Origin of the sequence: Yersinia nurmii (genome assembly GCF_001112925.1) — a bacterium.
Lineage (GTDB): Bacteria > Pseudomonadota > Gammaproteobacteria > Enterobacterales > Enterobacteriaceae > Yersinia > Yersinia nurmii.
The window spans coordinates 1-57,671 of the sequence record NZ_CPYD01000006.1 but is presented as its reverse complement, the minus strand read 5'-3'; the positions used below and the strand labels follow the sequence as shown (position 1 = coordinate 57,671).

The following is a 57,671-nucleotide window of genomic DNA, read 5'->3' as shown; positions in this document are numbered from 1 at the left end:
GAATATGCCTAAATCCCTGTGCGCCTTCGGTGGGCTGGACGCGGTCACTCATGCCTTGGAAGCCTATGTCTCTGTACTGGCTAACGAATACTCCGACGGTCAGGCGCTGCAAGCGTTGAAATTGTTGAAAGAATTCCTACCAACCAGCTACAAAGAAGGGGCGAAAAACCCGGTTGCACGTGAGCGTGTACACAACGCAGCGACTATCGCCGGTATCGCGTTTGCTAACGCCTTCCTGGGTGTCTGTCACTCAATGGCCCACAAACTGGGTTCTGAGTTCCACATCCCACACGGTCTGGCTAACGCCATGTTGATCTCTAACGTTATTCGTTATAACGCGAACGACAACCCGACTAAGCAAACGGCCTTCAGCCAATACGACCGCCCACAGGCACGTCGTCGTTACGCTGAAATCGCTGACCACTTGGGTCTGACTGCCGTTGGCGACCGTACCGCACAGAAAATCGCGAAACTGTTGGCTTGGTTGGATGAAATCAAAGCCGAACTGGGTATTCCGACTTCTATCCGCGAAGCGGGCGTTCAGGAAGCTGACTTCCTGGCGAAGGTCGACAAACTGTCTGAAGATGCTTTCGATGACCAGTGCACCGGTGCTAACCCACGTTACCCACTGATCTCTGAGCTGAAACAGATTCTGATGGACACTTATTACGGTCGCGAATACGTCGAAGAATTCGAACGTGAAGAAGCTGCGGCAAAAGAAGTGGCTAAAGCAGAAAAAAAGACCAAGAAGTAATAATTTGACTGCACTGCTCACCTAACGGTGGGTAATCAGCAAACTGTCTAACCCCTCAATCGGCAAATCTGGTTGGGGGGTTTTCTTTTGCAGCAACATTGTCAGGTTCTACCCGTTGCGCCCCCGTCATCGAAACGCATAATGAATATCGGCCCGACCATAATTATCTGCCGCGATGCCTATTATTTATCGACTGAGGTACATAGATTAACGAACGTATCTGTCTGCGCCATTGAGTTTAGGTTTGAACGACATCAACAGACTGCTAGTACGAGGAAAGACAAAAAGGTAAGTTACCCCACGGCGAAAAAAAACAGCGGCCATGGGGGTTCTAGAGGATTAAATATCGCCCTGCCCAGCTAACGGCGAGCAGGCCGCACTGATTGCTTCTTTATAATGCCGGCGACAAACGGAAACATAGCTTTCGTTACCACCAATCACGACTTGCTCACCGTCATGCACCGCTCTGCCCTGCGCATCTAATCGCAGCACCATATTGGCTTTACGGCCACAGTGACAAATGGTTTTTAATTCCACCAATTTATCAGCCCAGGCCAGCAAATATTTGCTGCCGGTAAATAACTCGCCGAGGAAATCAGTGCGCAGGCCGTAGCAAAGTACCGGAATATGATATTCATCGACAACGTGACAAAGCTGCTTAACCTGCTCTTTGGTCAAGAACTGGCACTCATCCAGCAACACGCAGTGCACCGGCTTATCATGGTGCTCTGCTTCTATAATGACCGCCAATTGGGTTTCATTGTTATAAAGCTGAGCCTGAGAGGTCAGGCCAATACGTGAACTGACTTTGCCAACGCCGAAACGGTTATCAATCTCTGCCGTGAAAACCAGTGTGCGCATACCACGCTCTTGATAGTTATAGGAGGATTGAAGTAATGCGGTGGACTTCCCTGCATTCATTGCAGAATAATAAAAATAAAGCTGAGCCATGGGCCCGTAACTCCACTGGTATAATAAACGCACAAATTAATGATATCCCATAGTGTAACACAAACTTTATGCGCAAGCTGACAAGGGATGCAGCGGGTTATTAAGTTTAATAAATTGAGTAATGGTATGAACGCATTCCGACTTCTTTTACCTAAACTGATTTAAGAACCCATACGATGCTATTTTTTGATTGAGTTCACAGTAATCATCTCGGTTAAAGATTTCGCCCGAACATTGAGCAGCACTAAAGGGAGTAAAAACCCAAAAAACATCGAATTCAACAACAGCCCAATTTACTCATTAATCCGATGCATCATGGCAGCGATAGAAATTAACATTAAATATCTAACAGACATATTTATTAGTGTCGCTGCAGCTTTATCCGGTTAAAGGTATCCTTGGCCAAGTCAATTTTCTCATCTATATCCACATTTTTTCCAATGGTTGTAAACGAGCATACACAATCAACAACGCTCTATTTTTTGCTTTATTGATATAAAGCATACTTATAACTTAGTGAGAAAATCATGTTCCAAAATTGCAACTTTTACCCACATATCGAGAATTTGTCTTAGAACTGTGCAAAGTAATTGCCCGAACTCATCACTTATTACTAACGGCAGACAACTTTCAGCTTTTAAAAAGAGTAAATTCCAGTAAGCTAATCAAATTGGCTATTGCAGAAATTAAAATAGCACTCTATTATTATCCAGACGCCCCCCTAACATTATAATTGAGACCAGGACAATGAGCGAAGCGTTAAAAATTCTAAACAACATCCGTACTCTACGTGCTCAAGCGCGCGAATGTAGCCTTGAAACATTGGAAGAAATGCTTGAGAAGTTGACCGTAGTTGTTAATGAGCGTTCTGAAGAAGAAAGTCAGGCTAAAGCTGAGATCGAAGAACGTACGCGTAAACTGCTGCAATATCGTGAAATGCTTATTGCAGACGGTATTGACCCGCAAGACCTGCTGTCCGCTGCTCCTGCTACTAAATCAGCAGGCAAAGCTAAACGTGCAGCTCGCCCGGCTAAATACCAATATACTGATGAAAATGGCGAACTGAAAACGTGGACAGGCCAAGGCCGTACTCCAGCTGTGATTAAGAAAGCTATCGAAGAACAAGGTAAATCGCTGGACGATTTCCTACTGTAATAGTATTTACTATTACCTGAGAAATACCCTCTTCTTATGTTGAGGGTATTTTTTATTGGGCTTTAAAAACGATCCTTAACCCAGAAGAATTTCCAATTTCTCACCATTCATTACACTTCTCTATAAATTACTCTCCGTTATCATTTTCATAGCAAATCCATAAGAATACTCTGCTAATCTATAACAATATTAATAGTTAGTTTTAAATTCCAGGTAAACTGCCGCCATAGTTTTACCAACGTTAGATTTATTCAAAAAAGGATTAACGGTTTTAACGCGGATGGAAAAATCAGAAGATGCAGCAGTATGCTGTTGTAAAACATACTACTGCTTAGAATGTTCTTAGTTAGCGCGAGTTAGCATGATTAACCGATGTTCCACGACCGATGGCATAATAAATAAAGCCCCGGCTATTTAAGCGCTCCGGGTCGTACAAATTACGCCCATCAAAAATAACCGCCTCTTTCAATCTGGATTTGATAACGTCAAAATCTGGCGCTCGGAAGTTTTGCCACTCAGTACAAATAACCAACGCATCTGCCCCCTGAAGCGCGGCTTCTTTAGTTCCCATTAATCTCAAGTCGTCACGTGAACCATAAATTCGCTGAGTTTCGTCCATAGCTTCAGGATCATAAGCCTGAATAATAGCACCTGCCTCCCACAGCGACTCCAGCAAAACCCGACTTGGCGCTTCACGCATATCATCGGTATTAGGTTTAAATGCCAGTCCCCATAGCGCAAAAGTTTTTCCCGCCAGGTTATCGCCATAGTGTTTTTTAATAAACTGAGTCAGTTTGGATTTTTGCTGGATGTTGACTTGCTCTACTGCTTGTAACAGTTTTGGTTGATAACCAATATTCTCAGCTGTACTAATTAATGCTTGAACGTCTTTTGGGAAACAGGAGCCACCGTAGCCGCAGCCTGAATATATAAAGTGATAGCCAATACGCGAATCTGACCCAATACCCTGCCGTACTTTTTCTACATCTGCGCCTAATAGTTCAGCCAGATTTGCAATCTCATTCATAAAACTGATTTTTGTCGCCAACATACAGTTAGCCGCATACTTCGTCAGTTCCGCACTACGCACATCCATTACCAGCATACGGTCGTGATTGCGATTAAATGGCTCATACAACTCACTTATAAGTGGAATCACGTCATTATTATCAGTACCTATGACAATACGCTCAGGGCGCTTACAGTCGGATACCGCCGCCCCTTCTTTCAAAAATTCCGGGTTGGATATCACGTCAAAGTCGATCTCAATATCTCTCTGACGTAGAACTGCAGCCATGGCACTTCGGACTTTATCGGCAGTACCTACCGGAACCGTGGATTTATCAATTATAACTTTGGGTTCCTGCATATATTTAGCGATAGTTTCTGAAACCTGAATCACATATTGCAAATCTGCCGCACCATTTTCATCTGGCGGAGTACCAACAGCAATAAATTGGATCGCACTGTGATGCACACCAGCTTTCGCATCCGTAGAGAAATGCAGACGACCAGCCTCAACGTTTTCTTTTACCAAAGTAGACAGCCCAGGCTCAAAAATTGACAGATGCCCTTTTTGCAAGTCTTCTACCTTGCGTGCATCGACATCAATACAAAGTACATCATGCCCAACCTCGGCAAATACTGCAGCTTGAACCAATCCGACGTAGCCAATACCAAAAATGGTTACTTTCATTATATTTACCCTAACCGTTTAAATCGAAAACCAATTGTTAGCCACGAAACATTCGATCATCTTTAGCCATCGAATGTTTAATAAATAAGCCAGAGCATACCGCTACATGTATTGCGCTAATGACGCATTGCCGAAACGATACAAACCGTTTGCAGCGGCGATTCACCGAACTCTCGGACCACTAGTGTAAAAGGTAGATGAATAAAAACCTTGGTACGTTAGTGGCTACTGCTGGCAGCAGCACACAATTGCACAGTCTGTATGAATGCTTTATCAACCATCGTTAACATTTTCAGATTCAATATCGGCGATTAATCCGGTGTTGCCTGATTAGTTTTCGATTTTCAATAACCTAAGCCACCGCGAAGCGCATGACTATTTCCGCATGCTGGCAGCCATTAAGCGTAGTTTAAGAGAGAAGCATTAACGTAACCTTAAGACCCAGTAATGGAAGTGTAGTAAACAACGGATAAAACGATGGATATAAGCTGACTTATATTTACAGCTCAGACATTTTTTCATTGGTTCAAAAAATAGGCGAAGCACTCGACTTAAATAAAGGGCGGGAAATAAACCGGTGGGAATAAGGGATAACGAAGGGTAAATAACCTTAATGAATATTATTCGGCAGAAAGCATAAGCCTTAATTGACTGCCCCCTCCCCATACTTGACACTGCCAAGCCTCGCAGCGCTGACTGATTTGATTTAAATGAGCGGTTCTCAACGTTCCCAACGGCACGCCATTACTCAGCTGTATATGGTTTTTACCCGCGCTGACGTTAGCATGCAACCCGGCGGAAACCAGAATCAAGTTTTTGTATTCGGTATTGTAATATCCTACCAACAGGGGGAATTGCCCTTCGAGATGGGTTCGTCTTAAGAGTTGATTAACCTGGTTAAGCAATGCAGACATTTGCGGTAAACGCTGATGGCGACCAGCTAAATGTTCTTGCAAGATACCGTTGAATAAAACCCGCAGTAATAATGCCGCCAGAACACCATTATCACCGGCTCGAGTGACATCAAGACAATAAAAAGCCAAATCGCTATCAGAAAGTGCTGCAATATCCAAAACCAATCCCGGTTGATCAACACCGGTTAGCTGACGGTAATTCACGCGGCAATGAGCAATAATTTGTTGCGCAGGCGGTTGTAACTGATGCAGTAACTGCGCGGCTTCAAATGGATTTTTCTTCAGCGCATCCCAGTCTTGAATAAGTTCAGTTTCCTCAATCGCCGGAGAGCTAAACAATGTCGGATACAGGCAAGTCAATACCGTTTCTCGCAGGCGGTGTAAATCGTCAATAGGTTTGAGTAAAACATCTTTTACACCCAAACGTAGAACCTGAGCGACATCCGTCATTTTGTCTGTGGCTGAGATAACCAGAACCGGAGTTTTAATCCCCCGAACCAGCAGTTGCTCAACCAGTTCAATCCCCCCCATTTCTGGCATAGCCAAATCGCAGAGAATCAAGTCTGGCATACTGCTTTCCAACAAGCTCAATGCTTCAAGACCGTTCGATGCCTGTAATATCGAAGCCCCTAGGTTGCTCAGATAATTATTCAGTACCGTGCGAAAGACCATTTCATCTTCAACAATCAAAATGTTCTTACCTGTAAACGGTTTGTCCATGCAATGTTATCTCTTAGCTATCGTTGTGCTAATAGTGGCTCAAAAAGGTGACTTGTGCTTGCCAGAAGTGGCCATGACGTCAATTTTTATTTCCATTCTGTGTTTTTCCTCTTTTTTTAGCTAAAAGTACTAATTGCTCAAGTTTGCGCTCAACCGCCAATTCACCGGCTGCAATTGCTTCATCTGCCCGATGAAAATCTAAAGTAGATATCTGTGGGCAATAAGGCTGAATCAGCACATCAGGTGGGTCTCCGGCCATACGGTTACGTTTCAGCCGGTTTTCTAACACCTGGATAGAGGTAGACATAATTTCCATCGCGCTCGGAGGCGTATCTGACCGTTTGGGTGCAAGATAGGCAATGCGTTCACGTAGGCGGCTTCGCCAGTTTTGTGGTATATCGGAGGGGGTTTCCTCTGTTGGCATACTGATAGACAGCTGATCTTGCTGCATAAGATGTGCGTCGTGCTGTAAGTCAACGGCAATGACCACATCAGCTCCCATTGCCCTAGTCAATGAAACTGGAACCGGATTCACCACCGCACCATCCACCAGCCAGTAGCCGTCAAGCAAAACGGGGGAGAACAATCCCGGCATGCTACAGGATGCACGAATGGCCTGATGGACATTGCCTTCAGTAAGCCATAACTCCCTGCCAGTACTCAGGTTGGTTGCTACCGCCCCAAAAGGAATGGTGCATTGGCTTATGTCATCGATAGAAAGAAGTTCGCCCACCGCATTGAATACACGTTCACCACGCAGTAACCCCCCCCTTCGCCATGAAAAATCCATCAGTTTGATCACATCCCAATAGCTGAAGGATCTGACCCAACGCTCCAGCTCTGGCATGTGCTGGGTCGCCTGTGCCGCGCCGACTAGTGCGCCAACCGAACAACCGGCGATAATATCAATTTCCACATCCAGTTTTTTCAGCGCATTGATCACACCAATGTGCGCCCATCCTTTTGCTGCACCTGCGCCAAGAGCTAAACCTACCTTTATTTGTCGCATTATCCACTCGCATGTGTTTCGGTTTATCTCACTCGAATCCGGTTCCCATTACGCAACCATCGTCAGCTATGCTCAAAACGATTAACAGCGTCTATTTGGTTATACTGCCCGCATGACTTAGCATCATGCACGCTTTCATTAGTTCTAATTTCATTAATTATCATTAGTGAGATACCGCTAACCTCCTTGTTAATCATCACTCTGCCATCTGACTCATCAAATTAACCAAATGAATTATCGAGCAATTTATAACCCTGATTATCATCGAATCATCAAATTCTAATCGCTGAATTACAGCATCATAAGTGAACTACCCAATCCTTGGCTGTAAGCAATCGTGACTAATCTTCCATTTTGCACGGAGTCTCACAGAGAAAGTTAAGCGTATTGCAACAGAGAACAATTGCTACGAGGCACCCCGATAACCTGCCAGTTTAATGAGACGGCCATGTTTATATGGAGCACTATCTGAGGAAGGAATCATACTTGGGGGAATTTGGGGATGAGGCACAAAGTAAAGATGAAGAATACTATCGGAATAGATAGGATAATACTCACTTTCAGCGAGTAAAGTTAAATGATACCCAGACCTCATTAGACTTGGGCGAATACGCCAGAAAATGGTTAGGCGTTTAATGTGCCGAAAGAGATGTTCATACTTTTCAATATATTAATGATTTTATTGATTAATTTCATGTTTTTTATCTTCAAGTTTCGCTATTACAATGTGATTAAAATCGCAGAACGCAAGGTACATTAAAATGAAACGTTGGTCATTTTTTGTGATTGACATCACAATAAAAACCGATGACTACGCGATTCCCATTTTAAGTCCAGCCTTTGAACCTCTGGGGGTGATTAGGTAAGATATACAGCTGAAACCTTTCAAATTAGACCGATCTGCACAATTTAAGAATTCCTGTGCACATCTTGAAATATTGCGTCAGGCAGCCGTTATTACACAACGTTGCCACAACGAGATTGCACTACGCGAATTTAATTATGTTATCAGGAGATATTTTGACAGAGTCTTGCCCCTGCGGAAGCCGTATAAATTACGAGCTATGCTGCGAACCCTATATTCTCGGCGCTAAAGTAGTAGCTACGCCTGGTATTCTGATGCGTTCGCGTTACAGCGCTTATGTCAAAGAAGACGTCAATTATTTGGTCGGTACTTGGCATCCCGATTGCCATGCAGAAGAATGGCGTGACAATATCGTAAAGGGTTTTGTAGGCACGCAATGGTTGGGTTTAACCGTTACAGAAGAAACGGCTGGCTCCCATCCAGATGAGGGATTTGTCGAGTTTGTTGCCCGATTTAAAGAAGACAATAGCGATGCCATTTTGATGTTGCATGAACGTTCGCGCTTCCTTCGTTTAAATGAACGCTGGTACTATATTGACGGAATACGCCCTCAGGTCGGCAGGAACGACAGTTGTCCTTGCGGTTCAGGCAAAAAATATAAGAAATGCTGCGGGTGATTTACGTCTAAACGTGCCTAATCTGGCTGCATCGAATTAAAACACAACATCAAAGATATCTCAGACAGGATTTACCAACTTATGCCACATCAGAATGTACAAAGAAAAGTATTACGCACTATTTGTCCTGACGCCAAAGGATTAATCGCCAAGATCACCAATATTTGTTACAAGCATCAGCTTAATATTGTTCAAAATAATGAGTTTGTAGATCATCTGACCGGGCGCTTCTTTATGCGCACCGAGCTTGAAGGGATCTTTAACGATACAACGTTGCTCGCCGATTTGGATGATGCTCTACCCGAAGGCACCAGCCGCGAGCTGCATACCGCAGGACGCAGACGCATTGTTATCATGGTCACCAAAGAAGCTCATTGCCTTGGCGACCTGTTGATGAAAAGCGCTTATGGTGGACTGGATGTAGAAATCGCCGCCGTCATTGGCAACCATGACTCATTGCGACACTTGGTCGAGCGGTTTGATATCCCCTTCCATCTGGTTAGCCATGAAGGGTTAACTCGGGATCAGCACGATCAGCAGCTGATTGCTCAGATCGACCAATACCAACCAGATTATGTGGTTCTGGCCAAATATATGCGAGTGTTAACTCCTGCCTTTGTTCAGCGCTACCCGTACCAAATTATCAATATCCATCATTCATTCCTGCCAGCCTTTATTGGGGCCCGTCCTTATCATCAGGCTTATGAACGCGGCGTGAAAATTATTGGGGCAACGGCTCACTATGTAAATGACAGTCTGGATGAAGGCCCAATTATCATGCAGGACGTTATCCACGTCGATCATTCATATACCGCTGAAGATATGATGCGCGCTGGCCGCGATGTTGAGAAAAACGTACTGAGCCGCGCACTTTATCGTGTTTTAGCGCAGCGCGTTTTTGTTTACGGTAACCGCACGGTTATTTTGTAACTGCACAATAAATCGTTAGTTTTTGTTTGAAGAAACACCTTCAAGAGCAAAAAAACGGCAAACAAATCTTTTTTTTCAAATCAAGTCTTTACAGTGGCGCTTCATTTGATATGATGCGCCCCGCTTACCGAGACAACGTCTCTAAGCAGTTAGGCCAGTGGTGGGGTTCCCGAGCGGCCAAAGGGAGCAGACTGTAAATCTGCCGTCATCGACTTCGAAGGTTCGAATCCTTCCCCCACCACCATTTTAAACTGACTTATCAAGTTGTTCGGAATATTGAATAGCCAAGTGCAGTAATTAAGATGAAGAGTAAAATCATTTAAAAATACCGGCCAGGTATTTAACCAGAAATAAAAACCACGAATTCTGTGGTGGGGTTCCCGAGCGGCCAAAGGGAGCAGACTGTAAATCTGCCGTCATCGACTTCGAAGGTTCGAATCCTTCCCCCACCACCATCTCTCTTATCTCTCTTATCTCTCTTATCTCTCTTATCTCTCCAAGATATTATCCTTCATCACGAAACCACCCTTAGATATGATTGGGGGAAAGTAATAACTTTCGACAAGATTTAATCGATCAACGCGAAACAACATCGCACAGCGACAGCCCACAGGCTGAAGAATGAAATGACGCTCCGCTAACCACTTGTATCTTCCTTTCAAGAAATCACCATTCGTTATCTGGCAGACCTTAGCCCTCCAAGAAGAAGTTAAGATGAACAGCATTCCAATTTAAAGGCTGGACACGATGCGCTCAGTAATATACCCGTCAATTTAAACGGAGATCGCACTATAGATTTTTTATTTCGGTTCAAAATCAAAAATGTGCTTCACCCTGTTGCGTTTCGCTAAGCCACGCCCTATTTACGCCACCCTGCGACCAGTTTGTCCTCTCTATCTCCTTTGCTGGTTTCTGTAACGTGATCTATCGCTAAACCGTCGATAAGTGCCATTGTGAACAACCCAACGCGATAAATACCCGTCACTCATTCAATGGCGATGCTTTATCAACATGGAATACATGTCGCTTATCAGCACGAAAGTGGCGTCAGATGAGCTACATCCCTATTGACTCAAAAGTAATGTTTGTCAGCATGCCAACCACGATAAGAGAAATATAAATATTTCTCTCTCTCTGAGTCTGATATAGATAAATAATCAATGCCAACAAACATGACAAACTACCAGACTGTTTACCTCTGTGCGTTAATTTATACTTATCAGTTTATTGCCTTTACAAAGTCTATTAACCCATTGAGCACACTGGAATGCGATCTGGACTTGTAAAAGTAGAACTTATGATCGCCGAAGTGATCTTTAAGGTTAACGAAACCTAATTTATTACAAACAGCAAAACTATCGATAATCGAGTCAGTAATACAAACATAATTACCAGAATTGATAAAGCTAAGGCAACAATTTAAATTATCTACCTGTCTGATGCTAACTTTGTTCACAGACTTCTTCACCTCTTCTTCCAACGATTTTATAAATTCGCTCTTGTATAGTATTGGATTACATAGCCAGGTATTGCTGCGTAATAAGTTGATAATATCTGAATTTTCACCAATAATTTCCTTTCGGGCATAAACACCTAAGCCTGTATCACAAGTTTCTTTAATGAGAGAAAATCTATCGCAAAGAATTTTCTCAGAAGAGATAATTAAGCTATTTCCGTCAAAGTCACAAATATCATCAATCATTTCATAGCAAAATCTAATAATACTTGCATGTATATTGTTCTTCTCTGCCACCTCCCATATTTTTGTTAAACTATCCACCTTCCCCCAATCGTAATAAATATTCACTGCATTAGAAACATGCCCCGTAAGATGTTTACTGGTTATTTCCTTATCTTGCTGATGAAGATCCTTTAGATCATTGTAAAGTACTTCTCCATCATGCGTTAGGCTCATACCAAATTTTTCTCTTTTGAACAGTTTCTTTCCTATAATACTTTCAAAGTCTTTAATTGATTTGGCTACAGGTGGCGTAGTGCGATTCATCACTCGCGCCGCTTTACTTAAAGAGCCGTATTCCACAACCGCCATAAATGCCTCTAGTTTTCTGGATAAAAACATAGTTCACCATCCTTTATTCAACCATTGATTATTAAAAATGCTACCGGTTCCCCGGACAAATTTTCTTTCACCACAACTTAACTTTTTCAACTTCATTTTATTTAAATAAAATCACTAAAAACAACAGGTTAAATCAAAAACAAGAACAGTAAACACGTATTGTACAAGTGGCTAATAAAATGACATTTATGTATTTGAAGTACGGTTAAGATCATAATATTCATCAGTTATGCATGAATTGGTTTTAAATATATATATAGTTTATGTTCTATAATTTTTAACAAAACTCGATACTTAATTCCATGTTTATTAACTAATAATTTTTATTCGTTCATGAATGAAAATTAATCGTGCTTTAATTTTATTTATTTACATATGATCATTCATCATAAATATAGCGGGGTTAATCTTAAGAAATAAATGTTAACCACCATCAAGTATGCAAGCTATTTTCACACCTGTAGCATGGCTATTTATTTTACAATTTGGCAGACTGGCTTTCTCAGATTGTTTAATCTATCGTCTAGCGTCACTGAAAATATAGCCATATTGAATTAACCGACGTGAACAATCCCACTGAAGCCGATTTAAATGAATCGCCTTGATTATTTTTCATATTACAATGGTATTCATCCACAAAAACACTTAAAGCATTAGCCACTACAGCTAAATTTAAAATTCTTCTAAGAAGCGAAATTTAACTAAAATAAAAATTCTGGAATTAGAGATTGAAAACACTTCAAAATAACAACAAACCTATTTATTACCCATGGTGCCACTCCCTTTACTATATCAGCATAATAAATGACACATTCATATCCTTGTGATTATTAAATAATTATCATTATTAAAACATTAACATCTTGCTTTTCCATTTGTTTCACCCGATTTATTCATCGACAACGCAATAGCATTACACTCGGCAAGCGTGAGATGCTGGAATTATATTTCACCTCTGCCGTAAATTCTCTGCAAAATGAAATTCTGAGTTTATAATTTAACGACAAGATATTTAACTTACTTTAAAATATAGATATCATAATATAAGTTAATTTGTCCTTCGTTTCGCCTTCCCCCCTCATAGTAATTAATTTCTCTATATTGTTAATAAGATAACCTAACATTAGTATAAATCGCCGAATGTAAATTTATAGCGTAGGGCCAGCCTATAGACTCAGCGACATCCCCACTTCATTACATTTTTATCGGATATCTGCTACTATTCACGCACATTTTTATCAGGAAACGACGCTGGCTATGAAATTTGTCTCTTTTAATATCAATGGGCTACGTGCCCGCCCTCATCAATTAGCGGCGATCATCGAACAACATCAGCCGGACGTTATTGGGCTACAAGAAACCAAAGTTCACGATGATATGTTCCCTCTTGAAGAAGTTAGCCAACATGGTTATCACGTCTTTTATCATGGCCAAAAAGGCCATTATGGCGTTGCTCTGCTCACCAAACAGCAACCGCTGGCAGTGCGTCGTGGTTTCCCAACCGATGAAGATGATGCCCAGCGCCGGATTATCATGGCCGATTTGGAAACGCCACAGGGTGTTTTAACCGTCATTAACGGTTATTTCCCACAGGGCGAAAGCCGTGACCATCCAACTAAATTCCCAGCTAAAGCGCGTTTCTATCAGGATCTACAAAGCTATTTGGAAAAAGAATTAAGCCCGGAGGCGCAGGTTTTAATCATGGGCGATATCAATATTAGCCCAACGGATTTAGATATCGGCATCGGTGAAGACAACCGTAAGCGCTGGTTGCGCACCGGAAAATGTTCGTTCTTGCCGGAAGAGCGGGAATGGTTAGCCCGTTTGCAGAATTGGGGACTGGTCGATACTTTCCGCGCCGCCAACCCTGATTGTACTGATCGTTACTCATGGTTCGATTATCGCTCTCGCGGCTTTGATGAAAACCGCGGGCTGCGCATTGATGTTGTGCTAGCGACTAAACCACTTGCAGACCGCTGCATTTCTACCGGTATTGATTACGAGATCCGCAGTATGGAAAAACCGTCCGATCACGCCCCGATCTGGTCTGAGTTTTCTCTATAAATATTTTCCCCGTTGCGACGCGGGGGAATGTCCCAATTTTTATACGCCGAATTGCTCCTCTGAGAGATTATATTCATGAAAATTATCGATGTGGTTGCCGCTATCATTCAGCATCAGGACAAAATCCTGCTGGCTCAGCGAGATGAAAACAGCGACCAAGGCGGTTTTTGGGAGTTTCCCGGAGGAAAGATCGAGCCAGGTGAAAGCCAGCCGCAGGCGTTACGACGTGAATTAGCAGAAGAATTGGAAATTGACGCAAAAATTTCCGGTTACATTGCCAGCCACCAGCGAGATTTACCCGATCGCAGAATTTGTTTACATGCCTGGCACGTAGAGACATTTTACGGAGAACCGCAGATGCATTGTCATTCGGCGTTAATTTGGGTCACTCCGGAGCAAGCACGACATTATCCGTTGGCTCCGGCGGATATTCCTTTACTGGAAGCCTTTATCAGCCAACGGACAACCAAATAGGTTAACGAGGAAGTCGTTTCCAAATCAGTGGATTGGTTCCAGTGACGTTGGGATCCCGCACACACTGTAATACCTCGCCTTCTACCCGCAAAACTGCCCCTTCCGAGTAATTCTGATTTTGATAAACGCAACAGCGGGTACAGTTATTATTATTGGTTCCGCGCGTACCGGCGTTATTCCACATATCCGGAGGCAAAGGCACCACCACATCCACGTTATTTCCCACACTCGGGCGGTTTGCCCAGGTCGTGCTGTTGAATAAAACGCTCAACGCGAGGCACCCCATCACTATGGCTTTTTTCATGATTTACTCTCCTTTGCCTTCACGCTGGTTTTTTTACGTTTTTTAGCCGGAACGGCCGGCGCAGCCGGTAAACCACGAAACGCCTGGGGCGTCCGGTTCTGCTTTGCCTGATAAATTAGATTTTGCAGCGTTACCACTAATGGTTGCATAAAATCCTGATAGCGGCAGTTTTTCTCACTGATTTGCGTCAAAGTCGACTCCCAGTGTGCCGTCATATCGGGCCGGGCGGCAATATCCGGCAACGCATGGATCAACGCCCTCCCCGCAGGGCTGGCATGGATGTAACGCCCTTTTTTAAACAGGAAAGTGCGTTTAAATAACAGTTCAATGATGCCCGCGCGAGTCGCTTCTGTCCCTAAACCATCGGTCGCGCGCAGGACTTTTTTCAGTTCCTTATCCTGCACAAACCGCGCTATGCCCGTCATGGCAGACAATAAACTTGCATCGGTAAAAGGCCGCGGCGGTTGCGTTTGTCGCTCTACCACTTCCCCCTTTTCACACAGCAATTCGTCCCCTTGAGCGACCACCGGTAGCGGTGAACCTTCGTTTTCCTCGTCTCGTTCTTTGCTGCCCAGCAGCGTACGCCAGCCAGCCTCGGCCAGAAAACGGGCTTTGGCGATAAATTTCCCTCCGGCAATATCCAGTTCAATCACGCATTTGCGAAACATCGCGTCGGGACAAAATTGCATCAGATACTGAGTCGCGACCAAGGTATAGACCTTGGCTTCATCCTGCGTCAATGCAACCTTACTGGAACGTGCGGTAGGAATAATCGCATGGTGCGCGTCCACTTTCTTATCGTCCCAGCAGCGATTACGGCGGTCGCTATCCATCACCGCTGGCGACTGTAGATCAGGTAAATGCACGCTGATTGCATTCAACACCGAATGGCGACCGGCAAAATGCTCTTCCGGTAGATAACGGCTATCCGACCGAGGGTAAGTAATCAGTTTGTGGGTTTCGTATAAACGCTGACACACATCCAGCACCTGTTGAGCGCTAAGGCCAAAGCGCTTGGCGGCCTCAATTTGCAGCGTAGACAGGGAGAACGGTAAAGGTGCGGTTTCTGATTCCCGTTTATCATTATAGGAAGTCACCCGCGCTGGCTGGCCAGTGATCCGGTTGACGACGTGCTCCGCTAAGGGGCGGTGCAGTAAGCGACCTTCTTCATCCTGATAGGATTCGCAGGAGTCGCTTGGCTGCCACAGGGCAACAAAGCGCTCATCGGCCGGTGTGACGATATGAGCCTTAACCTCAAAGAAATCCTTGGGCACAAAGTCTTCAATTTCTTCGTCACGCCTTACTACCAGCCCCAGCACCGGGGTTTGTACCCGACCAACGGACAACACGCCATCATAACCCGCATTACGCCCAAGAATGGTATAGGCACGCGTCATATTGATGCCGTATAGCCAATCGGCCCGTGAGCGCGCCAGAGCGGAAACGCACAGCGGAATAAACTCTTTGTTATCGCGCAGACGAGAAACAGCCCGCTCTACCGCCTGCGGGTTAAGGTCATTTATCAGGCAGCGCCGCACATTCTGACGTTTTTCCGCCGCTAATCCCAGATAATCCAACACCTCATCGACCAAAAGCTGCCCTTCGCGATCCGGGTCACCGGCGTGGACGACTTCATCTGCCTGCTGTAACAACTGTTTGATAACGTTAAGCTGTTTGCTTACCGAAGGTCGCGGTTTCAATTGCCACTTTTCAGGAATAATCGGCAGATCGGCCAATGACCATCGGGCATAGCGACTATCGTAGGCATCCGGCTGCGCCTGTTCGAGCAAATGCCCGACGCACCAAGTGACAACGTGTTGATTACCGCAGGCAATAAAGCCGTCCCCCCGCTTATGGGGTTTCGGTAAGATATCAGCAATAGCGCGGGCCAGACTGGGTTTTTCGGCAATAAACAGTTGCATTATCGGCCCTAAAGAAACGTCGGTAGTATCGGTATTGAACGCGATGGAAAAATCATTCGCAAATCTCAATTAAAGCGCGATCGGGGCGTGGTGCGGTCAGTTCCCCTATCGGGCTGAGCATCATGCCATAGCGCTCAGCTACGGCCTGAACCTCATTTTCAGCCTCCGGTAATACGGCCAATAGCAGGCCGCCGGAAGTTTGAGGATCGCACAACAGTTTTCGTTGTAAATCAGACATTTCCCCGATTAGATGCCCGTAGCTGTCAAAGTTACGCTGCGTACCACCCGGCACACAACCTTCTTCAATATACTCAACCACCGCAGGCAGTTTTGGAATCGCCGAAAAATGTAGCGTTGCCTGTACACCCGACCCCTGACAGATTTCGCTTAAATGCCCCAATAGGCCGAAACCGGTCACGTCGGTCATAGCGGTAACGCCAGCAATGTGAGCAAAATCAGCGCCTGATTTATTCAGTTGGCACATGGTTTCAGTTGCAACGCCCTGATGCTCCGGCCGTAATTTACTTTTCTTTTCCGCCGTAGTCAGCACGCCAATCCCTAAAGGCTTGGTCAGAAACAGCTTGCAGCCCGCCTGTGCGGCGCTGTTTTTCTTCACCTGTTCGGTACTGACCACGCCGGTTACTGCCAGACCAAAAATCGGCTCTGGCGCATCAATGGAATGCCCACCGGCCAGCGAAATGCCCGCCTGAGCGCAAACGTGTCGCCCACCTTCAATCACCCGACGCGCCACTTCCGGTGCCAATTTATCGATCGGCCAGCCGAGAATCGCAATCGCCATGATAGGTTTACCCCCCATGGCATAGATATCGCTGATCGCATTAGTGGCAGCAATACGGCCAAAATCGAAGGGATCGTCCACGATCGGCATAAAGAAATCCGTGGTGCTGATAATACCGACGCCGCTGCCAATATCGTACACCGCCGCATCGTCCCGGGTTTCATTACCCACTAATAGCCGTGGATCGAGGAATTTCTGCTGATCGGAGTGCAAAATGGTTTCCAGCACTTTCGGCGAGATTTTGCAGCCGCATCCGGCTCCGTGGCTATATTGCGTAAGACGTATCGCTGGCGATGTCATAGATCACTTCCCTCGGTTAACCATCATCGGATTAATTAACACTGATTATGATAGGCAAAGAACGTATCGCCTATGGTAGCGCTTACCGAGGGAATTGATAAGTAGCGCTGGCTGTTCAGGCAGTTAGCTTGGTCACAAAGCAGACGGAAACGCAGCTTAAGCTGCCAATTTCTGGCCTAAGCTGCATTGGGAAAGGCTTAAAAATGGCTAACGAAGGTGCTGATATCCGGCGGTGTCACCTTACTCGAACCTTTTAACTGCGGCGTGCCAAGATAGAGAAAACCGACGATTTCATCCTGTTCACGGCAGGCAAAACCGGCCCGAACCACCGAATGATGGGTCCATGAGCCAGTCCGCCAAATACCGTTAAAACCTTGCGCCAGCGCAGCCATTTGCATTGCCTGTACCGCACAACCGGCGGAAACAACCTGCTCCCAGTTTGGTACTTTCGGGTTTTCCGTCACATGGGCAATCACGGTAATAATCAGTGGCGCGCGGAAAGGTGCCATTTTCGCCTTTTCCAATACCGCGTCGTCAGAGCCATCATGGCGCACCGCTTTTTGCAGTAATTCGCTGAAACGACCTAACCCTTCGTCTTCAATGAGCACAAAGCGCCAGGGTTGCAGTGCGCCATGATCCGGCGCGCGCATTCCGGCGTGTATGATGTTTTCCAACGCTTCACCTGTTGGTGCAGGGGTGGTTAAACGCGAGGCCGAACGGCGGTTAAGCAGCAAATCTAACGCATCCATACTCTTCTCCTGATAACGATTTTCATTTTCAGCACGGTAACATAAGTAGAGGATTTGTTACCAGCTTGACCAATACGTTTAGCTGTCTGATGATTTAATACTGACTTTTTATTTGTAGGTCATTAGGATACCCCCACTTGCTCGGATTTGTTGGAGATAACATGCGCACTTTGTGGCGAATTATTAGCGGTTTTTTCAAGTGGACCTGGCGTCTGCTTAATTTTGTCAGGGAATTCATTCTTAATCTGTTCCTGATTTTCCTCATCGTCGTGGGCGTCGGTATTTATCTGATGGTCCAAAGCAAGCCGGTTGAACCGGTAAAAGGCGCTCTGTTGGTCAATCTGACCGGTGTGGTGGTGGATACGCCGGCAGTGAACAATAAAGTGATGCAGTTCACCCGCGAAATGTTAGGGGCATCGAGCAACCGTCTGCAGGAAAATTCGCTGTTCGACGTGGTGGAAACCATTCGTCGGGCTAAAACCGATAACAATATCAATGGGCTCGTTTTGTCCCTGTCTGATTTTGCCGGTGCCGACCAGCCTTCTCTGCAATATATTGGCAAAGCGCTGCGCGAATTCCGCGACAGTGGCAAACCTATCTATGCCGTAGGCGAGAGCTATAATCAGCAACAATATTATCTGGCCAGTTTCGCCAATACAATCTACCTATCTCCTCAAGGCTCGGTGGATTTAAAAGGCTTTGCCAGCAACAACCTGTACTACAAATCCCTGCTAGAAAAACTGAAAGTCACTACCAATATTTTCCGCGTTGGGACTTATAAATCCGCCGTGGAACCTATGATTCGCGATGATATGTCTCCGGCTGCGCGTGAAGCGGATACCCGCTGGATCGGCGGCATGTGGAATAACTATCTGACGGCGGTTGCCGCTAACCGCCAGCTCACCCCAGAGCAACTGTTCCCTGGTGCGGCCGGTATTATCAGCGGATTGCAGCAGGTTGGTGGCGATCCGGCTCAGTACGCGCTGGAACATAAACTGGTTGATCAGTTGGCCTCCCGTCCGGCGGTAGAAGCTGAACTGATCAAAACTTTCGGCTGGGACAAACAAAATAACGATTACAACTCCGTCAGTATTTACGATTACCAACCGGCGCCAAAAGTGCAGCAAGGTGAAGAAATCGCCGTTATCTTTATTAACGGGGCGATTATGGACGGCCCACAAACGCCCGGCAGCGTGGGCGGTGACAATACAGCAGCACAGATCCGTGAAGCACGTTTGAATCCGAAAATCAAAGCGGTGGTCTTGCGGGTAAATAGTCCAGGTGGCAGCGTTAGCGCCTCTGAGCTGATTCGCGCCGAACTGGCCGCACTACGGGCTGCGAATAAACCGCTTGTCGTTTCTATGGGCGGGATGGCTGCATCTGGCGGTTACTGGGTCTCCACTCCCGCTAACTACATTATCGCCAGCCCGAGCACCCTAACCGGTTCCATCGGCATCTTCGGCGTGGTCAACACCTATCAGGAATCTCTGGGTGCCTTGGGTGTCCATACCGACGGCGTAGCCACTTCACCGCTGGCTGACGTGGCTGTCACCAAGAATTTGCCGCCTGAATTCGCCCAGATGATGCAAATCAGCATCGAGAATGGTTATAAGAACTTTATCGATCTGGTTGCTACCTCGCGCCATAAAACGCCTGAGCAGGTTGATGCCATTGCTCAAGGGCACGTCTGGTTAGGTTTGGATGCCAAAAACAACGGTTTGGTAGATCAACTGGGCGACTTTGATGACGCGGTGAAAAAAGCCGCCGAGCTGGCTAAGCTGAAAACCTACCAGTTGAACTGGTATGTGGATCAGCCGGGCTTCCTCGATATGCTGTTTGGGCAAATGGGAGCGTCGGTTCACGCCATGCTGCCTTCAGTGCTGCAAGCCTGGCTGCCAGCGCCAGTTTCCACGCTCGCTATGGCGGTAAAAGATCAGCCGGGTTTCTTTACTAACCTGAACGATCCACAGAATCGCTATGCGCTTTGCCTAAATTGCGGTGATGTACGCTGATAAACAACGCAAATAACAGATAAATCTCCAGCCCGGTACTTGCCGGGCTTTTTTTCTGCGCCAGCCACCCTATAATCCAGTCATCTCACTCAGCGGTATGCTTACATGCAAAAGAAATCCATTTACGTAGCCTATACCGGCGGTACTATCGGTATGCAGCGCTCTGAACAGGGTTACATCCCAGTATCCGGTCATTTACAACGTCAACTGGCGCTGATGCCTGAATTTCATCGCCCTGAAATGCCCGATTTTACCATTCACGAATACGCGCCTTTGATTGATTCTTCGGATATGACACCGGAAGACTGGCAGCACATCGCCGACGACATTAAGAAGAATTACGATCTTTATGATGGCTTTGTGATTTTGCATGGTACAGATACCATGGCGTTTACTGCTTCCGCTTTATCTTTTATGCTGGAGAATCTGGCTAAACCGGTCATCGTGACAGGGTCACAAATCCCATTGGCGGAACTGCGTTCCGATGGGCAAACTAACCTGTTGAACTCACTGTATTTGGCGGCAAACTATCCGGTTAACGAAGTTACCCTGTTCTTCAATAACAAACTGTTTCGCGGTAATCGCACCACCAAGGCTCATGCGGATGGTTTCGACGCCTTCGCCTCACCCAACCTGTCGGTATTATTGGAAGCCGGAATACACATTCGCCGCGTAACGTCGGTCACCTCTCCGGTCAGTAACGGTCCGTTGATCGTACATAACATCACACCGCAGCCCATTGGCGTCGTGACAATCTATCCGGGGATTTCCGGCGCGGTAGTGCGCAACTTCTTGCTACAGCCGGTCAAAGCGTTGATTTTGCGTTCTTACGGCGTCGGTAATGCCCCGCAGAAAGCCGAACTGTTGGATGAACTGAAACATGCCAGCGAACGTGGCATTGTCGTGGTGAATTTAACTCAGTGTATTTCTGGTCGCGTGAATATGGACGGCTATGCCACCGGTAACGCTCTGGCTCATGCTGGCGTGATCAGTGGATTTGATATGACCGTAGAAGCGGCGTTGACCAAATTGCATTATCTGCTCAGCCAGCCGCTGGACGCCGACCAAATTCGCCAGTTGATGCAACAGAACCTACGTGGTGAATTAACCGATGTCGGTTAATCTTCGGAGCCTGAATGAAAACTGCCCTGCTTTTAATTGATTTACAGAATGATTTTTGTCCCGCTGGCGCATTGGCCGTCACCGACGGCGATAAAGTCATCGAGGTCGCTAATCAGGCTATCGAACTGTGCCAAAAATGGGATTATCCGATTATTGCCAGTCAGGATTGGCATCCGGCAAACCACCGCAGTTTCGCCGTTAACTCCAATGCGCAACCGGGTACTATTGGCGATCTGAACGGACTGGCACAAGTGTGGTGGCCAGTACACTGCGTGCAGCATCAGCCGGGAGCTGATTTTCATCCCCACCTGAACAATTCAGCGATTCAACAAGTATTCCGGAAAGGTCAGGACCCCGAAATCGACAGTTACAGCGCATTCTTTGATAACGGTCGACGGGCAAAAACGGAACTGGATGACTGGTTAAAAGCGCAGAGTATTAACCGTCTATTTATCATGGGGTTAGCCACAGATTATTGCGTTAAATACAGCGTGTTAGACGCTCTGGCGCTGGGTTATGAAACCTGGGTGATTACCGAAGGCTGTCGCGGTGTTAACCTACAACCTCAGGACAGTGAGCTGGCGTTGATTGAAATGCAGAGCGCCGGTGCTCAATTAGTCTTATTGCCGCAGATAGCTGAACGGCTTGCTTGACGGAATGAGATAAGGTCAAAACATGATGGGGTGGACTGCTGACTGACAATCTAGCGCGCTACCAGATAACCAAAATGGCGTGCCACCCTAAGGGCGATTAGTTGCCGTATCCGCTGAGTTGCAGCATGCAGCAGTGCGATAACGATGATAATGCAGCTAATGATAACGCTGCCGTAGCCTCGCAGGAACACAGTGCTGGGAGAGTTAGAATCGACAAACAGGCCAGTTATGGCGTGTTGCCGTTAAGGCGAGAACGAAGTTACCCGCGGTAGGTCAGGGCAAAATGTTAACAGTACCCGTAAAAAGCCTGCTGGTCACCTTAAGTGACCAACATTAGGCCGAATGGCTCCGTTATGCTTTTGTTGATCGCCTGTGTGGTTCCGGCTCTCGCCTGAATTATTGTGCTTTGATCTTAATCAGCGGTTGCTTGGCAAACTGCTGCTTAAGCTCCTGCTTACTCTTCATCACGATCTGGCCGTCGGTGCCAATACTCATATGTTGAGCGTCTGTGTTATGCCGGGCTTGCCACAGCATAACCATTTGCAGACTGTTCTCTTTTTGTTCTGGCGTCAGGGCTACACCATCTGGCCATTTTCCTAACTCCACCGCCTGCGACAAACGCTGGTAAATTTCCGGCGTCATGGAGGCAATCAGATCATCAAGCTCCATTGGGCATTCCTAAGTGAATAGTTTGCTGAATCGTTTTTTCATCAAAATTGCAAATTAAAAATGCGTAGAGATAAGGGTTCAACCCGCTATCTGTTCGCCATTCTCATCGTCAATAAAATTCAGCGAGGCCGAATTGACACAGTAACGCTCACCGGTGGGCTGTGGGCCATCGGGGAACACGTGGCCCAGATGAGCGTCACAGTGGCCACAGCGGATCTCTACCCGATGCATATTATGTGAGTAATCATCGATATAGCGAATAGAGTCGGCGGCGATAGGTTCGTAAAAACTGGGCCACCCACAGCCGGAATCAAACTTGGAATCGGAGATAAATAGCGGTTGCTGGCAGCACAGACACTGATACACGCCAGTGCGCTTATTGTGCAACAGTTTGCCGGAAAATGGCGCTTCGGTTCCATGATTCTGGGTAACATGACGCTGTATATCAGTCAGTTGCTCAAGAGGTTTTGTAGGGTTTTGTTCTTTAGCCATTTGTGCGGTTCTCTGACAGGGAATAAAGTCAACGAAAACAAGGTGTAATAATAACAAAAAATTAACAACAAAGCAGCAGATTTTAGCCTAGACTCTATGCCATTCCGGTTTGAAGCGCGTTATTGTGATAAAAATCGCAGAATTTACCGCTCCGCCCTTTAAATTTATGTGTTCGCCCCAATATAGAAATGTGGCCAATGGTTTCAGGAATGTGTGATTAATGTGCAAACTCGCCCGTCTGGTTTGATTTGCAGCAAGAATTGACACGATTCCGCTTGACGCTCGGTGTGGTTTTTGTAATTTTACAACCAACCTTTTATTCACTAACAAATAGCTGGTGGAATATATGACTATCAAAGTAGGTATCAACGGTTTTGGCCGTATCGGTCGCATTGTTTTCCGTGCTGCTCAAGAACGTTCCGACATTGAAATCGTTGCAATCAACGACCTGTTGGACGCGGATTACATGGCATACATGCTGAAGTACGACTCTACCCATGGTCGTTTCGACGGTACTGTAGAAGTGAAAGACGGCCATCTGGTTGTTAACGGTAAAACCATCCGTGTTACCGCAGAGAGAGATCCGGCTAACCTGAAGTGGAACGAAGTCAACGTTGACGTTGTTGCTGAAGCAACTGGTCTGTTCCTGACTGACGAAACTGCTCGTAAGCACATCGCTGCTGGCGCGAAAAAAGTGGTTCTGACTGGTCCTTCTAAAGACGACACCCCAATGTTCGTTATGGGCGTTAACCACAAGTCTTATGCTGGCCAAGAAATCGTTTCTAACGCATCTTGCACCACTAACTGCTTGGCACCACTGGCTAAAGTTATCAACGACAAGTTCGGTATCGTTGAAGCGCTGATGACCACTGTGCATGCAACTACCGCAACTCAAAAAACCGTTGATGGCCCGTCTCACAAAGACTGGCGCGGCGGCCGCGGCGCATCCCAGAACATCATCCCATCCTCTACCGGCGCAGCTAAAGCTGTAGGTAAAGTGATTCCAGAACTGAACGGCAAACTGACCGGTATGGCGTTCCGCGTTCCTACCCCTAACGTTTCTGTTGTTGACCTGACTGCGCGTCTGGAAAAACCAGCTTCTTACAAAGAAATCTGTGCTGCGATCAAAGCTGCTTCAGAAGGCGAACTGAAAGGCGTTCTGGGCTACACCGAAGACGACGTTGTATCTACCGATTTCAACGGCGAAAAACTGACTTCAGTATTCGATGCTAAAGCAGGTATCGCGCTGAACGACAACTTTGTGAAACTGGTTTCTTGGTACGATAACGAAACTGGCTACTCCAACAAAGTTCTGGACCTGATCTCCCACATCTCCAAATAATGGATTGATGTCGAAATCAGTAAAAACCGCCTTCGGGCGGTTTTTTTATGCCTATCGTCTCCCCCTTCTCTTTGTCTCAACGCCGATAAATTTGCGTAATATCAATGATTAGTCTGCTATACATAAGCCGTAGGTAAAAACAGAAAAGCTTGTGATACTATCGATAGTCTGAGGTTCAACGAATAACTGCCACTTTTCTATTAAGGCCAAATTAATGAACGAGAAAGTTTTTAGTCTGCCCGTTGTTGAACAAATCTCTCCTTATATCAGTCAGCGTCAACTGGACAACCTACCCGTCGTGGTCGTTTCTCACCCTAAAGTGCGAGCCGCCGTTGCTCTGCAAGGTGCGCATCTGCTGGCATGGCAGCCTAACGGTGAACAACCGGTTATTTGGCTAAGCAACAATACCGCATTGACAGACGGCGTGGCGATTCGCGGTGGCGTACCTATCTGTTGGCCTTGGTTCGGCCCAACGGCACAGCCTTCCCACGGTTTCGCACGTATTCTGCCGTGGACGCTGACCGCGCACGATGAAAATGATAACGGCGTGATGCTGACTTTCACTCTGAAAGACAGCGATGAAACCCGTAAATACTGGCCACATGCCTTCACGTTAATCGCTCGCTTCAAACTGGGCGTTGAATGTGAAATGGAGCTGGAATCCCACGGGGATTATCAGGCCGCCGCCGCCCTGCATACCTATTTCCAAATCGGGGATATTAGTCAGATTAAAATTAGTGGTTTAGGCGAGAAGTACATCGATAAGGTATTGAAAATCAACGATGCTACCCAAAGCGGCGACCTGGTCTTTAACGGCCAGACAGATCGGGTTTATACCCAACCGGAACCTTACAGCCTGATTAAAGACGCCGCGCTGAAACGAACCATCGAGATTCATCATCATCACCAAAGCGACGTCGTTGCGTGGAACCCAGGCCCTGAGCTGTCTTGTAGCATGCAGGATATGCCAAATGATGGCTACAAAACCATGGTTTGCGTTGAAACTGCGCGAGTGAGCCAACCTTTGGTCGCGGCCGATGAAGCGCCTGCTCGCCTTGCAATGACAATTCGCAGTCGCAAAAACGCTTAACATCGTCGCTGCACTCAATATCTACACGTTAAAATGGAGCTTGGTGCTCCATTTTATGTTGCTCTATATCTTGTTCCCGATAACCACATATATTCGCATGCGTATGGCGGCTTTCTTGCCCTCAGCAGGTATCAAATCGGTGTGATTGACTTCTGAAATAGATAAGTTGTTAGTTTTAATATGTGAATAGCCGATTCAATAACGCTCTTTAGCTGGTTTCGGGTAATATGAATTCATCACTGCTTAAACTATCAAAATCTATCATTTCTTTTCCATTGAACACTTCAATTTTACTCTCTGAATCTTCACTAAAGAATTTATAATGGGTGTTTAGACCGGTTTCGACAATGCCCATCCATTCGGCTAATGCGTTAATGAAATGAAAGCCAGAGCGTCTTAAATGAATATACTTCCTGTCTAACATATCACTAGAAATAATAACCAGAGGAGACTCATAATTCTCCCTGTAACGACTACCATGAATTAATGAACCGTCCTGATGGCTTAAGCCGTGATCGGTTAAATAAATCAAAGAGTAACTTTCCTTTTTATTATCCAGCATCTCAACCACCAGCCTGATTAACTCATCCGTTTTAGTGTAAGTAGATAGGTAACAGGACATATCCAGATTATTGCTAAAATATGGGATAGGTGATTCACCGTTTAATCGATCGCAGAAATGACCATGAGAACCCATTAAGTGCAAAACATATAATCGCCCCCCTGAATACTCATTGTTTAAACTATCCGCTAATATAGGAAGCAAATCCATATCGCTACGATTATTGGAATTAAACGAACCTTTCTTTAAGAAATCTATAGCGTGACTGCGAACAGCAATCCGTGCCGCCGAAGTATCAAACTCACCGAAACGGCCTTGGTTAGATATCCAGTGAGTTTGGATTCCAGCCATATTGGCCAGAGTAATAATATTATCGGCATGGCTGTATTTTGTACCTTGGTTTCGCGACAGCAGGCGCGGCACGGACAAATAGGTATTCGATGCAGTGGACACATAGCCATCCCAGAAAATCCCCGGCGTACGTTGTAGGAATGGCATGGTATTCACCGGATAACCGTAGGCTGGCATATAGTCTTTTCGCATACTTTCGCCCAGAATGAGCACATGGTTCTTATAGCGACCACTGACACTTTCTATCTGCCAGCTTGGTGTAAGCTGGCTTCCCATAATGGAATCGGCTTTATCGTCGAAATATTGGCGATAGGAACTGTACAACGAGTAATAAAAATCAATAAATTTGACCTTAGTTACTCCTCCGCCTATCAGTTTCCCCAAAGATACGCTGAATAAAACCGCAAGTAGTATTAACATCAGTTCCGGTTTAACCTGATTTTTTTGCCAGCAAAAAAACTGAAGATAAATAAAACACAACATGATCAACAGACTTCCGACGAAGCTCGAAGCCGGCAATGACTGGGTGAATTCTATCGACTCTCTATAGTTAGACTCTAAGAACGAAGCAATAATCCCAAAGTCCGGCGGACCATAAGCATAACCCACCGGGAAATAGGCGGCAAAAATAAAGTATAGCGGGAAGAGTATAATGGAACGAGATAGTACAGTTATAGACAATAGTTTTATCAATAGCGGTATAATAATTAAATCCGCTATTTTCAATGCATACCCCATACCTACTATCATCAGTATTGTTGATAGTAAAATAACTAAAACTTCTGTTTTACTGCTCATATCAAACTTCCACTTATTAAAAAATAATTCTCCATGAGTTTTTTGATAAACCCAATAGTGAATTAATATAATTTAATATTTATAATAAAAAAAAAGAAACAAATAGCGAATCAAGCAGGGAAATGATAAGAGGAGGAGTCAGTTAAGCGTTAAATTAACCCAAATCAGGGGCCTGATGGCCCCTGTCATGCTGTCTGATTAGTATAATCAGAACGTATAAGTCACACCGGTCCAGACGATACCAGTATAGGATTTATCAACCATTGGGCTGTTTTTAACTTCGCTTGACAGTTGAATATAGCGGCCAAGGAAGAACGCATTCCAGCTAGCGTTAATTTGATAATGCGCGGACAATTCGGCATAAGGCGACCAGCTATCACTCGGCTCATAAGCGCTCAAAGTGCTGCGCGCAGCTTCGTTACCACTCACGCCGTAGTAATATTTGTTCTGGTTTTTGCTGTTCCAAGTCACACCCACTCCTGGAGTCAACAACCAGTTATTCAGTTGGAATTTATATAAGTAGGCCACATCCCCGATCAAACCGTTGCTGTTATCCAGCATATCCCCCGAAATCGCGGTGCGGATAATTCCCCAGTCTTCGGTATGAGCGTAAGACACGCCAGCCATCAACGTGCTGCGACGTTTGTCTAACTGCTTCATGCGCCAGTCGTCGCTATCACCTGGTCTAAAGTTTAACGGCAGATAGTAAGCGTCCAGAGTCAGACGGTTGCTATCATCACGCCACAGGTAATAACCGGCAGCTAGAGTACGGAAGTAAAAATCATCACCTTCGTAATTGATCACAGGAACCGGATAAACGCGATCCTGTTTACCCAGATACGGATCTGGGCTAACTAAGGCGGAAGCCCCTAAAGACCAAGTACCGGCGTGTGCAGCACTGGCACAGCTAATGGCGATGGCTACAGCAGCCAAAGTTTTTAGTTTAAAGGTTTTCACAAATTTTCCATTCCATATGTAAACAAATAATTAGTTGCCTTAGTGTAAAGCAACTGTTGGTTTTCTGCTGGAACTTTACATAAGTTCAGGCAAAAACTCTGTGATTTATAAAGGAAACCTTCATTACCAAACTCGTAACATTTTTAATCACAGTGCGGTTTACCGATACAATTAGCCAAGCTAATTATAATCACTAGTGACAATTATTGTTACTTTTCTACGGCTAAACATGCTGCCATCGCATCTATCGCTAATGTCCTTTCTTTCCCCTCCTCAGATTATCTACAGCGACATCAATCCGCCGCTCATTCAAACCCTAGACAAAAGGCCGCCGCCTGACACTGCGGATTGATTACAAAGATAAATAGGTTGCGATAGATTTAACCTCTGTTAACAGAAAGTAAGTAAAATTTATGCCGTTTTGATTACACCAGCATACCGGCACTTTTCCAGAACAAAAAACTAGAAATAATCACAATTCAACTGGTTAAACCCACATCATCAGCATAACACTCTAATTCAGCGCCTTCCTTCGCCGCAGAATTGGTCAATCTATCGCCCTTGCCAACTTGACCTTTAGAACAGACGCGACCATAACAATAAGGTAGTAGTTTCAAAATTTTAACCCAATAAAGCCCTACTACTTTTTTATGTTCCCAACCATTCAAACAGGACGGGCATGCTATGAACATATTTGATCACTATCGCCAGCGCTATGAAGCGGCCAAGGACGAAGAGTTCACTCTGCAGGAGTTTCTTACTGTCTGTCAGCAGGATCGCAGTGCTTATGCCAACGCGGCCGAACGTTTGCTGATGGCTATTGGTAGCCCCGTGATGGTCGACACTGCGCTTGATTCACGCATGTCTCGGCTATTCTCCAACCGGGTTATTGCCCGATACCCTGCGTTTGAAGAATTCTACGGCATGGAAGAAGCCATCGAACAAATCGTTTCCTATCTGAAACATGCGGCCCAAGGGCTGGAAGAGAAGAAACAAATCCTCTATTTATTAGGTCCGGTGGGTGGAGGTAAATCCTCTCTGGCCGAAAGACTAAAAGCTTTGATGCAGCTCGTACCCATTTATGTGCTCAGCGCCAATGGCGAGCGCAGCCCGGTTAACGATCATCCGCTGTGCCTGTTTAATCCGCAGGAAGACGCGGCCATTCTGGCGAAAGAATACAATATTCCTAACCGTTATCTCGGCACCATCATGTCGCCGTGGGCCGCCAAACGTCTGCACGAATTCGGTGGAGATATCACTAAATTTAAAGTGATTAAAGTTTGGCCTTCAATTTTGCAGCAGATTGCCATTGCCAAAACCGAACCGGGAGATGAGAACAATCAGGACATCTCCGCACTGGTCGGCAAAGTGGATATCCGTAAGCTGGAAAATCACGCGCAAAACGACCCCGATGCCTATGGTTATTCCGGTGCATTATGCCGCGCGAACCAAGGGATTATGGAATTCGTTGAGATGTTCAAAGCGCCAATTAAAGTACTGCATCCCCTGCTGACGGCGACGCAGGAAGGTAACTATAACGGTACTGAGGGTATCTCAGCCCTGCCATTCAACGGCATTATCCTAGCTCACTCCAACGAATCGGAGTGGGTCACCTTTAGAAACAACAAGAACAATGAAGCCTTCCTCGACCGTGTATACATCGTCAAGGTTCCTTACTGCCTGCGAGTTTCAGAGGAAATCAAGATTTACGACAAACTGTTGGAACACAGTGAGTTAACCCACGCGCCTTGCGCGCCAGGAACGCTGGAAACGCTGGCTCGCTTCTCTGTCTTATCGCGGCTAAAAGAGCCGGAAAATTCCAGTATTTATTCGAAAATGCGCGTTTACGACGGTGAGAGCCTGAAAGATACCGATCCTAAGGCTAAGTCTTATCAGGAATATCGTGATTACGCCGGCGTGGATGAAGGGATGAACGGCCTATCTACCCGCTTCGCTTTTAAAATTCTGTCGCGCGTATTTAACTTCGACCACGCGGAAGTGGCGGCTAACCCGGTGCACCTGTTCTATGTTCTGGAACAGCAAATCGAGAGAGAACAATTCCAACAGGATGTGGCGGAGAAGTATCTGGAGCACCTGAAAGGTTATCTGATTCCGAAATACGCCGAATTTATCGGTAAAGAAATTCAGACTGCCTATCTGGAATCGTACTCTGAATACGGCCAAAACATTTTCGACCGCTACGTTATCTATGCCGATTTCTGGATTCAGGATCAGGAATATCGCGATCCGGATACCGGTCAACTGTTCGATCGCGAGGCACTGAACGCCGAACTGGAGAAAATCGAGAAACCGGCGGGTATCAGTAACCCGAAAGATTTCCGTAATGAGATCGTTAATTTTGTTCTGAGGGCGCGGGCTAATAACAATGGCCGTAATCCTAACTGGACCAGTTACGAAAAATTACGCACGGTCATTGAGAAGAAAATGTTTTCTAATACCGAAGAGTTACTGCCAGTCATCTCTTTCAATGCGAAAACCTCAACGGACGAGCAGAAAAAACATGATGACTTTGTCGACCGGATGATGGAGAAAGGTTATACCCGTAAGCAAGTTCGCCTACTGTGTGAATGGTATCTGCGGGTAAGAAAATCTTCATAACCCGTTTGCCGATGCAGTTCGGCATAGCAGGTATAAACCCAATAGATTTCGAGCAGCAGCTTGAGAAATAGCGGGGCTCCCCAAGTGATTTCGGGCGACGGCAAGGCGGCAATTGAACACCCCCGGTCATTTAGCCCGCTAAGTGATCGGGGTCAAGGGTAGCAGCCAGCACAACAACCGTTCGAAAGATGAAGGTGAGATTCAGGTCGATCGGATTCGGGGGACTTATGGGCTACTTTATTGACAGGCGACTTAACGGCAAAAACAAAAGCATGGTTAACCGCCAACGCTTTTTACGCCGTTATAAGGCGCAGATTAAACAGTCGATTACCGAGGCCATCAACAAACGGTCTGTAACTGACGTGGACAGCGGCGAATCGGTTTCTATCCCTATCGACGACATTAATGAACCGATGTTTCATCAGGGACGCGGTGGCGCACGTCATCGGGTTCATCCTGGCAACGACCATTTTGTGACTAACGATCGGGTTGAACGCCAGCAAGGTGGTGGCGGTTCTGGCAGTGGTCAGGGCAAGGCCGGTCAGGATGGTGAAGGCGAGGATGATTTTGTCTTTCAGATCTCCAAAGATGAGTATCTGGATCTGCTATTTGAAGATCTCGCCCTGCCCAATTTGAAAAAGAACCAATATAAGCAGCTGACCGAATTTAAAACACATCGCGCGGGTTACACGGCAAATGGGGTTCCGGCCAATATCAGCGTGGTACGTTCACTGCAAAATTCGCTGGCGCGTCGAACCGCGATGACCGCAGGTAAACGGCGGTTGATGCATCAGTTGGAAGAAGAATTAGCTTTACTGGAAAACTCAGAACCGGCCCAGTTGCTAGAAGAAGAGCGTCTGAGAAAAGAAATTGCTGAATTACGGCAGAAAATCGAACGGGTTCCTTTTATTGATACCTTCGATTTACGCTATAGAAACTATGAACGTCGTCCTGAGCCTTCCAGCCAGGCGGTGATGTTCTGCCTGATGGACGTTTCCGGCTCAATGGATCAACCGACCAAAGATATGGCGAAACGTTTCTATATTCTGCTGTATCTGTTCCTGAGCCGGACGTATAAAAACGTAGATGTGGTGTATATCCGCCACCATACGCAGGCTAAGGAAGTCGACGAACAGGAGTTTTTCTACTCGCAGGAAACCGGCGGCACCATTGTATCCAGCGCCTTAAAGTTAATGGATGAAGTAATTCAGGAACGTTATGACCCGGTGCAGTGGAATATTTATGCCGCTCAGGCGTCGGACGGCGATAACTGGGCCGATGATTCGCCGCTGTGTCGCGAGATTCTGGCGAAAAAGCTCCTCCCTATGGTGCGTTATTACAGCTATATAGAAATCACACGCCGCGCACATCAAACCCTGTGGCGGGAATACGAGGCTTTGGAAGCACAATTCGATAATTTCGCTATGCAGCATATTCGCGAACCGGAAGACATTTATCCCGTGTTCCGGGCACTGTTCCACCGACAAACCGTCGAAAGTTGATTTATCAGAAAAAAATAAACCGGCCAAACATCAGCCGGTTTTTTTATCTCTCCAACACTGTCACTGCCCTTCATTTTCCTATGAAAATCAGTGGGTCTATCCTAGACCGCTTACAACAGCTGGCTGATATTTAACTCTTCCATTAAACGATAATTATCTGAGTAATCTACTGGGATCGCGATCACGGCTGGGCCGGCAACGTCCATAGCCTGATGCAGTTTGGTGGTTAATTCATCGGCAGATTCAACGGCAAAACCTTTGGCACCGAAGGATTCCGCATACATTTTGAAATCTATCGGGCCGAAACTGACGCCGGAAGGACGGTGGTATTTCTTCTGCTCTTGGATTTCAACCATGTTATACCCATTATCCACCCAGATAATGTGCAATAAATTACTCTTCAACCGCACCGCCGTTTCCAGTTCCATGCTGGATTGCATAAAGCCGCCGTCCCCAGAAACCGACACCACTTTTTGATGAGGATTGACCAACGCGGCGGCAATCGCCCAAGGTAAAGCCACCCCCATGGTCTGCTGGCCGTTAGACATCAAAATCTGCCGCGTACGGAAACTATACAGATAACGTGCAATCCAGATATGGAAGCTCCCCATATCTACGCACAGCGTCACGTCACTGTTAACAATATCCTGCATCGCGCGAACTAATCTCAGAGGATGAATAGCAAAACCGCTCATGCGTTCGGCTCGATTGGCCAGATCACGGCGCTGACGACAGCGCTCTTCCAGCACGGCCTCGGTCTGTGCGGTCATGATTAACGAACCGTTAAGCCGTTTGGTCAGCTCATCTAGCGTGGTGGCTATATTACCCACCAGCTCTTTCTCCGGTTGATAGGCAACGTCAATTTCCGCCGGTAATACATCCAGATGGATTAAGGTCGCACGGCCGCTGTTCCACAGCGCAGGATCGTACTCCACCGGGCTATAACCGACGGTAAGAATCACATCCGCCTGTTGCAGTAACTTATCACCGGCCTGATTGTTAAACAGCCCAACGCGACCCGCAAAACGATCGAAATGCGCCTGATCGATGACCCCAGCGGCCTGATAAGTGCTGGTAACCGGCAATTGGCTATGGCGTAGCAAACGTCGAACCGCCTCGGCGTTGGCTGGTTGGCTCGCCATTAAACCTAGTAACAATATGGGATTCCTGGCCTTATTGAGCAATGCCGCAACTTCGACGATATCTTCCGTGCGCGCACTGCCATTAACCGGGCAAGGTTGATGAGCCAGAATACGACTGGTTACCGGCTCATTAATAATATCCTGCGGTAGGCTCACAAAGGCCGCGCCTGGTCGACCAAACTCTGCGGTTCTGAAGGCGTTTCCCATGACTTCCGGTAATGCGCTCGCGGCGGTCACTTCCACGCTAAATTTGGTTACTGGTCGGAAAATGCTGACGGTATCCATGCTTTGGTGCGTGATTTTTAGACTATCAGCCCGTTTCACCGCGCCGCCGATAGCGACCACCGGATCGCCCTCCGACGTTGCGGTGGCCAGCCCGGTCACCAGATTGGAACAACCTGGGCCAGAAGTCACCAATGCCACGCCGGCCTTACCGGTTAAACGACCAATGGCTCCAGCCATAAAAGCGGCATTGGCTTCGTGGCGCACCACTATGGTTTTAATCGTGGAATCTTCCAGTGAATCAAATACCCGATCAATTTTCGCGCCCGGAATACCGAAAACCTGCTTAACGCCTTGTTGCTCAAGATGATTCACCACCAGATCGGCACCGCACTTCCATTCCTGCATTTCATTTTCATGATTCATGACGTTGTCCTTTATGACCGTTCTCATTGCCCATCAGGGGATTAACTTTCTACCGCGCGAATCGCTTTATCGAGATTTAACGGCGTCAAATCCGCTTTCAGGAAGTCATTGTCCTGTGGTAAATCAATCACTAGCTTGGTCAAAGTGCCGAAAGTCAGCTCTCCGTTTTCCAGTTGATAATCGAGCACATGTCCACCACCACTGCGGTCATTGGTAATAAAATGCTCGTGGTAACCCGCGACATTAATGCCTTGGGTATAAGCCGGGCTGCGAAACCCGATAATGACGCCGCTGCGATGTTCGAATTCAAACGTTGGCTGTTCGGCAATGGCTTCGAGCATGGGTTTATAAGGGCGATGCTGACGCGGTACGGTGCGGGTTTCAACGTGGCTAAACTTGCCATCGATACGCAATGCGCAAAACAGATTATCGGTCTCGGTCACATCATCAATCACATTATGAATCTGCTGGCGGCTCATTTTATGTTCAAAACAACGCTTTTCCGTTGGCTGGAAGAAAGTCATCACCGCGAAGGGAGTTTTCTGCTCAGGCTGGGCGCTACGGGCGCTACCGTCCGAACGCAATTGATAAATTTCGCTGTTGAACGCAACCAACTCCCCATCGAGATTGTTGAAGGTTCCTAATCCAAAATCGCCGTGCTGAAGCAGTTGCTTCATGGTGACATTGCCTTCGTAAACACCACTTATTAGCGCACTCATTAATGAGGTTTGGTACAAAACACACTCAGGATGCCCTTTCTGATGGGTAATGAAGCTTTGCGCAATCTCCTCTGCACATGAACATACTGGGTGCTCTTGGTTAATCATGTTGCTCTCCCTCTCATCTATAACATAAATTACACTTATGTTTAGCTATAAGGTTGACGCCAGAACGACATAAGTACCAATATAGGAACCTCACTATTTCGATATCAAAAATATATGGAACATCGTTATCTGCGTTACTTCGTTGCCGTCGCTTCTACTCGGCACTTTACCCGGGCAGCTGAAAAGCTCGGCATCTCGCAACCGCCGCTGAGTCAGCAAATTCAAAAACTGGAACGCGAGATAGGTACGCCGCTGTTACATCGGTTAAGCCGGGGCGTTGAACTGACGGAGGCCGGTGAGGCTTTCTATGCCGACGCCCTTCACATTTTGCAATTGACGGACGAAGCGGTTGAGCGAGCCAAAAGCATCGCCCGAGGGGAAACGGGGAAACTACGGGTTGGATTTGCCAGCTCCACCGCCTTCCAACCGGCGGTTTTATCCTTATTGCATCGCTATCGGGAAGCTTTTCCGTCGGTCATTTTATTGCCTAGCGAAGAAATCATGCCGGTGTTGATGAACGATTTACACAGCGAACGCATTGACGTGGCTTTCATTCGCCAACCTTGCAACGCCAGTACCGAATTTACCTGCGAGGTGTTGGTGGAAGAAGATATGGTGCTGGTGCTGCCCGCCGACCATCCTCTGCACCACCGTGCCAAAATAAGCCTGCGGGATTTACAGCATGAAAAGCTGATCACCTTCCCAAGGGAAGTTGGCCCCGGTTTGTTTGATGCCATTATGAACGCCTGCCACCGCGCCGGATTTGAGCCAGAACTGGGGCAGCAATCGCCACAGTTGGTTTCCGCCATCGGAATGGTCTCTGCCGGATTTGGTATCACCGTAGTACCGCGTTCGCTAACAACCATTCAGGCAACAAATGTTACCTACCATGAAATTGATGATGACCAGCTAAAAACTCAGATTACGCTGGCTTGGCGTCGCCACGAGCGCTCCGCCGCGGTCGTGAATATGGTGAATTTGCTACGACATGGCGGATAATTCAGCGATTAAACTTCGCGAATCTGCGCAAAACCTTCGGCGAGGAAGTCCAATAGGCTTCGAACCGAAGGCAGCAACCCGCGACGAGACGGAAATACCGCATGGATAATTTCCGGTTTGGGTGCCCAATCCGGTAGCAGGCGAATCAACGCCCCGCTCTCTAATTGCTCTCTGACCATCATCAGCGGCAACTGCACTACGCCGACGCCAGCCAGCGCGGCACAGCGCAACGCCACCATATCGGCAGTAATAAACCGAGGCTGATGATTAACCGCTGCATGAGCATCATTCGGGCCTTGCAAATTCCACACAAAATTCTGCTGCGGCTGCCCTAATCCTAAACTGGGGATGCCGGTCAGATCTGCCGGTGATCGGATGTCATCGCACTTCGCCAGCAACGCTGGGCTGGCAACCAGACTCTGGCAGCGATCGGCCAGTACCCGCATCACTAAATCACTATCTTCAATCGGCCCAGGCCGAACTCTTATCGCAATATCAATAGCTTCCGCCACCGGATCAACCCGGCGATTCGTGGCGTCCAAATGCACACTCACATGAGGGCAACGGGCCATGTAATCCGCCAGCATCTGGCTCACGTTAGCCTGCAACAACGCTACCGGACAGGTTATTCTCACCACGCCACGTGGTTCAGCGCGGGTTAACTCAATGGACTCCTGCGCCGCTTTGGCCTCCACCAGCATGGCTTTACAGTGCTCATAGTAAGTTTGGCCGATCTCTGTCACCGCAAAGCGTCGGGTGGAACGCTGCACCAAACGAACGCCCAATCGGTCCTCAAGCAGCGCCAGACGGCGGCTAAGCTTGGATTTAGGCATACCCAGCACGCGTGCGGCTGCGCTAAAACCGCCGTGATCGACCACCTGAACGTAGTAATAAAGATCGTTGAGATCCTGCATAGTCACCTTATTGTTCATTTAATAGGACAGTGATGTGCTATTTTGCTATCTACCGCTTAAATTATCCTAAACCTATACTTTATCCAATACAGCAACCCACCTGTTGTAAGGAGATTATGATGAAAAAAGTACTAGGTGTTTACACTGCGCCACGTTCCCACTGGGTTGGCGACGGTTTCCCGGTTCGTTCCCTGTTCTCGTATCAAAGCCACGGCAAACAGATGAGTCCGTTCTTGCTGCTGGATTACGCCGGACCGCAGGATTTTAAACCGAGCAATCACCAGCGTGGCGTGGGACAACATCCACATCGCGGTTTTGAAACCGTCACCCTAGTGTATCAAGGTGAAGTCGAACATCGTGACTCTACCGGTAAAGGCGGCGTTATCGGCCCCGGCGATGTGCAATGGATGACCGCAGGCTCTGGTATTTTACACGAAGAGTTTCACTCCGAAGCCTTCAGTAAAAGCGGTGGCCCGCTGGAAATGGTTCAGCTATGGGTGAACCTACCAGCCAAAGATAAAATGGCCGCACCTGGGTATCAGGCGATCCTAAATCAGGATATTCCGAGTGTTGAGCTGCCGGATAACGCCGGTCGTGTAAGGGTCATAGCCGGTGAGTTCGGCACCCATAGCGGGCCTGCCAGAACCTTTTCACCGCTGAACGTTTGGGATATGCGGTTGAATCAGGGTAGCGTCAGTGAAATTTCTCTGCCGGAAGGCTGGAATACCGCACTGATCGTATTGCACGGCACCATTATGGTGAATGGCGAAAGCATGGGTCGCGAAGCCGAAATGGTTTTGCTGGATTCTGTGGGTAGCCATCTGACCATTGAAGCCAATAATGATGCTGTCTTAGTATTACTCAGCGGTGAACCGATCAATGAGCCTATTGTCGGTTACGGGCCTTTTGTTATGAACAGCGAGACGGAAATCAAAGAAGCCATTAAAGATTTTAATGACGGACGTTTCGGGCAAATGTAATTACCGTTGCCCTCTCACCGAGTCCCCGCCGGCCTTTTCAGCGCTGGCGGGGACGCATTCTTTCCCTCCCCATAATAAACACGTCAAAATTGAATGATTTACAAGCACTGGTTATTTTTTTAGCCGATATTCCCTGCGTAATTAGCTGTCGACCGCAAGCATTCATTTAATTTTTAATTAGTCGTTAAAAAGTCTCGGATTAAATACGCATTAAAAACTTTAATTAATTTATAAATATTGCACTATATTTACTCTTTATGGTTGTGGGTTTTCTCTTCTGAGATACTCCAGGTTAAAGACTCGCTAAACAGATTTAAAAAATCTAATTGTCGTTGTACAAAGTCTGTTCTTTTGGTGAATGACTTCATTATATTTAAATTCTTTGCCAGTTATCCTATTCTCTTTCTATATAGATAGTGATATTTGATTTACATGTCCGGTGATTTTAGTTTAATGATACAACGGCCTAGGCGCTTCTATTGCTACAGGAATCCTCATGAGCCATTTAAATGATCCTTTCCCCACTGAAAAAGATCTGCCCGCATACAGTGAACATGAGGCGCTGTTGCAGGCATTAAATCTTTCTCTAGCTATTATCGAATTCGATCTTAACGGTGTGGTGGTCAATGTTAACCAGAACTATCTTGATTATTTCGGTTATCAGCGGGACGAGGTCATCGGGCAGCCCCATAAAATGTTCTGTAAGCCCGATTTTATCGGTAGCAAAGAGTATCACGCCTTGCGTAAAAGTCTGCGCGCTGGCCTGTCTCTGGAAGGTCGCTTTGAGCGGCGACACAAAGACGGTTCCCCAGTATGGCTCGCCGCGATTTATCAGCCGGTTCCGGGTCGCGACGGTAAAACCGCTAGAATGGTCAAAATCGCCAAAGATATCACCCAACAGGTGGCGCTGGAATCCTCAACCCATGAGTGGGTACAGCTGCTAACCGAACTGACCGACCGCAGCGATAGCGCAATGTTTATCGCCGGTGGCAGCGATGACGGTCATCTCACCTTGTATATCAATCAGGGTTTTACCAAACTATTCGGTTACAGCGCACAGCAGGCCCTGGGGCAACCGATTGCTGCCCTGTTACAAAATAAACCGCCTTCCTCACCCATATCGGCTCCGTCCGGCGATCTTCACCAAACGTTGCATCCGGAAGAGCTGTTTTATAGTCAGGACGGCCAGCCCCATTGGTGCTCGGCAACCATAAATTCAGTCTATGACGAACAGGGAAAACCCAGTTATACCATTGGCGTACTGACGGATATTACCCCGACCAAAATATATGAAGTACTGCAATATAAGGTATTGGAATCCTTAGTGTTAGAGCGCCCGCTGGATGAAGTGCTGAATATGTTTTGCCTCGAAATTGAACGCATTGCGCCGGAAGTCGTGGTGAGTATTCTTCAAGCTCGGAATGATAATACCTTACAGCACTTGGCGGCCCCCAGCTTGTCACAACATTACGCCGACGCAATGCAACAGGTACCCATCGGCCCGCACAACGGCTCTTGCGGTACTGCAGCCTATCGCAAAGAACCGGTATTAGTGGAAGATATCGCCAACGATCCTCTGTGGTGTCGCCTCCGTCATATTATGCTGCCGCTTGGGTTATCAGCCTGTTGGTCTAGCCCTATTTTATCCAGCCGGGGAGAGGTGTTGGGTACTTTTGCCTTTTACTTCCGCGAAAAACGCGGCCCTAACGCCTTCCACCATAAGTTAGTCAAACTGGCCACCAACCTGTGTGCGCTAGCGCTGGAAAGAGAGCGGTCACGGATGAAAATCCAGCAACTGGCTCTGTATGACTCACTGACCGGCCTGCCTAATCGCGCCCAGTTCCTCAACCATGCTCATCAGGCAATTAGTCAGGCCGAAGCGCAAGGGCACTCGCTGGTCGTATTAGTGATTGATATCGATCGTTTTAAGCAGGTTAACGATTCACTGGGTCAGGCTGCGGGAGATGAATTGCTGTGCACCATTGCCCAGCGATTACGTGAAGATATGGCCAGACACGATATCATTGGCCGCTTATCGGGTGACGAATTCGTCCTGATTTTAAGCGCTTTTGACGTTGATAAAACCACGCTACGAGTCGAGAAACTGCTGGGTTGTCTGTCGCAGCCCTGCCAGATTGCTGGGGTGACCATTATCCCTTCTGCCGGAATCGGTATTAGCCTGTATCCGGATAATGGCCAAGAAATCAATACGCTGCTGCACAATGCAGATACCGCTAAGCATAAGGCCAAAGAGATGGGGCGTGGGCAGTTCCAGTTCTTCAGCAGAGAAATGAACCAGCTAAATTTACAGCGTCAGGCGCTGGAAGGCGCACTGCGTCAAGCGGTACATCTGAATACCCTGCAGCTCTATTATCAGCCGCAGGTCAGACTTAACGATAGTCAACTTTACGGCGTAGAGGCCTTAAGTCGCTGGTATCATCCAACGCTAGGGGAGATCCCGCCGCAGCGTTTTATTCCATTGGCCGAAGAGTGCGGGTTAATTAATGAACTCGCGCTGTGGACGATTAATGAAGCCTGTCGTCAACTGGCGGAATGGCGTCTGCGTGGCATTGATGTGCCATCTATTTCTGTTAATTTATCACCAACCAATTTCCATAATTTAGGGCTGCCGGATATCATCGCCCACATTCTGCAACGCTATCATTTGCCGCCGCAGGATTTAACTTTGGAAATCACCGAAGATATTCTGATTGATAATAATCCCAGTATTTTTGCCACGCTCCATAAGATCCATAAGCAAGGCGTAAGGCTATCAATGGATGACTTTGGCACCGGCTATTCCAGTCTGAGCTATCTACGTCGACTGGAACTAGATGAAATCAAGCTGGATAAGAGTTTCGTTAACGATCTGGAGCACGATGAAACCAGCAGAACGCTTAGCGAAGCGGTAATCCGCATTGGTGAAAGTTTGCAACTTTCCGTCGTGGTGGAAGGCGTGGAAACCGAAGCACAGCGCAATTTGCTTAGCCGTCAGGGTTATCTCATCGGGCAAGGATATCTGTTTTCCGAGCCGCTGGACGCTTTCGCCATGGAACAATGGGTTATTGCTCACACGTCAGGCTGATGGGGTTATTTATCAGCCTGATGCGGGTTAACTAACACCACCATCATGAATTAATTTCCTTTGTTTATCCTTTATTTATCTAAATTGGCAATTAATATAATAAATCTGCTTATTATCACTTAGACTGTTCCCTCACCTTTCAATACGGTTAATTCTAAATGGACTATTAATTAGTATTGAAATTATTTACCACTATTCTTTGTAGTGACTTATGGAACAGGATTTTTCATGAGAATTGTATTACCACTGGCTTTTTTATTACTTTCAGGTTGCTCGCTCCCCCTTCCTCATTTGACCGACAAACAGATCGCTGAATTTGATTCAGACGCGTTATGCTCCGCGCTGGGGACTTATAATAACGACAGTAAATCCGTGTTGCGCTTAACCGCTGAAGTGGAACGTCGAGGCGTCGCGGTTAATCAAGAAAAATGCTATCGCATCAGCCATATGGCCATGCAAGCGGCCGTCGACGATCCGCTACACGCAAACTGCGATACACGTCCCGGCGATTACCTCCCAGGAAAACAGCCGAAAGTTAAAATAGACGGCAAATGGCACCTGCTGCCACAATCGCAATTTAACCATTCGCGCCCGCGATGCTCCTTTGGCGATACGCACGCCTGGTGGCAAATTCCAGACCCTAAATGGCTTCCCGACCCTGAAATGCTACGAATGATACGTGAGCACTACAAATAATCTGTGGTGATATCCTCGGTTCAGCTATCGTAACTCCGCCTCGTGTTGATAATAGAATTGTTAATCACGGGATTTGTAGATAAAACGAGGGTTATCAATCCGGTGCGGTGATGCTTCCCCCGCACCGGTTCCTCAGAATTACAGCGCAATTAAAACTATTTGCAGGTTATATTCCATTGATTGTAGTAATCTATCCGGGTTGAGTTTTCTGAGACAAGTGACGCCGTCACCGAAACGTCGCCCCCTTTCTCAGCCAAACTCCTGTTTTTTGCCGCTTCTGCCACCTGGACGTTGTATCTCTGCTATGCAAAAATTTCTGTTTTTATTACTCAGCCTGATTCTTTTAGGCCCACTGGGTATCGACCTTTACCTGCCCACTATTCCCGCTATTGCCAAAGGCCTAAATAGCAGCGAATCACTGATTCAATCCACCATCGCGCTGTTTATTCTGGTTTTGGGCGTCGGGCAGTTAATCGCGGGTCCATTGGTGGATAAATATGGCCGCAAACCTATCGCCATCATCGGAATTCTGCTGTATATGCTGGGTGCCGCTATGGCCGCCCTGGCAACTACGCCAACGATGTTTGTCGCCTCACGCCTGCTACAGGGAACCGCCGTATGTTGCACCGCCGTGGTGGCATTCAGCGGCGTGCGCGATCGCTTAAATGGCAACGAGGCCGCCCGCGCCTTTGGCTTTTTAAATGGCACCTTGAATATCGTCCCGGCGCTGGCGCCTTTATTAGGTGGCCTGTTAGCCGAAGCCTTCGGCTGGCGTGCCCCTTTCTGGTTCCTGGTGCTATACGCCGCTCTGGTACTGATACTGGTGATATTTTTCCTACCGGAGACCCGTCCAGCGGGAACTCAGTCGATTAAAGGCTTGCCGTTCAAAAACTATCTACGTATTTTGCGTGACGATCGTTTTCTGGTCTTTGCACTGGTGAACGCTGGCGCGATGGGAATGGCGCTGACCTATGTGTCTCTGGCTCCTAACGTATTGATGGGCGAGGCTAATCTCACGCCGCTCCAGTTCTCACTAGCCTTCGGTGCCAACGGATTCTGGATTATGTTTGTGAGTTTCTTTGCCAATAGGATTATTCAAAAAGTGGGCCGTCCAGCCTGTCTGATAACCGGTAGTCTGCTCATGGCTTTGGGGTGCATAGGCTTAATTTTTGGCGTAACACAATTAAGTACCGAAATGCAAAATAACTGGCTGACTTATATGCTGCCAGTCGCCAGCGCCTGCGCCGGTCTGGCCTTTATGATGGGCCCGGCGACCAGTTATGCGTTGGAGCCTTACGCCAATGAAGCCGGAGTGGCCTCTGCTCTGGTAGGTTTTGTACAAATGGCCGGTGGCGCCGCCTTGGGTCTGATCGCTATGTCATTACCCGTTCAGCCCAAATATTCGCTGGCATTGGTGATGTTAACCGGCTGTTTATTGGCATGGATTGCCCGTCGTGCCAGCAAACGGATGCCGACCATCATCAAGAAAATTTCCTGATAATGATTGCGGATCGCTCTGTCGATCCGCTTTCACGGAATGAATGGGATGATGTGAACTCGTCGGGTAATAGGTGGCATGGATTATTAATCGTAGAGGCTAATTGGTAGCCCGCTAAATCAGCCGTTATTTTACTCTGCCCTAACGTTTATCCTATTTTAGCTCTTACTTTGTAATAACCTCAGAGCCAGTCTTGCCAAGGCTGCTTTCCGCCAATAATGGCTAAACACCCTTTCGCCGCCTTGCGGACGCGGTTGTAGCATGGGTTGTACAAATCCCTGCGCCCAGTCAGGTAAATCGAATCCGGGCTCATTTTCCCCACTCGAAAATTTTTGAATGACTTCGCGACAGTGCCCTTCGCAGGATAAAATCGCTTCGACTTTGTCCTGCCCTGCTAGAGTTGCAGATAAAGCGACAATACGCTGACCGTCTAGGCAGCGTTGTCCCGTTCTCCAACAGTATCCCGCCATCCTCCGTTCCTGTGCCTGCCAATCAAAATGCAAATAACCGTGGTGAGGATTTCCTGCTCCCGCAGCCCAACTCAAGGTACCGAACCGATAACGTAAATGGCGAACTCTGTGCCCGTTAATCTTCAATAAACAGCCTTTATTCGTGCCCACCGAAGCCAGCAGGCATAATAGAAATCGGGGCTCTTCGCTACAATAAACGCCGCTCCACGGATATAAATAAGTATCAATCTGATGATCAATATCTGGAATAAGGCGATTCCAGTCAATGTGAAAACCCGCCAAGACTGAGATTAATCTGTCACAGTTTGGCTGAGACCTATTTAATAGATAATGGATAACAGCCATCATGATTTTCTTACGAGTGAATAGCGCATAGATAAATTTGCGGTTATCTGGCTCGGATATGAAACCCGCCCAATATTGCTGTTCTGCGTGTTTTGGCTCTGTTCTCCCTTCCATAGTCCGCAATGTCACTCGGTGCCGTTCCCGCCGCGCCAGTGAAATAGCACGCTGGACTGCTATCTCGGGTGCCTGCGTATCGCCGTGATAGATAACCAAGACCCGATACCCCCGGCGAACGTAATACAACATGGCTTCGGTCATCTGCCTATCAATAAGATGGAGAGAATGGGGATTATTATATAGAACATTGAGATCGTAACCGTCCGGCCGCGTGTTTTTCATCCATAGCTCAGTTATCGGATGGGCCAAGGAATAAAATAGATAATCTGCATTTTTAATCAATATATTATCGCCAGAGTAAAACTCAATGGCTTTGGTGTCAGTTCTGATAATCATCAATTCACCAGAGGTTTCTCTGGTATTTTTTACGCCGCTATCCCGCCGATAATGATCGGCAGCAATATTGCGCGCCAGCGTTTTCCATGCGTGGCTGAGCGTCATACGGGATAAATCAGAGGTAATCGGACCAACTGGTTGGCGCATCATATTTCCTCGCTAAAACTGTCTCGCTAACCGATAAAAAGATCGTAGATAATATTGAGCAACAATAGTTTCCCCTAGTATTGAAAATAAATAATCAAACCCCGATACTTACGACAGTGATAATGCTGACTACAGACAAAGCATAAACAGAGAGATAGATATTAATGACCGGATGAGTGTTCTTATCTGATTCATTCGCGAGTGGAGTGAATCCATTCTGGTAACTGACATAATACTCTCCTATTCGATTTCATTTATTCTCAGAATAAAAATCATGCGGATGATCAGCAGTTCAGCCACTATAAATAAATCAGATGAGGTGGCAATAATAAAAACCGAAGGGAGAATAACGATATAAATGGGTTTTATAGCCACTATTCACATGTCGCCATGTCCACAAATTCATGAAATGAGATCAAAATGATAAAGGCATATCTGGATAAAGATACGCCTTCAGGATCGGTTTCAGAATACCGGAATTTTCAAGCTTAATTCTCGATTTTCACCGGCACTCGGGTGGCCAAAGCGCACATCAATTCGTAGCCCACGGTTCCCGCAGCGGCGGCAACGTCATCAATCGGCAAATTTCTTCCCCACAGTTCAACCTTGCTGCCTGTTACGGCCTGTGGACAAGGGGTTAAATCCACCATCATCATATCCATTGATATGGTACCCAAGGTTCGAGTCAGAACCCCTTCTACCCATGCTGGCGTACCCGTTGGCGCATGGCGTGGATAGCCGTCGGCATAGCCGCAGGCCACGACGCCAATGCGCTGCGCATCGCTGGCCTGATAGCGGCTGCCATAACCCACGCCATGTCCCTTGCTCAAATCCTGAACGGCGATGATTTCGCTACACAAACTCATTGTCGGTTGCAAACCGGTATCCGCAATATCTGCCGTCCTACCACTCGGGGACGCCCCGTATAAAATAATACCCGGTCGCACCCAATCTCCATGAGTTTGACTGTGCCAAAGCGTAGCGGCGGAATTAGCAAAACTGCGCGGAGCAGGAATATTGGCACTGGCATCGCTGACGTCATTGAACTGCTGCGCCACGCCGGTAGGATTATCCGCATTAGCGAAGTGAGTCATTAACGTAATTTGATCGATATTGGCAATACTTTTCGCCCATTGCCAGACCGTTTCAGCCTGACGAACCGGAAAGCCTAAACGGTTCATTCCGCTGTTCAGTTTAAGATAAACATTAAGTGGCGCACTTAACCGCGCTCGTTGAATAGCTTCTAATTGCCAATCACTGTGTATCGTCGTAGTCAGACGATAATGGTCCAACAACGTCAAATCCTGTGGTTGAAAGAATCCTTCTAGCAATAAAATTGGCCCTTTCCAACCCTTCTCACGAAGTAAAATGGCTTCATTGAGATCCAATAATGCAAAACCATCGGTAGCGGATAAACTTTCCCATATTCTACTTAGGCCGTGACCGTAAGCATTGGCTTTCACCACTGACCATACTTTTGACTGAGGAGCACAATTTCTGATGACATTAAGATTATTATCAAAGGCAGACAAATGCAGCGTGGCAGATATCGGGCGAGGCATGCGCTTTCCTTTTACTTTACCGGATTATTTATTCTATGAAATAACGCGCGCATCAAGGGGCCGATATTACGCAGCCGCTTGATGTGCAATATTCGAAAGTCAGCGAATTGAACGCGCCGTGTGCAATCTGCCATGATTCATGGGATGAAATCCTGGACTATAACGAGCAACCGCTAAATCATCGGCGGCAATGGCGGTCTGACGGCCAGAAATAATATCGGCCAGGAGTTGGCCTGAACCGCAGGCCATTGTCCAGCCCAGAGTGCCGTGGCCGGTATTCAGATAGAGATTTTTCAGCGTAGTCCGTCCTACCACCGGCGTACCATCAGGCGTCATTGGGCGCAGCCCGGTCCAGAAAGTAGCATGTTCAACTTTGCCTCCGTCTGGATACAAATCCTGCACCACCATTTCCAGCGTTTCCCGACGGGTCTGCTCCAATTGGGTATTAAAGCCTACAATTTCCGCCATACCACCGACGCGAATACGATCATCAAATCGGGTGATTGCAATCTTATAGGTTTCATCCAGCACGGTAGAAAATGGCGCAGAATCCGGATCGGTAATCGGAATAGTCAGCGAGTAACCCTTTAGCGGATAGACCGGAATAGATACTAATCCCTGTAGTAATGACGTGGAATAAGAGCCAAATGCCACGACATAAGCATCTCCCTTGATCACGTCATTGCCACAAAGTACGCCAGCGATTTGATGCCCCTCCACCAGTAATTTATCTACTGAACGGTTAAAGATAAATTTCACTCCGGCAGCTTCAGCCATTTTCGCCAATTGCTCGGTAAATAAACGACAATCGCCGGTTTCGTCGTTAGGTAAACGTAATCCGCCGGTCAGTTTATGAGACACTTTGGCCAAGGCTGGCTCTATGGTCGCTAATTTATCAGCGGTCAATAATTGATAAGGTACGCCTGCATCCTCCAATACCGCCATATCTTTTGCCGCATTATCAAACTGTTGCTGAGTACGGAACAATTGCAAGGTTCCACCCTGACGGCCTTCATATTGGATTCCGGTATCCTCCCGCAGATCTTTTAGACAATCCCGACTGTATTCGGCCAGCCGAACCATGCGGCTTTTATTGGTCATATAGTGGGAAGTACTACAATTTTTCAGCATTTGCCACATCCAGCGTAACTGGAAGCTGCTGCCATCTAATCGGATCGCCAGCGGAGCATGCCGTTGGAACATCCATTTAATGGCTTTCAACGGTACGCCCGGAGCGGCCCAAGGAGCGGCATAGCCGGGGGAGATTTGCCCCGCGTTGCCTGCGCTGGTTTCCTGGGCTGGGCCAGACTGGCGGTCAATGACCGTCACCTCATGGCCTTCTTTTGCCAGATACCAGGCACTGGCCACCCCCACCACTCCACTACCCAAAATGATAATACGCATACCTTAACTCCGCCGATAATACATAAAGCATAATATTCTGCTGACAGAAAATTAACCTAGTGCAAAAAACTATCCAACAATTTGATTGTGGGTTGTGATTTTGTTCACAATTAATTTATATTTAGATCTTATTGCTTTTCAAGTGGTTTACATAATTAGCGATAAGATTCGGTTTAATCATCATAAACAGGCATATATCTCAAAAAATTCATTAATTTATCTATTTATAGCTCAAACAATCTGTGTATTGCCCAGGATTACTTTTGCGATATTTAATTCTTTTAAATTACCAATATCGCAGAATTAAATATTGTTAAATTAAGAGATAAGATGATAGCCCCAGCGCGTCAAAAATAAACTATATTGACATAAGGTCTTGCCTTGCTTCAGTTTGTTCAGATTGAACTAGGATTATGCAAGGGACAGGTATTTGGCCGGATGTTAAAACCGTGAGGGTGCGCTGATGACAACTTCAACTGAAAAAAAGGGCGCGCAAGATAAGCGTCTGACTGACGGACCAGACTGGACTTTCGAATTACTACAGGTTTACCTCGATCAGATCGATCGGGTCGCCAAACATTATCGATTGGATACCTATCCACATCAAATCGAGGTGATCACCTCTGAGCAAATGATGGATGCTTATTCAAGTATTGGTATGCCAATAAATTATACCCATTGGTCGTTCGGCAAAAAATTTATCGAAACAGAACAGAAATATAAACAAGGCCAACAGGGTCTGGCCTATGAAATAGTGATTAACTCAAACCCTTGCATCGCCTATCTGATGGAAGAAAACACCATTACGATGCAGGCATTGGTCATGGCTCACGCGTGCTATGGGCATAATTCCTTCTTTAAAAATAACTATCTATTCCGAACCTGGACGGACGCCAGCTCCATCGTCGATTACCTGCTGTTTGCCCGCCATTACATCAGTGAATGTGAAGAACGCTACGGTGTAGAAGAAGTGGAACGGCTGCTCGACTCCTGCCATGCGCTGATGAACTACGGCGTTGACCGCTATAAACGCCCGCAAAAAATTTCGCTGCAGGAAGAAAAAGCCCGGCAGAAAAGTCGGGAGGAATATCTGCAAAGTCAGGTCAACTCCCTATGGAAAACCCTGCCACGCATTGCCCGGGAAGAAACTCAGACTGAAGCGCTGCGCTATCCGAGTGAACCCCAGGAAAATATTCTCTATTTTATGGAGAAAAATGCCCCTTTGCTGGAGTCCTGGCAGCGGGAAGTTCTGCGCATCGTACGCAAAATCAGTCAATATTTTTATCCGCAAAAACAAACTCAGGTCATGAATGAAGGTTGGGCCACTTTCTGGCATTACACCATTTTGAATCACCTGTATGACGAAGGTCGTGTTAGCGATCGGTTTATGATGGAGTTCTTGCACAGTCATACCAACGTGGTGTATCAACCTGCCTATAACAGCCCTTATTACAGTGGGATAAACCCATATGCGTTGGGTTTTGCCATGTTTCAGGACATCAAGCGCATCTGTATGTCGCCAACGGAAGAAGATCGCTACTGGTTCCCAGGTATTGCCGGCTCTGATTGGTTAGAGACGTTACATTTCGCTATGCGTGATTTTAAAGACGAAAGTTTTATTAGCCAGTTTTTGTCGCCGAAAGTCATGCGCGATTTTCGTTTATTTACCGTGCTGGATGACGATAAAAACAATTATCTGGAAATCTCAGCTATTCATAATGAAGAAGGTTATCGGGCGATTCGCAATGAGCTGTCTGCTCAATACAATCTGAGTAACCATGAGCCGAATATTCAGGTATGGAATGTCAATTTACGCGGCGACCGGTCCCTGACCTTACGTTATATTCCGCAGGATCGCGCGCCACTGGATAAAAGTCGTCGGGAAGTGATGAAACATATTCATCGTCTCTGGGGATTTGACGTACACATTGAACAATTGAATGAGGATGGCAGCACCGAGCTACTGGAAAGTGCGCCACCGCGCGAAAGCAAATTGTAACTTTTGCCTTCGTCTTACACGGTTTTATCGCGAATACCGTTTCTCAGATAGCAAAAAGGGCCGAATGGCCCTTTTTCATTTTCATTCACCGTTCTAACGGCGCGCTTCGGCCAGATCGCTCGGCATAGTGCCTTGCATACTGTGCCAGATCGCCCCACTTTCTTTCCCGTAGTTACGCAAACATTCCATAACCTGATCGTATGATTTGTTTTCACACAGGCTAGCTAACTGGCTATAAAAGTTCAGCGCTAGCTTACGGGCGTCCGGGTTAGAGAAATAATAACGCCCAACGCGAGTATAAAGACCTTTTAGTCCGTTCAGGATTAGTCCGTAAATCGGATTGCCGGAAGCAAATGCCAGACCGCGGAAAATTCCGTAGTCCAAAGCAGTGAAAGCTTCTGCGTGATCTTCTACCTCTGACGCTTTCGCCAGTATATCCAATGCCTGATCGGGATGTTGGCGGAATGCGGTCCGCACAAAAATCGAAGCGATATTGGTTCGAACAGCGAGTAAATTATCTATCAATTGAGGGACGCTATCGTGATCTAGGCGAGCCAGTGTTTCAAGAATATTAAGGCCCGACGTCTCCCAAAAATTGTTTACTTTTGTAGGCTTACCGTGCTGAATGGTGAGCCAGCCATCGCGAGCAAGACGTTGCAATACTTCCCGCAAGGTCGTTCTGGTTACCCCGATGAGTTCTGAAAGTTCACGCTCCGCGGGCAAAATAGATCCTGGAGGGAAGCGATTATTCCAAATACTTTCAATAATGTACTCTTCCGCGAAACCGGCAGGACTTTGCGCCTTTATAACCATGTGTGTGACGTTCCGTAGCGATATTTTTCAGCAATTTAATAGAGCTTATCATACCAGACGCGCCGTGTATGATATAGCGTCGCAGCAGAACAATTGGTGAAAGCGGTCATAAAATGGCAAAAATCGCGCCAACTCCACTCGACTAGTCATAATTGTACAATCGTTAAATCGCTTGCTCAAAGCATGCCGTAAGCTTGATTATTAACTGAACCATAGAAAAATTAAGGGGATAATGACACACAATGGATATGACCAATCGACAGGCCCTGATAAAGAACTTTCTGGGCAACTCACCAGACTGGTACAAAATAGCCATTATCGGCTTTCTGATAATAAACCCTCTCGTCTTTTTCTTCGTCAGTCCCTTTGTCGCGGGGTGGATGCTGGTCGTTGAGTTTATTTTTACCTTAGCGATGGCGTTAAAATGCTACCCGTTGCAGCCCGGCGGTTTATTGGCGATTCAAGCGATTATTATTGGGATGACCAGTCCGCATCAGGTTGCGGAAGAAATTGCTAATAATCTCGAAGTGCTGCTGTTATTAATCTTTATGGTGGCTGGTATCTATTTTATGAAACAGCTGCTGTTATTTGTCTTTACCAAGCTGCTGCTGAATATTCGGTCGAAAATCATTCTGTCTTTGGCCTTTTGCCTAGCTTCGGCCTTCCTCTCTGCATTCCTCGATGCGCTAACGGTTATTGCCGTGGTTATTAGCGTATCCGTTGGTTTTTATACTATTTATCATCATGTTGCCTCTAATCACAGCGATAAGGACGTCAACGATGACAGCTGGATAGATTCGCAGGAAAACCGTAAAACACTGGAGCAGTTCCGCGCCTTTTTACGCAGCCTGATGATGCATGCCGGTGTAGGTACTGCACTGGGCGGCGTAATGACGATGGTTGGAGAACCACAAAATCTGATCATTGCCAAAAGCGCTGGCTGGCATTTCTTCGATTTCTTTATTCGCATGCTTCCGGTCACGTTGCCTGTATTTGTTTGCGGTTTATTGGTCTGTCTGCTGGTTGAGCGTTTTAAACTGTTCGGCTACGGTGCGGAATTGCCGGATCGTGTGCGCCAGGTTTTGAAAGAATACGATCAGCAAGCCTCAGCCAAACGCACGCGTCAGGAAAAAGTGAAATTAATCATTCAAGCGTTAATTGGCGTTTGGTTGGTTTTAGCATTGGCATTACATTTAGCTGAAGTGGGTCTGATTGGGTTGTCCGTTATTATTCTGGCCACGTCTTTGTGCGGCGTTACCAACGAACATGCGCTGGGCAAAGCATTTCAGGAAGCCTTGCCTTTTACTGCGTTATTAACGGTATTTTTTGCCGTGGTTGCGGTCATTATTGAACAGCATCTGTTTACGCCGATTATCCAGTTTGTCCTACAGTCCTCGCCATCGGCGCAACTGTCGCTGTTTTACCTGTTTAACGGTTTGCTCTCTTCCGTCTCTGATAATGTTTTTGTCGGCACCGTTTATATTAATGAGGCTCGGAGCGCCTTCGAACAAGGTATTATCTCCCTACAGCAGTTTGAATTACTGGCAGTGGCTATTAATACCGGTACCAACCTACCTTCCGTTGCCACGCCTAACGGACAGGCCGCATTTTTATTCCTGCTGACTTCCGCACTGGCTCCGCTTATTCGTTTATCCTACGGAAGAATGGTGTATATGGCACTGCCCTATACTATAGTCATGACGCTGGTTGGTCTATTGTGCGTTGAGTTTGCATTAGTTCCTATGACCGAATTAATGATTCAATCGGACCTGATCGCCGTGCCCCAAATTGATCCAGGTGCAGGGATTACACACTGATTCCTTGCATTCTGGCCTCAGCCAGCCCTACACTTTTATACTAAAGGGCTGGCTTAAAATGCCATTAACTTCACCAAAGATGAATTTTTATCCGTTAAATCGTGGCCTAAGCGATAAACAGATGATTTTCGCTTAATTTCGTCGCCGGATAGCTGGCAGCAATGATGAATTGGTTTACACTGCCACTACAATTGCTTACTGCATGGAATATAAAGATATGTTGCAATTTCTTAACCGTTGCTCCCAAGGGCGCGGTGCTTGGCTTTTAATGGCTTTGACTGCACTTCTGCTTGAGCTGGCCGCACTCTATTTTCAACACATCATGCTATTACAGCCATGTGTAATGTGCATTTATGAACGCTGTGCGTTGTTTGGCATTCTTGGTGCTTCGCTGCTTGGCGCTATTGCGCCCAAATCACCATTACGCTATTTAGCGATTGCATTGTGGATATACAGTGCCTGGAAAGGCGTTCAATTGGCGTGGGAACATACCATGTTACAGCTTCACCCTTCCCCATTTGCCACCTGCGATTTCTTTGTTAATTTCCCGACCTGGTTGCCACTGGACAAATGGCTACCTTCTGTATTCTTAGCCAGTGGCGATTGCTCAGTGAAACAATGGGAATTCTTATCTCTTGAGATGCCTCAGTGGTTAGTCGGTATATTTGCCGCCTACCTTGTCGTCGCTATTCTGGTTCTTATTAGTCAATTTGTTAAACCCAAAAGACGTGATCTGTTTGGCCGATAAATAACACTCCCCTAATCTTAAAAAGGTGCTAAAAGGCACCTTTTTTTATTTTAATAATAACTATAATCATCCGTCTCTCAGAGAGACACCCTAAGTCAATCACATTCATAACCCACCCTACAATATAAGCCCCGTTTAGAATCAAATAAAATAAAATTTTTTTGACTAACCTTATCTATCTAACTATTATCAGCGGCAAAAAAAACTGCTATCACCTACTAGTAATACTGATAATAATATATAACTTCGTCATGACAACCTTATAAACAGGAAAACACTGGGAGATTAAGATGTTTTGCCTCAAAAAAAATGGGGTCGCCCTATCTGTATTTATTATCCATGTAATTGTGAATATTATTTATCTCCATATGGGTAATAACATGCTAAAAGATACCGCCCGGTTCAGTGCTCGAACAGCCGAACTGACGGATAAAACCATACCCGCGCTTACGGCCTTCAGGTGCTTAATTACTGACACCTTGCAATTAAGGCAGTTGCAGCTTCAACTGGTTAATGCCCACGATGATAAAGATATTGAGGAGGAACGAGACGTAATAAATGAGTTAATAATAAGAATAGAAAATACTTTCTATATGTATAGTAAAACCTTGTCTGAGAGCGATAATCGACAGGATATTGATGATGCGTATCATGCTTGGCTGCGTTATATTAGCCTAAGTGAAAAAGCCATCTCGCTTTATCAGAACGGATTTTTTAATCAAGCGAGAAATATCTTATACAGCGATGCGCTTAGCTATTTTGTCGATTTTGAACTCCGGAAAATTCGACTATTGATAAACAGTAGTGAGCAACTATCCGAGGCTAAAATGGCCATCGCGGAGGTAGATAAAAGCGCCAAGGCATTATTCATTTTGGGACTAGGATTCAGCTTACTTCTGCAAATAACCTATTTGGTTATTATATTCAAACAGGTCATAACCAAGAAGAGAGCGATTAAAGAAGCTAATATAGACCCGTTAACACATTTATTTAATCGGCGTAAATTAGTAAAGGACTGGGAAGTCATCCATTCGCTGAACAAACCCATTACTCTGGCTGCCGGTGATATTGATCATTTTAAGAAAATCAATGATACCTACGGGCATCCTGTGGGTGATTTTATACTGTGCGAGTTGGCTAATATGCTCAAAAAGAACAGCCGAAAGTCAGATATGGTGATACGTATTGGTGGTGAGGAATTTGCCATTATCTTTATCAACTGTCATGTGGAAGAAGCTTATCAACGAATTGAAAAAATCAGGAAAGAGGTCGAAGAGACGATCTTCACTCCAGCAAGCGGGGATAATATTAAACTTACTATTTCATTTGGGCTAAAACAGCTAAGTAAGGATACACCATCGTTAGATTCGCTATTAAAGGCCGCAGATAACAATCTCTATAAAGCCAAAAAAGCTGGACGAAACCAAACCGTTTATTAATTCGTTATAACGACAGCCCCTGAATGGGAAGCAGGGGCTGCTTTACCCTTTATCCTACAGAGAAAACGTAAAACTCTAACGGTATCACCGGCAGTGAAACCTAGGCTTTAAGACTTTTACAGGTGAAATTCAATGTTTTCTCACCGTTGTTCACATCCAGATAAATAGGCGTGGTGGAGATATTCAGCGCAGCATGAAAAGTGCTGTTATCAACGGTACGTTGAAAAAACAGACGTTCGCCATTGGCATCATTTTTAATTTCGGTGAATTTAAAAATAGCACCATCAATGGTCAGTTGTTGGTTAGGGCCATCCAGCAAACTTTCTGACTTTATCCCCGATTCAGTTAAACACTGTAAACGCATCAACGGTGATGCCAATACTGAGGTAGAAAATGTACCTATGACCATCACTAATCCAAAGGCATACAGCTCTAATTTATTTTTTTTCATGGTATTCAACTTATCATTTTAATCTTACCCGTATTATGTCATATCCGGTTAGACAGGTAAAAAATGTCACGGTTTTAATTGCATTAAATCAATATCCTGATGCCGTCAATTCCCGTTATGTTAACGGACTAGGGTTTTTACCTGACCAGACGTAGAATAGGTCGTCATGTTCATTCACCTTTAGATTGAACAACATATAGGAGCGCAAAAATGAGACGTACAACCATGATTATGATCGCCGTGGCAATCCTGGTCTTTTTGTTCTCTTATTTCACCGAGTCTTGATTAACTCGAAGCCGCTCTCATTTTGCGGTAAAACAGAGACGAGCAGAGTTCATTGCTCAGCCCCCCAGATTCACATTGCATAAGAGACGACTATGAAGCATTCACCGCTGCGGCGATCGCTGCTACTTGCAGGTATCACCCTTCCATTGGCCAATTTGGCATTCCCCTCATGGGCGAAATCTGCCGGTCAGTCATTATCTGAACAATTGGCCGCCCTCGAAGAAAAAGCTCAGGGTCGTTTGGGCGTTTCACTAATTAATACCCAAAGCGGTAAAGAACTTCAGTATCGCGGCAACGAAGCTTTCCCATTCTGTAGTACCTTTAAGCTGGTACTGGCGGCAGCAATATTACGCCAAAGTATGTCTCAACCTGCTTTATTGGAAAAACATATCACTTATTCTGAGGCCGACCTGCTTTCCTATGCGCCAATAGCACGCGAAAATCTGGGAAAAGGCATGACAGTCGCCGCACTTTGCGCCGCAGCGCTGCAATATAGCGATAACACCGCTGCTAATTTATTAATTCAGCAACTTGGCGGATTAGAGGGTGTGAATAAGTTTACCCAAAGCCTCGGAGACACTGCGTTTCGGTTGGATCGCTGGGAACCTGAATTAAATAGCGCTATCCCTGGGGATCCTCGGGATACCACAACGCCAAGCTCAATGGCGGCGTTAGTGAAAAAAATACAGTTCGGCGATGGATTAGCGCCTGCGCAGCAGCAACAATTGGCTCAATGGTTAAAAGGAAATACTACGGGAAATGCCAGCATTCGCGCCGGTGTTCCAGCGGGGTGGGTCGTGGGTGATAAAACCGGCAGCGGTGATTACGGGACAACCAATGACGTAGCCATACTTTGGCCACCAACGGGAGCACCGTTAATACTCGCAGTATATTTTACCCAGCATAAGAAAGATGCAGAATCTCGACGGGATGTTCTGGCTGAAGCAACGCGAATAATTTTAGCTGAGTATAAATCTTAAATAGCAGCTAACAACATTATGACTCCCCTGCTGTTTCCACGGAGAACAGCAGGGGAATATTCTCGTATTAAACATTCTTTAATCTGTTGAATCGAGTCTAACCTACTGAACACCACAATATAATAAGAAAAATAACCCCATATTTACTTAATACTAGCTATTAATATTATGCCATGACTTGATCAGCGAATAGTTACCCCCTTAATAATATTTGTTTTCTGATAAAAATCACATTCTTATATGGTTAGCATCGACGTTGTCGACTGGTGGTTTCACAATACGATAGAGAGATAAAGTTGTCTTGGCTATTTGACCAAAAATATTGTGGCCCACACCAGAGAAATATGCTTCACGAGGTCCTTGCGGTTCAAAAGTTCTCGTTCTATGGGGGATACATTTACTCCTGGCCTCTATCGGCTTAACCTTACCCAAATAGCCTATTACCTTAATCTTAAGTTGATTAGCCAACGCTTGAGCGTTTGAGAAAGTCCCTCCATTTGCACCATAGCAGCTTATCAGATTCACCGAAATGGGAGTCGTGCTTGTACTCAAACCCACTAGCTCACTGGCAATGCTTTTCGCTTGATGCACACCAATCAGAATCTTTTCATCTTTCGGACTTCGCATCATGAAAGGCATACCATGCCGTTTCACCTCAGGAGCAGAACTCCTAATAATCATTAGTCACCTCTATATTTACATTAAAGTTATCATTAAAATTTAGTAATCTACTTCGTAGAACCAATGCAATAATGAGCGTAACTAAATAACTCACACATCACTACCGCCACTAATAAAAAATAATAAAAATCCAATTAGAATAAATATTTTCATTTTAATTGAAAATATAAAATGCAAGTTTTAATCGTTTATATAAACCTAATAAGTGCCAACAAGAAATGCATTTAAAATAATGAGTAAAAACAAGAAGTGATAAGGTTATCTTACCCCTTCCCACAATGACTCAGCAGCAAGGAAAAAATAACCTATATAAGGGCATGATGAAAACATTGGATTTTAATTACAATACGTCACTGGCGCACCCGGTTTTTATAATCAATCCATTCTTTTCATCAACTGACTATCTAGCCCAGCTCGGCTTATTTAAAATAGGCGGATGTCTTAAAGCGAAGTGACATGAAGTAAGATTTAATCACGGTTTAAACAGAGTATTACCGCAAAATGACTCGCTACTTAACACGTAGTAACATCGGTTTGCGGTAATTTTTTGCCCCGTATATGCCCCGCCAGCTTTTCACTCCCCTTTCAACCTGAAATCATCCAGGCTGTCATCGAACTTCATGATGTCCTTCTCCTGCCCGGATCTCTCCAGTCACGATTCACCGAAATACACGACAACAAAACCTAAATCCGTGCTGACCGGCTTCCCTGCCAAATATTCCAAATCACTCAGGTTTTAGTGGCCACTCAATATCTGATGCGTTCGATGTATCTATCCGCATCAGCAGTACACGATAATGTTTCCAAGAAATAAGA

Annotated in this window: 46 protein-coding genes and 2 tRNA genes (1 of these 48 running past the window's edge); 25 read left to right on the top strand and 23 right to left on the bottom strand. The window is 46.2% G+C overall.

Annotation, left to right across the window (positions count from 1 at the left end; all coding sequences use genetic code 11):
* Positions 1-754 carry the 3' end of a bifunctional acetaldehyde-CoA/alcohol dehydrogenase gene (adhE, locus tag AD970_RS09315; protein WP_049598199.1) on the top strand. The gene continues 1,919 nt to the left of window position 1, outside the view, so 754 of the gene's 2,673 nt are visible here — the last part of the coding sequence; its start codon lies beyond the left edge, outside the window; it ends in the stop codon at positions 752-754.
* Between the two features lie 339 nt (positions 755-1,093).
* Here adhE and AD970_RS09310 read toward each other — a convergent pair whose 3' ends face one another.
* Positions 1,094-1,705, bottom strand: a complete 612-nt coding sequence (locus AD970_RS09310) for a thymidine kinase (protein ID WP_049598197.1) — start codon at positions 1,703-1,705, stop codon at positions 1,094-1,096.
* A gap of 747 nt (positions 1,706-2,452) precedes the next feature.
* On the opposite strand from AD970_RS09310, the gene hns reads away from it, so the two are divergent.
* Positions 2,453-2,860, top strand: a complete 408-nt coding sequence (gene hns, locus AD970_RS09305; RefSeq protein WP_049598196.1) for a histone-like nucleoid-structuring protein H-NS — start codon at positions 2,453-2,455, stop codon at positions 2,858-2,860.
* A gap of 346 nt (positions 2,861-3,206) precedes the next feature.
* On the opposite strand, the gene AD970_RS09300 is transcribed toward hns, so the two are convergent.
* The 3 genes from AD970_RS09300 to rssA all read right to left on the bottom strand — a co-directional run bounded on the left by AD970_RS09300 (position 3,207) and on the right by rssA (position 7,199).
* Positions 3,207-4,556 carry a UDP-glucose dehydrogenase family protein gene (locus tag AD970_RS09300; protein ID WP_049598195.1) on the bottom strand — a complete coding sequence of 450 codons (1,350 nt, stop codon included), beginning with the start codon at positions 4,554-4,556 and terminating at the stop codon, positions 3,207-3,209.
* 620 nt (positions 4,557-5,176) lie between these two features.
* A complete protein-coding gene (rssB, locus tag AD970_RS09295) occupies positions 5,177-6,190 on the bottom strand; it encodes a two-component system response regulator RssB (RefSeq protein ID WP_049598193.1) in 1,014 nt (337 codons plus the stop codon).
* A gap of 79 nt (positions 6,191-6,269) precedes the next feature.
* Complete coding sequence (gene rssA / locus AD970_RS09290) at positions 6,270-7,199, bottom strand: patatin-like phospholipase RssA (protein ID WP_049598191.1); 930 nt, start codon at positions 7,197-7,199, stop codon at positions 6,270-6,272.
* A 1,020-nt stretch (positions 7,200-8,219) separates the two neighbouring features.
* On the opposite strand from rssA, the gene AD970_RS09285 reads away from it, so the two are divergent.
* The 4 genes from AD970_RS09285 to AD970_RS09270 all read left to right on the top strand — a co-directional run bounded on the left by AD970_RS09285 (position 8,220) and on the right by AD970_RS09270 (position 10,066).
* On the top strand, positions 8,220-8,681 hold the full coding sequence (locus tag AD970_RS09285; RefSeq protein WP_049598395.1) for a YchJ family protein: 462 nt from the start codon (positions 8,220-8,222) through the stop codon (positions 8,679-8,681).
* An 81-nt stretch (positions 8,682-8,762) separates the two neighbouring features.
* Positions 8,763-9,611, top strand: a complete 849-nt coding sequence (gene purU / locus AD970_RS09280) for a formyltetrahydrofolate deformylase (protein WP_049598190.1) — start codon at positions 8,763-8,765, stop codon at positions 9,609-9,611.
* Between the two features lie 159 nt (positions 9,612-9,770).
* Positions 9,771-9,855: transfer RNA gene (locus AD970_RS09275), tRNA-Tyr, on the top strand.
* A gap of 126 nt (positions 9,856-9,981) precedes the next feature.
* Positions 9,982-10,066: transfer RNA gene (locus tag AD970_RS09270), tRNA-Tyr, on the top strand.
* Positions 10,067-10,830: 764 nt separating this feature from the next.
* Here the strand turns inward: AD970_RS09270 and AD970_RS09265 are convergent.
* Entirely contained in the window at positions 10,831-11,691 is an 861-nt protein-coding gene (locus tag AD970_RS09265; RefSeq protein ID WP_049598188.1) for a LysR family transcriptional regulator, read from the bottom strand.
* A 1,257-nt stretch (positions 11,692-12,948) separates the two neighbouring features.
* On the opposite strand from AD970_RS09265, the gene xthA reads away from it, so the two are divergent.
* Together xthA and AD970_RS09255 are read left to right on the top strand one after the other, a co-directional pair.
* Entirely contained in the window at positions 12,949-13,755 is an 807-nt protein-coding gene (gene xthA, locus AD970_RS09260) for an exodeoxyribonuclease III (protein WP_049598185.1), read from the top strand.
* 81 nt (positions 13,756-13,836) lie between these two features.
* The gene (locus AD970_RS09255) at positions 13,837-14,229 is read left to right on the top strand and encodes a pyrimidine (deoxy)nucleoside triphosphate diphosphatase (RefSeq protein WP_049598394.1); all 393 of its coding nucleotides are present in this window, start codon (positions 13,837-13,839) and stop codon (positions 14,227-14,229) included.
* A gap of 1 nt (position 14,230) precedes the next feature.
* Here AD970_RS09255 and AD970_RS09250 read toward each other — a convergent pair whose 3' ends face one another.
* From AD970_RS09250 to AD970_RS09235, 4 genes are all read right to left on the bottom strand, one after another.
* Entirely contained in the window at positions 14,231-14,533 is a 303-nt protein-coding gene (locus tag AD970_RS09250; RefSeq protein WP_049598184.1) for a DUF1496 domain-containing protein, read from the bottom strand.
* Positions 14,530-16,455, bottom strand: coding sequence for a DNA topoisomerase III (locus tag AD970_RS09245; protein WP_049598181.1), 1,926 nt, complete (start codon positions 16,453-16,455; stop codon positions 14,530-14,532). The genes AD970_RS09250 and AD970_RS09245 overlap by 4 nt, the downstream gene beginning before the upstream one ends.
* Before the next feature lie 52 nt (positions 16,456-16,507).
* Positions 16,508-17,554, bottom strand: a complete 1,047-nt coding sequence (gene selD, locus AD970_RS09240) for a selenide, water dikinase SelD (RefSeq protein WP_049598180.1) — start codon at positions 17,552-17,554, stop codon at positions 16,508-16,510.
* Positions 17,555-17,751: 197 nt separating this feature from the next.
* On the bottom strand, positions 17,752-18,303 hold the full coding sequence (locus AD970_RS09235) for an NAD(P)H nitroreductase (protein WP_049598178.1): 552 nt from the start codon (positions 18,301-18,303) through the stop codon (positions 17,752-17,754).
* Positions 18,304-18,464: 161 nt separating this feature from the next.
* On the opposite strand from AD970_RS09235, the gene sppA reads away from it, so the two are divergent.
* The 3 genes from sppA to pncA all read left to right on the top strand — a co-directional run bounded on the left by sppA (position 18,465) and on the right by pncA (position 22,090).
* On the top strand, positions 18,465-20,315 hold the full coding sequence (gene sppA, locus AD970_RS09230; RefSeq protein WP_049598176.1) for a signal peptide peptidase SppA: 1,851 nt from the start codon (positions 18,465-18,467) through the stop codon (positions 20,313-20,315).
* A 105-nt stretch (positions 20,316-20,420) separates the two neighbouring features.
* Positions 20,421-21,437 (top strand): asparaginase, encoded by a 1,017-nt coding sequence (ansA, locus tag AD970_RS09225; protein WP_049598174.1) that lies wholly within the window; start codon positions 20,421-20,423, stop codon positions 21,435-21,437.
* A gap of 14 nt (positions 21,438-21,451) precedes the next feature.
* Positions 21,452-22,090: a bifunctional nicotinamidase/pyrazinamidase gene (gene pncA, locus AD970_RS09220; protein WP_049598173.1), complete on the top strand. Its 639-nt coding sequence runs from the start codon at positions 21,452-21,454 to the stop codon at positions 22,088-22,090.
* 396 nt (positions 22,091-22,486) lie between these two features.
* Here pncA and AD970_RS09215 read toward each other — a convergent pair whose 3' ends face one another.
* Together AD970_RS09215 and msrB are read right to left on the bottom strand one after the other, a co-directional pair.
* Positions 22,487-22,759, bottom strand: a complete 273-nt coding sequence (locus AD970_RS09215; protein WP_049598172.1) for a YeaC family protein — start codon at positions 22,757-22,759, stop codon at positions 22,487-22,489.
* A gap of 78 nt (positions 22,760-22,837) precedes the next feature.
* Positions 22,838-23,251, bottom strand: a complete 414-nt coding sequence (gene msrB / locus AD970_RS09210) for a peptide-methionine (R)-S-oxide reductase MsrB (protein WP_049598170.1) — start codon at positions 23,249-23,251, stop codon at positions 22,838-22,840.
* Between the two features lie 346 nt (positions 23,252-23,597).
* Here msrB and gapA point away from each other — a divergent pair, with 346 nt between their 5' ends.
* Entirely contained in the window at positions 23,598-24,593 is a 996-nt protein-coding gene (gene gapA, locus AD970_RS09205) for a glyceraldehyde-3-phosphate dehydrogenase (protein WP_004875218.1), read from the top strand.
* A 214-nt stretch (positions 24,594-24,807) separates the two neighbouring features.
* Complete coding sequence (locus AD970_RS09200; protein WP_049598168.1) at positions 24,808-25,683, top strand: D-hexose-6-phosphate mutarotase; 876 nt, start codon at positions 24,808-24,810, stop codon at positions 25,681-25,683.
* Positions 25,684-25,891: 208 nt separating this feature from the next.
* Here the strand turns inward: AD970_RS09200 and AD970_RS09195 are convergent, their stop codons facing one another.
* Positions 25,892-27,394: a phosphoethanolamine transferase gene (locus AD970_RS09195; protein ID WP_049598166.1), complete on the bottom strand. Its 1,503-nt coding sequence runs from the start codon at positions 27,392-27,394 to the stop codon at positions 25,892-25,894.
* Positions 27,395-27,601: 207 nt separating this feature from the next.
* Positions 27,602-28,351, bottom strand: coding sequence for a MipA/OmpV family protein (locus AD970_RS09190; protein ID WP_084728142.1), 750 nt, complete (start codon positions 28,349-28,351; stop codon positions 27,602-27,604).
* Between the two features lie 684 nt (positions 28,352-29,035).
* Here AD970_RS09190 and yeaG point away from each other — a divergent pair.
* Positions 29,036-30,970 carry a protein kinase YeaG gene (yeaG, locus tag AD970_RS09180; protein WP_049598161.1) on the top strand — a complete coding sequence of 645 codons (1,935 nt, stop codon included), beginning with the start codon at positions 29,036-29,038 and terminating at the stop codon, positions 30,968-30,970.
* A gap of 227 nt (positions 30,971-31,197) precedes the next feature.
* On the top strand, positions 31,198-32,472 hold the full coding sequence (locus AD970_RS09175; protein WP_049598160.1) for a YeaH/YhbH family protein: 1,275 nt from the start codon (positions 31,198-31,200) through the stop codon (positions 32,470-32,472).
* A 110-nt stretch (positions 32,473-32,582) separates the two neighbouring features.
* Here AD970_RS09175 and alsS read toward each other — a convergent pair whose 3' ends face one another.
* On the bottom strand, positions 32,583-34,262 hold the full coding sequence (gene alsS, locus AD970_RS09170) for an acetolactate synthase AlsS (protein ID WP_049598158.1): 1,680 nt from the start codon (positions 34,260-34,262) through the stop codon (positions 32,583-32,585).
* Between the two features lie 41 nt (positions 34,263-34,303).
* Positions 34,304-35,089 (bottom strand): acetolactate decarboxylase, encoded by a 786-nt coding sequence (gene budA, locus AD970_RS09165; protein ID WP_049598156.1) that lies wholly within the window; start codon positions 35,087-35,089, stop codon positions 34,304-34,306.
* A gap of 114 nt (positions 35,090-35,203) precedes the next feature.
* Between budA and AD970_RS09160 the strand changes: the two genes are divergently transcribed.
* Positions 35,204-36,088, top strand: a complete 885-nt coding sequence (locus AD970_RS09160) for a LysR family transcriptional regulator (RefSeq protein WP_049598154.1) — start codon at positions 35,204-35,206, stop codon at positions 36,086-36,088.
* Between the two features lie 8 nt (positions 36,089-36,096).
* On the opposite strand, the gene AD970_RS09155 is transcribed toward AD970_RS09160, so the two are convergent.
* Positions 36,097-37,002 carry a LysR family transcriptional regulator gene (locus tag AD970_RS09155; RefSeq protein WP_049598152.1) on the bottom strand — a complete coding sequence of 302 codons (906 nt, stop codon included), beginning with the start codon at positions 37,000-37,002 and terminating at the stop codon, positions 36,097-36,099.
* A gap of 119 nt (positions 37,003-37,121) precedes the next feature.
* Between AD970_RS09155 and AD970_RS09150 the strand changes: the two genes are divergently transcribed.
* The 4 genes from AD970_RS09150 (at position 37,122) to AD970_RS09135 (ending at position 43,261) form a co-directional block, all read left to right on the top strand.
* Positions 37,122-37,982, top strand: coding sequence for a pirin family protein (locus AD970_RS09150; protein WP_049598150.1), 861 nt, complete (start codon positions 37,122-37,124; stop codon positions 37,980-37,982).
* 496 nt (positions 37,983-38,478) lie between these two features.
* A complete protein-coding gene (locus tag AD970_RS09145) occupies positions 38,479-41,067 on the top strand; it encodes a sensor domain-containing protein (protein ID WP_049598148.1) in 2,589 nt (862 codons plus the stop codon).
* Positions 41,068-41,295: 228 nt separating this feature from the next.
* Positions 41,296-41,763, top strand: a complete 468-nt coding sequence (locus tag AD970_RS09140; RefSeq protein WP_049598145.1) for a hypothetical protein — start codon at positions 41,296-41,298, stop codon at positions 41,761-41,763.
* Positions 41,764-42,067: 304 nt separating this feature from the next.
* Positions 42,068-43,261, top strand: a complete 1,194-nt coding sequence (locus AD970_RS09135) for a multidrug effflux MFS transporter (protein ID WP_049598143.1) — start codon at positions 42,068-42,070, stop codon at positions 43,259-43,261.
* A 158-nt stretch (positions 43,262-43,419) separates the two neighbouring features.
* On the opposite strand, the gene AD970_RS09130 is transcribed toward AD970_RS09135, so the two are convergent.
* The 3 genes from AD970_RS09130 to AD970_RS09120 form a co-directional block, all read right to left on the bottom strand.
* The gene (locus tag AD970_RS09130; RefSeq protein ID WP_157045495.1) at positions 43,420-44,679 is read right to left on the bottom strand and encodes an SAM-dependent methyltransferase; all 1,260 of its coding nucleotides are present in this window, start codon (positions 44,677-44,679) and stop codon (positions 43,420-43,422) included.
* 485 nt (positions 44,680-45,164) lie between these two features.
* Entirely contained in the window at positions 45,165-46,238 is a 1,074-nt protein-coding gene (gene dadX / locus AD970_RS09125; protein WP_049598138.1) for a catabolic alanine racemase DadX, read from the bottom strand.
* Positions 46,239-46,337: 99 nt separating this feature from the next.
* Complete coding sequence (locus AD970_RS09120) at positions 46,338-47,642, bottom strand: D-amino acid dehydrogenase (RefSeq protein ID WP_049598136.1); 1,305 nt, start codon at positions 47,640-47,642, stop codon at positions 46,338-46,340.
* A 463-nt stretch (positions 47,643-48,105) separates the two neighbouring features.
* Here AD970_RS09120 and AD970_RS09115 point away from each other — a divergent pair, with 463 nt between their 5' ends.
* A complete protein-coding gene (locus tag AD970_RS09115; protein ID WP_049598134.1) occupies positions 48,106-49,641 on the top strand; it encodes a SpoVR family protein in 1,536 nt (511 codons plus the stop codon).
* A gap of 93 nt (positions 49,642-49,734) precedes the next feature.
* Here the strand turns inward: AD970_RS09115 and fadR are convergent, their stop codons facing one another.
* Positions 49,735-50,454, bottom strand: a complete 720-nt coding sequence (gene fadR / locus AD970_RS09110; RefSeq protein ID WP_049598132.1) for a fatty acid metabolism transcriptional regulator FadR — start codon at positions 50,452-50,454, stop codon at positions 49,735-49,737.
* A 242-nt stretch (positions 50,455-50,696) separates the two neighbouring features.
* On the opposite strand from fadR, the gene nhaB reads away from it, so the two are divergent.
* The 3 genes from nhaB to AD970_RS09095 all read left to right on the top strand — a co-directional run bounded on the left by nhaB (position 50,697) and on the right by AD970_RS09095 (position 54,458).
* A complete protein-coding gene (gene nhaB, locus AD970_RS09105; protein ID WP_049598130.1) occupies positions 50,697-52,271 on the top strand; it encodes a sodium/proton antiporter NhaB in 1,575 nt (524 codons plus the stop codon).
* Positions 52,272-52,488: 217 nt separating this feature from the next.
* Positions 52,489-53,019 (top strand): disulfide bond formation protein DsbB, encoded by a 531-nt coding sequence (dsbB, locus tag AD970_RS09100; protein WP_049598127.1) that lies wholly within the window; start codon positions 52,489-52,491, stop codon positions 53,017-53,019.
* A gap of 290 nt (positions 53,020-53,309) precedes the next feature.
* The gene (locus tag AD970_RS09095; protein ID WP_049598126.1) at positions 53,310-54,458 is read left to right on the top strand and encodes a GGDEF domain-containing protein; all 1,149 of its coding nucleotides are present in this window, start codon (positions 53,310-53,312) and stop codon (positions 54,456-54,458) included.
* A gap of 100 nt (positions 54,459-54,558) precedes the next feature.
* On the opposite strand, the gene AD970_RS09090 is transcribed toward AD970_RS09095, so the two are convergent.
* Positions 54,559-54,909, bottom strand: coding sequence for a hypothetical protein (locus AD970_RS09090; protein ID WP_049598124.1), 351 nt, complete (start codon positions 54,907-54,909; stop codon positions 54,559-54,561).
* 377 nt (positions 54,910-55,286) lie between these two features.
* On the opposite strand from AD970_RS09090, the gene bla reads away from it, so the two are divergent.
* On the top strand, positions 55,287-56,174 hold the full coding sequence (gene bla, locus AD970_RS09085) for a class A beta-lactamase (protein WP_049598122.1): 888 nt from the start codon (positions 55,287-55,289) through the stop codon (positions 56,172-56,174).
* Between the two features lie 228 nt (positions 56,175-56,402).
* Here the strand turns inward: bla and AD970_RS20440 are convergent, their stop codons facing one another.
* The gene (locus AD970_RS20440; RefSeq protein ID WP_157045494.1) at positions 56,403-56,804 is read right to left on the bottom strand and encodes a hypothetical protein; all 402 of its coding nucleotides are present in this window, start codon (positions 56,802-56,804) and stop codon (positions 56,403-56,405) included.
* 776 nt (positions 56,805-57,580) lie between these two features.
* Positions 57,581-57,671, bottom strand: a 91-nt coding sequence (locus AD970_RS20550; protein WP_162199323.1) for a tail fiber assembly protein, incomplete at its 5' end; no start/stop codon positions are given.

Excerpts from the sequence above, each read along its gene's own strand:
- ansA (WP_049598174.1), top strand. The coding sequence starts at position 20,421 with ATGCAAAAGAAATCCATTTACGTAGCCTATACCGGCGGTACTATCGGT.
- rssB (WP_049598193.1), bottom strand. The coding sequence starts at position 6,190 with ATGGACAAACCGTTTACAGGTAAGAACATTTTGATTGTTGAAGATGAA.
- fadR (WP_049598132.1), bottom strand. The coding sequence starts at position 50,454 with ATGGTTATAAAGGCGCAAAGTCCTGCCGGTTTCGCGGAAGAGTACATT.
- AD970_RS09120 (WP_049598136.1), bottom strand. The coding sequence starts at position 47,642 with ATGCGTATTATCATTTTGGGTAGTGGAGTGGTGGGGGTGGCCAGTGCC.
- AD970_RS09175 (WP_049598160.1), top strand. The coding sequence starts at position 31,198 with ATGGGCTACTTTATTGACAGGCGACTTAACGGCAAAAACAAAAGCATG.
- nhaB (WP_049598130.1), top strand. The coding sequence starts at position 50,697 with ATGGATATGACCAATCGACAGGCCCTGATAAAGAACTTTCTGGGCAAC.
- AD970_RS09265 (WP_049598188.1), bottom strand. The coding sequence starts at position 11,691 with ATGTTTTTATCCAGAAAACTAGAGGCATTTATGGCGGTTGTGGAATAC.
- gapA (WP_004875218.1), top strand. The coding sequence starts at position 23,598 with ATGACTATCAAAGTAGGTATCAACGGTTTTGGCCGTATCGGTCGCATT.
- dadX (WP_049598138.1), bottom strand. The coding sequence starts at position 46,238 with ATGCCTCGCCCGATATCTGCCACGCTGCATTTGTCTGCCTTTGATAAT.
- AD970_RS09200 (WP_049598168.1), top strand. The coding sequence starts at position 24,808 with ATGAACGAGAAAGTTTTTAGTCTGCCCGTTGTTGAACAAATCTCTCCT.
- purU (WP_049598190.1), top strand. The coding sequence starts at position 8,763 with ATGCCACATCAGAATGTACAAAGAAAAGTATTACGCACTATTTGTCCT.
- hns (WP_049598196.1), top strand. The coding sequence starts at position 2,453 with ATGAGCGAAGCGTTAAAAATTCTAAACAACATCCGTACTCTACGTGCT.
- AD970_RS09090 (WP_049598124.1), bottom strand. The coding sequence starts at position 54,909 with ATGAAAAAAAATAAATTAGAGCTGTATGCCTTTGGATTAGTGATGGTC.
- AD970_RS09215 (WP_049598172.1), bottom strand. The coding sequence starts at position 22,759 with ATGGAGCTTGATGATCTGATTGCCTCCATGACGCCGGAAATTTACCAG.
- AD970_RS09095 (WP_049598126.1), top strand. The coding sequence starts at position 53,310 with ATGTTTTGCCTCAAAAAAAATGGGGTCGCCCTATCTGTATTTATTATC.
- budA (WP_049598156.1), bottom strand. The coding sequence starts at position 35,089 with ATGATTAACCAAGAGCACCCAGTATGTTCATGTGCAGAGGAGATTGCG.
- AD970_RS09310 (WP_049598197.1), bottom strand. The coding sequence starts at position 1,705 with ATGGCTCAGCTTTATTTTTATTATTCTGCAATGAATGCAGGGAAGTCC.
- selD (WP_049598180.1), bottom strand. The coding sequence starts at position 17,554 with ATGACATCGCCAGCGATACGTCTTACGCAATATAGCCACGGAGCCGGA.
- dsbB (WP_049598127.1), top strand. The coding sequence starts at position 52,489 with ATGTTGCAATTTCTTAACCGTTGCTCCCAAGGGCGCGGTGCTTGGCTT.
- AD970_RS09150 (WP_049598150.1), top strand. The coding sequence starts at position 37,122 with ATGAAAAAAGTACTAGGTGTTTACACTGCGCCACGTTCCCACTGGGTT.
- bla (WP_049598122.1), top strand. The coding sequence starts at position 55,287 with ATGAAGCATTCACCGCTGCGGCGATCGCTGCTACTTGCAGGTATCACC.
- yeaG (WP_049598161.1), top strand. The coding sequence starts at position 29,036 with ATGAACATATTTGATCACTATCGCCAGCGCTATGAAGCGGCCAAGGAC.
- AD970_RS09130 (WP_157045495.1), bottom strand. The coding sequence starts at position 44,679 with ATGATGCGCCAACCAGTTGGTCCGATTACCTCTGATTTATCCCGTATG.
- AD970_RS09155 (WP_049598152.1), bottom strand. The coding sequence starts at position 37,002 with ATGCAGGATCTCAACGATCTTTATTACTACGTTCAGGTGGTCGATCAC.
- sppA (WP_049598176.1), top strand. The coding sequence starts at position 18,465 with ATGCGCACTTTGTGGCGAATTATTAGCGGTTTTTTCAAGTGGACCTGG.
- AD970_RS09300 (WP_049598195.1), bottom strand. The coding sequence starts at position 4,556 with ATGAAAGTAACCATTTTTGGTATTGGCTACGTCGGATTGGTTCAAGCT.
- AD970_RS09145 (WP_049598148.1), top strand. The coding sequence starts at position 38,479 with ATGAGCCATTTAAATGATCCTTTCCCCACTGAAAAAGATCTGCCCGCA.
- AD970_RS09115 (WP_049598134.1), top strand. The coding sequence starts at position 48,106 with ATGACAACTTCAACTGAAAAAAAGGGCGCGCAAGATAAGCGTCTGACT.
- pncA (WP_049598173.1), top strand. The coding sequence starts at position 21,452 with ATGAAAACTGCCCTGCTTTTAATTGATTTACAGAATGATTTTTGTCCC.
- msrB (WP_049598170.1), bottom strand. The coding sequence starts at position 23,251 with ATGGCTAAAGAACAAAACCCTACAAAACCTCTTGAGCAACTGACTGAT.
- xthA (WP_049598185.1), top strand. The coding sequence starts at position 12,949 with ATGAAATTTGTCTCTTTTAATATCAATGGGCTACGTGCCCGCCCTCAT.
- AD970_RS20440 (WP_157045494.1), bottom strand. The coding sequence starts at position 56,804 with ATGATGCGAAGTCCGAAAGATGAAAAGATTCTGATTGGTGTGCATCAA.
- alsS (WP_049598158.1), bottom strand. The coding sequence starts at position 34,262 with ATGAATCATGAAAATGAAATGCAGGAATGGAAGTGCGGTGCCGATCTG.
- AD970_RS09235 (WP_049598178.1), bottom strand. The coding sequence starts at position 18,303 with ATGGATGCGTTAGATTTGCTGCTTAACCGCCGTTCGGCCTCGCGTTTA.
- AD970_RS09195 (WP_049598166.1), bottom strand. The coding sequence starts at position 27,394 with ATGAGCAGTAAAACAGAAGTTTTAGTTATTTTACTATCAACAATACTG.
- AD970_RS09140 (WP_049598145.1), top strand. The coding sequence starts at position 41,296 with ATGAGAATTGTATTACCACTGGCTTTTTTATTACTTTCAGGTTGCTCG.
- AD970_RS09135 (WP_049598143.1), top strand. The coding sequence starts at position 42,068 with ATGCAAAAATTTCTGTTTTTATTACTCAGCCTGATTCTTTTAGGCCCA.
- AD970_RS09250 (WP_049598184.1), bottom strand. The coding sequence starts at position 14,533 with ATGAAAAAAGCCATAGTGATGGGGTGCCTCGCGTTGAGCGTTTTATTC.
- AD970_RS09160 (WP_049598154.1), top strand. The coding sequence starts at position 35,204 with ATGGAACATCGTTATCTGCGTTACTTCGTTGCCGTCGCTTCTACTCGG.
- rssA (WP_049598191.1), bottom strand. The coding sequence starts at position 7,199 with ATGCGACAAATAAAGGTAGGTTTAGCTCTTGGCGCAGGTGCAGCAAAA.
- AD970_RS09245 (WP_049598181.1), bottom strand. The coding sequence starts at position 16,455 with ATGCAACTGTTTATTGCCGAAAAACCCAGTCTGGCCCGCGCTATTGCT.